This window comes from Thermogutta terrifontis (assembly GCF_002277955.1).
GTDB classification, from domain to species: domain Bacteria; phylum Planctomycetota; class Planctomycetia; order Pirellulales; family Thermoguttaceae; genus Thermogutta; species Thermogutta terrifontis.
The window spans coordinates 4,325,364-4,383,034 of the sequence record NZ_CP018477.1; the positions used below are offsets into that span (position 1 = coordinate 4,325,364).

Here is a 57,671-nt window from a genome sequence, read left to right on the forward strand (position 1 = left end):
GTTTTTGCCGGTATGCCTCGGTCTGACGTCTAATACCATCGACCAGTTCGTCCGCAACAGCGCAAGAGGCAACAAAGGACACGGCCGCGATCAAAAGTGCCAACAATCGCGCCACGAATAGGTTATGTTTGGATCCCACACCCATGACAACTCCCAAATTTCCGGAACCGAGGCGACCGGCGAAAGCAGAAAACCCAAGCGGATCGTCTCTCCTTTTGAGTGTACCACACGGTGGCAGGTTCCCGCCTGGAATTCAGGGCCTTTGGTGTGCCCGCGCGACAGCACCGGGTCACCGGGGTGAACTCTCCCCAATGACCTCAAGCGATCCATGCTCCACATCAAGCTGAACAAGGGGCGTTAACCGGCGAAGGCCTGCCGAATCGGTCAGCATCCGGCAGAGCCCGATTCCAGCCTGCCCCATGTCGACTTGTTAGCACCGGTCAAACGCCCAAGACCAGAAGTGTTGTAGGAGCAATTCATGAATTGCCCCTACAAATCTAAAAGTAAACAGCGGAGACTGGTCGGTGGCGTGGGCTGTCCCATGTGGGGACATGGAGAGGACAAGCAACTCCTACGGGCCTGAATCTCGCTTCCGCTCAAGGCGTTGTCGAGGTCCGCGCCGTTTTCCGGCAGGAGAAAAGCGGCGATGACTCACGCAATTCATGCATTACCCCTATCTTGCCTGCCGCCTCCACAGTGGCTGAACTTCACAGACAGCAATGACTTTTCTCTTTCCCGGCTGCCATTTAGAATCAACGGTTTACAGTACGATTCAGTAGACGCCTGAGTTTTGCCGGAAGGACAACCTATGACAAATCCAATCAATCCGTTGCGAATTGCTGTCATTGGGGGCGATGGTACGGGCCCCGAGGTGGTGGCCGAGGCTGTTAAGGTTTTGAAAGCGGTTGCCCAACTCGAGGGCATCCAGCTCGAACTTCGCGAATTTGATCTGGGAGGAGAGCGCTATCTGCGTACGGGAGAGGTGCTTCCGGAAGACGTCTTCCAGGAGTTGAAAACCTTTCCCGCTATCCTCCTGGGGGCGATCGGCCATCCACAGGTGCCGCCGGGAATCCTGGAACGGGGGCTTCTTCTGGAATTGCGGTTCCGATTCGACCAGTACATCAATCTGCGTCCGGTCAAATTGTATCCCGGCGTTGAAACTCCCCTCGCCGGCAAGGGCCCGGATGATATCGACTTTGTGGTGGTGCGGGAGAACACGGAAGACCTTTACGCAGGCATCGGTGGCTTCTTGAAAAAGGGAACCCCCGACGAAGTAGCCATCCAGACTGCCATTTACACCCGCAAAGGTTGTGAGCGGTGCATCCGCTGGGCGTTTGAATACACCCGCAAACGCAACAAAAAGAAACGGCTGACTCTGGTGGCGAAGACCAACGTGTTGACTTATGGGCACGATCTCTGGTGGCGTACCTTCCAGGAAGTCGCCCGAGAATACCCCGACATCGAAACCGATTACAACCACGTCGACGCGTGCTGCATGTGGATGGTCAAGAATCCCGAACATTACGACGTCATTGTGACGACCAACATGTTCGGGGATATCATCACCGACCTGGCCGCCATAATTCAGGGAGGGATGGGAGTTGCTGCCGGGGCCAACATCAATCCCGAGCCAGGCGGCACGAGCATGTTCGAACCGATGGGCGGCAGCGCCCCCAAGTACACGGGAAAAGGCATGATCAACCCGATCGCAGCCATCGCGGCGGCGGGAATGCTCCTCGAACACACCGGCCACGAACGGGCAGCGGAACGCGTCAACAAGGCCATCCAAATTGTCACAGGCACAAAGATGAAAAGTCAGGCTGCGGGAAAGATGGGTTACACCACCTCGCAAGTCGGCGACCTGGTCGTCGAAGCACTCCACCAGGTATGAATAAAAGCCGTAACATAGGCGCAGCGTAAACACCATTCTTGCTAAATTTGAAAGACAAGCCTGGGGGCAGCGGCCTGTCCCCAGGTTTGTATCTTTCAAAATGGGGGCAGTGCGGATACAAAGGCCGGGAAACCGTCCTCAGTTGTCGGATGAAGACTTTTCGCGCACCGGTAGCTGATATTCCCAGTAATATTTATCCCATGGTATGAAGGGGCTGTTGTAACCCAAAAGCCGTGGTGGTCCCGCGACTTGCCATTTATCCCTGTGATGCCCCAGCCACTCTTCCACGCGCTGCTGGGCAAGCTGGAGGGCCTGATTCGATCGGGGACCTCTGATTCCGGTACTCACGAACCAACCGCCTGGCAAATCGCGGACCTCCACGGTACCGTCCTCACCGGGAGTGCCCTGATCTGGCCGTTCGTAAAAAAAAGCCATGAGGACCGGCCGCTGGCCGTTTTCTTCGAGTGTCATCTCAACTGGTGCCGTCATGGCCACATTATTCTTTTTGATGTGAGCAAAAAGTCGCCAGAATGCCGTGCCGTTGTCGCGGGTAACCGCCGCCCGATAGCCGGGATATCGCTTGACCTCCACCTCACCGACAGGGGTGCAGGGTGGAAATCCAACTGGCAAATCGGCCTCGGCTATTGGACGGAATCGCAGGTCCTCAACAATGTTTTTCAGTGCAGTAAGGACTTCGGACTGATCACCGCCGGCGGCCATTCGGCTTTTCATGTCCCGCAATCGCGCGGAGATATACGATTCCGACGGCAAACAAGCAACAGCGCGGTCGATGGCTTCAGAGAGAAGCGACTCTTGAACTTTTGGTTCTTTATTCTGCAGAGGTTTCGCCAATTCATCAGCGGCTCGCCTGTAGTCGCCGGACAGCGGATGTTCAGGAAACTCCGCACCACGCCCCACTGCACCGGCGAGCATCAATGCAATAATCGCAATGACAACGGATAACATCCCGATCATGAGAGTCTTCATATATCAGTCACCTTTTCTAATGGCCAAGGTTTTTGTGTCTACCAGGAGGCCACTGCTCGAGTAAACGATAGTCCGGAGAGTCGGGCGGTTGCAGGCCCGATCTCTCCGGATCCGCGGCACGATCGTGGACAGGAGTCAGTCCACCATGAGGGAGGCCTGAGTTTCAGTTCGTATTTCCGCAGCTCGAAGCGTGCGACTCAGACTTCTCCGGCGGCAGAATAACGGCATCAATGACATGGATGATGCCGTTGGACGCTCGAATGTCGGTCTTCACAACCTTGGCCTGGTTGACCTTCACGCCGGCGTCAGTCACGGTGATCTTGATTGGCGAGCCCTGCACCGTCTTCAGGCTCTTGCTGGCCACCACCTTCTCCGCCGGATATTCACCGGCCACCACATGGTAGGTCAGCACCGCCGTCAACTTCGCCTTGTCCTTCAGAAGCGCTTCCAGAGTTCCCTCGGGCAACTTGGCAAACGCCTCATCCGTCGGGGCAAACACGGTAAAGGGCCCCTTGCCTTTCAAAGTCTCCACCAGACCAGCAGCCTGGAGCGCCTTGGCGAGGGTCTTAAAGGACCCGGCCTCAACCGCCACATCCACAATGTCCTTTTTGGCTGCCTCATCAGCCCGATTCATCTGAGCCAGACCGAACCCTCCAAGCAGCACGGCAATCGCGACGACACCAACCGGAAACCGACGCATCACAAAACCTCCTTACACTGAAGGGACCTACGGACCTTTCAGGCACGCCCCTTGCGTGCCTGCTGAACGAATTTATTTCGTTCATTTCGTTCAAACGTAGTTTATACAGGTCAAACTGTCCGGGCAAGGGGTCAAGAGCAAAAATTTTCCGCCGCCACGGAATTGCCGCGAGAACACCGGAAAAATCGCAGATCCCTTCAAAAGAAAGGAATAAAAGGGTAGGATTGAGCAGGAGAGGTGGTTTGCTAAGTGAACCGTAAATCGTTCAAAGCGTTCACATGACTGCTTTGTTGACCCCAAAACAACTCGCCCTCGCCGCCGGTGTCAGCGAGTCCACCGTGAAACGCTGGTGTGACCGCGGCCTGCTGCCCGTCGCCCGCACGCCCGGAGGACACCGCCGCATTCAGCTCCATGAAGCCCTGCGGGTTTTAAAGGAGCTGAATCTCCCTCTGCGCCACCCAGAGGCGCTTGGACTGCCTGCCTTTTCCGGCCAAGGGCAAAGGGTTCTCGAAAAGGCCAAGGACGAACTACTTCAGGCCTTAAAAAACGCCCAGGCCGACCGTTGCCGGATCATCCTTCACGAGCTTCGCTGTGTGGGCCTTTCTTTTGCCGAAATTGGCGACCATGTCATCGCCCCGGCCTTCGAGCAGATCGGCCAAGAATGGGAATGCGGAAAGCTGCAAATCTACCAGGAGCGGGTAGCGTGCTGTATTCTTTCGGAAGTGCTCGCCGAAATGGTGTCAACTCTTCCCGAGGAAACTATGCATCAGCCACTGGCGATTGGAGCCACTCTGAGTCAGGACCATTACGTCCTGGCCTCCCAACTGGTTCAGTTAGTCTTGAGGGAAAAGGGATGGCGCGCCAGATTCCTGGGGCCCAATCTCCCTGCCCCTACACTCCGCCAGGCCATCGCCGATTGGCATCCCAGGTTATTCTGGCTGAGTATTTCTCACATCGCATCGCAGCAGGAAGTTATCGACGCCTGCCAGAATTTGTTCGATTACTGTCGCCAATCTGATTGCCTTTTTGTGATTGGCGGCCGATCGATCGACACGTCTCTGCGCCAACAGCTCCGGTATTCGGCGTATTGTCCCGACCTGACCCACCTGGCCATGCTTTTGGATACGCTCCCACCACCCGTGCAGACCACCGAAGGGGTCACTGGCAGATCAACAGAGCGGCCGTCCGACGCGCCTTCCGGCTAATCGAACCACCCCCGCAACCACTGTTGTGGAAGTCGGGGGTCACCCCAGGCCGTGTTTGGCCAGCTTATCGCGAAAAGTGGACGGTTTCATTCCCAGGGCCGCCGCGGCCGCTGTCTTGTTGCCGCCTGCTTCTCGCAGGGCTCTCTCCAACAGTTCGCGTTCCGCCTGATTGATGGCCTCTTGAAAATTGGCGATTCCGCCGCGTTCCGAACCGCTCTTGCCAATCTTGGCGGGAAACTGAGCGATTTCAGAACGGAGGAGTTCCGCCGTGATTTCACCGTTGCCAATGAGAAAGACTCTTTCCAATGTGTGGTAAAGCTCCCGGACATTGCCGGGCCAGTCGTGCTCTTGGAGGATCTCCATCGCGCCGGGGCCCACAGTGAATGGCTTGTCCCCCGCAATCTTTTTGAGGAGATGCTCGACAAGCAGGGGAATATCCTCCCGTCTTTCCCGAAGTGGCGGAATGTTGATGCGGAGCACGTCCAAACGGTAGTACAGGTCCTGCCGAAACGTGCCCTGGCTGACTCTCTCGAGCAGGTTTTGCTTGGTGGAGGCAATGATCCGGACATCCGCGTGAATGGGGGTGGTGCCTCCTACCCGTTCGAAAACCTTCTCCTCGATCACCCGGAGCAGCTTGGCCTGTTGATCGAGCGGGATATCGTCCACATCATCCAGGTAGAGCGTGCCTCCCTGGGCGATTTCGAATCGGCCGGGCTTTCGCTGGTCCGCTCCGGTGAACGCACCCTTCTCGTGTCCATACAACTCGCTTTCGATGAGATGTGCGGGGAAAAGCGTGCATCCCACTTTCACGAAGGGGCGGTCGCGGCGATGAGATTTCCGGTGAATCACCTGCGCGATCAAATCCTTGCCCACACCGGTTTCGCCACACAAAAGAACGTTGGCGTCAGTGCGGGTACAGATTTCGATCATCTTCTTGACCCGCGTCATCACCGCCGACTGGCCCACCACAAGCTGATCGATGTCCTCGGTTTCGGGGGCTTCGGCGGGCCGAGATTCCCTTCGCCGACCGCGCTCGCGCTCCAGCCGCGCCAGAACAGGGAACAAATCCTCATTGCGGAATGGTTTGGTGATGAAGTCGTAGGCCCCGAGTTTCATTGACTCCACAGCCAACTGGATGCTGCCGTAGGCCGTCATCATGATCACGTCCGTAGCCGGTGCCTGCTCCCCTTGTTTGACGTAGCGAAGCAGCTCCAAGCCGTCCACTCGGGGCATTTTGACGTCGGCAACGATGACGTCGAAATGCCGTTGCCGCAATTTTTCCAGAGCCTCTTCGCCGTCCGCTGCCGTGTCAACTTCGTAGCCCTGCGCAGCGAGATCATCCGCCAGCGTCACCCGCTTGATCTTCTCGTCGTCCACAATCAGGATCCGCATGGTGGTTTATCAGCCTTCCTAAAGAACAACCGAAACAATCGGAGCAATCGCTTCCGTGAAATCACGTGGGCTTCTTATCCCTGTCACGGTAGGCATTCAATATGACCGTAAAAGTCGTTCCCTGCCCCAGGGTACTCCGGACCTCAATCCTTCCGCCCATTTCCGAGATCAGCATCCGGCACAATCCCAGGCCCAGGCCCGTACCCCCGGAGTCCGCGCGAGTGGTAAAAAACGGTTCAAAAATTTTTTCGAGATTGGCCCGCGGGATACCCACCCCCGTGTCAATTACCTCGATGGCCACCGAATTCATTTGATCGTCGTCCTGCGTGCCCAGCGCCCGGGTGCGGAGGGTCAGTGTTCCGCCATTGGGCATAGCAGCCAAAGCGTTGGTACAGAGATTGAACACCACCTCCTGGATCGTGTACTTGTCTCCCAGCACCGGCGGCACTGGCCGAAGATCCTTTTCCACCCGTATATTCTGCCCAATCCGCGTACCCAGCATGGCGAGGGTGCCTTCGACGGCCGCGTTGACGTCCGTCTTTTCCAAAACCAGGCCGCGAGGCTGCGCAAACGCCTGAACGCGTTTCGCCGTCCGCTCGATCCGTTCCAAGGCTTCCGCCATCATGTTGACGTATTCTGTCAATCGGGGGTCGTTCTTGACGGCCTCACTGATTCTGCGCAGGCAGTTCTGCACTCCATCCAGTGGATTGGCAATCTGGTGCGCAATCCCCGCCACAAGTTGGCCGATTCCCAGCATTTTTTCCTTCTGGCGAAGCTCGGCGTGGGCACGGTCCACGTAACGCCGAATGGAAGTCGTAAAATAGGTTGCCATACCGAGACTGGTCGCCACGGCACAAAATAGGGCCAGCGCTTCCAGGTTGTGAAGTGGAGGCAATTCCTGACCGCCGAACCTGAGCGGAAAGCGGGGAATCAAGTTCAAACTCTCGAAAAAGATAATGGCGCCGATCACCAAAGCCGTTGCCCCCGCCACGATGTAGGGCCGTGCCCCACGCAGGTACATCCCTGCAATGATCATATGAAAGATGTAGTAGATCACGAATGGATTATGGCAAAAATCGGAAAAATAGAGAACCAGCGTCAGGGCCGCGAGGTCGAGCACGATTTGGATAAAAAAGCTATCCTCGGGCCGAAAGCCCCGAAGAGGACTCTCCTCTCGCACAATAAACGCGAGAACTGCATTGTAAAGAAGCATTCCCACCCCCACCGCGTACAGAGGGTAGGGCGTCTGCAGCACCCCGAGTGCGAAATATCCGAGCGTCGTCGCGACGAAAACCGTGGCCGCCGCGATCCAGCGGATGCGAATCAGCCAAATTGCGCCACTCGGGGGAAGTTTCATGGGGTTGATTTACGGAAACAGGGCAATCCAAAAACGCACACCCCGGATGGGTCCTTTCAACGCGTCGATTAATTGCATCTTGTCATGTTAATTCTACTCTAAATCGTTCGCGCCTGGGTCGTAGTCCCAGCAGAGGCGGTCTTCGTCCATAATGGGGACTAATGAGGAAAAAGTTGCCCGCCGGGGGGCCGAGAGCCCGGGCAATCTTCAGCTCCATTCACCGGGCGTCCGTTGCGTGCCTCGACCAGCCACAGCGTTCGGAATTGCGTGTGTAACAAAGCAACTTCAAGGATACCCCGATGGCTACAGCCTCTGACATCCAGCGTCGTCTGCAGTTTGCGATAGAAGCCGCCCGTGCCGCGGGCGAGATCACCCTTCGCTACTTCCGCAACCGAAATTTACTGGTCGAGAGAAAGGCCGACGACTCGCCCGTCACAAGAGCGGACCGCGAGGCAGAATCCTATCTTCGGGAACAAATCCATCAGGCATTTCCCGAAGATGCGGTCATCGGTGAAGAGTGGGGCGACACCGGCGGTAAGAGCGGATTCCGCTGGATCATCGACCCCATTGACGGCACGAAATCGTTCATCCATGGCGTTCCGCTGTACGCCACGCTGATCGGAGTGGAGTACCAGGGACGAGCGGTCCTTGGTGTAGACAGGATCCCCGCCACCGGGGAGTGTGTGTATGCTGCGCGCGGATCGGGCGCCTGGTATCAGCAGGGGGACAATCCGCCCGAGCCCGCCCGAGTTTCGACATGTCGCTCGCTGAGGGAAGCAGCCTGGGTTACGAGTGAGGTGGCCAATTTCACCAAAATCGGCCGACGCGAGGCTTATCATCGTCTTGAAGAGGCAACCCGCCTTTCCCGGACCTGGGGGGACGGTTACGGGTATCTGCTCGTGGCCACCGGACGAGTCGATTTCATGGTCGACCCTCTCATGGAAATCTGGGACGCAGCCGCGATTCAACCCATCATCGAGGAAGCTGGCGGCAGGTTCACGGACTGGGCCGGACAGCCCACGTTCGCGTCAGGCAATGGCGTGGGCAGCAACGGCTGGCTTCACGAGGAAATCCTCAGAATCTTGCGAACTACCTGAAAGTTTGTTTCAGTACGGGTGACGTCAGTCCACCTGCCCCTCGGCGAACATCTCCCGCACGAGAAGCCGCACTTCCTCGAGCCAGACTGTTCGCTGCTCGTGCGTGCTGAGGATAATCGACTCAAAATTTCGGCGGCGAAAATTCGTCACGCCACAGAAGCCAAAGATGCAGTTCTTCCAGAGATTTTCCAGTGGATCGCCGTAGAGCCGCAATTCGTCATCGCGCGGTGTGTTGGACGTCGTGAAGACCAGTGCCCGTTTGCCCGCCAAAAGCCCTTTGACGCCGTCCGCCGCAAAATCATACGCCACCCCCTGCCGGAATACGCGATCGACCCAACCTTTCAAGATCGCCGGAGGCTGTCCCCACCAGTTGGGATGAACAATGACGTAGCCGTCAACTTTCTGGAGTTCCTCGCAATGCCGACGGATTTCCGCTGGAACTTCCGCATCCTTGGGAATTTGTTCAAACGGCAACAGGGGATCAAAATTCTCGCGATAAAGATCGTGATAGATGACTTCGTGGTTGATCTCCTGGAGAGTCTGCGCAGCCGTCGTGGCAATGGCGTGACAGAAACTCCCAACACGTGGATGTCCCAGTACCACGAGCACCTTCATCGCCTCAGTTTCCTCCTCTGTCCCAGGTGATTTTTTCCAGATTTCTTGTCCCCACTCGAGCAGGGCTGCCCGTACAAGTGAGACTTCCTATCCCACGGTCATCCCTGGCGTTTACAACACGGATCCAGTGATCCACGATAAATGCCCGAACCGCCTGGCGGTGAAAACGCCCGGCGGTCCGTTTCTCCGTTCTCTAATCGGGCGGCGAGCGATTCACCCCCGAGCCCGCCGGACATTCGCCGCGTTCCAGCGGCGGTGGATCTTCTGGAGAAATGGTGAAAGCGGCAATGATCTCTGGAGGAATACGGGTCGGCTGCCCGGTCTTGTAATTGACAAACGCCCACAGCGTTTCTGCCCGAGCAAGCAGTTCCCCGTCGCGGCTGCGATAAATCCGGTACTTCCGCCGGGAAGTTACTTTTTTAAAGTCCGCGACCCAGGTTTGCACGACGATTTCATCTCCCAGCCGGGCCGGGGCTAGATACTCGATGGTATGCGACCGCACGACCCAGCCGGCACCCAGCGCCAGGTGCCGGTCGGGCGACCATCCACAGGCCGTGGAATGGGCGACGGCGGCGTCCTGAAGCCACTGCACGTAGGCCACGTTGTTGGCGTGCCCCAGGGCGTCAATTTCCTCCGGTTGAACCAGGTGATGGTGATTAAAAACGGCCGTCATCGCCAACAATGACCCCAAAGAGTACCGGTGCACGTAGTTTAATTACGCCCAAAGGCTGGCTTCGGTTTGCCCCCCATGTGCCCGTTTCTCCCGCGCCGAACGTCCTATCTGCCAATTTTGTTCGGATTTCGCCCCGTTGTAGCGACGCGTGCTTTCGCGGAACACGTTGCGTTCACCGCCACAAATCGTCTCCTGCAAAAGGATGGATGGGTCCCAGTCCTTTCGGTTTCGGCAGCACCTTCAGAATTTCCTCGGCGAGCTTTAGATCGTCTCTAGTGGTGATCTTGATGTTGAGCGACGAGCCCGGCACGACGTGTACTTTCTTTCCCAGCCGCTCCACAAGCTGCGCGTCGTCGGTAGCCGGGAATCCTCCTCGTTTTTCGTAGGCTTCCAGCAACCAATCTCGCCGAAAAACCTGCGGCGTTTGAGCTTCCCATAGTTCTTCCCGGGGCTGCGTTGCGACGATGACTCCCGATTGATCCACACGCTTCAACGTGGCGGTGACAGGCACCGCCAGGATGGCGGCCCCGGTCTGTTGCGCTTTCTGGAAGACGGCATCAATCCACAGTTCACTCAGGCACGGACGGGCGGCATCGTGAACGCAGACGAACTCGGCGTCCGATTTCACGTGGCGGAGGGCGTTGTGCACCGAGTCGGCACGCTCCCGACCTCCTTCGACCACCTGCACACCCAGCAGTGTGATGTCGGCACTGAATCGCGAAAGAAAATCCTCGCGATCGTCAGGCGCCACGGCCACGATGATCTGGATGACGTCCTCCCGCTGAGAAAATCGATGGAGACTGTGGAGCCAGACAGCCCGCCCAGCCAAGGGCGCAAACGGTTTCTTGTAATGTTTGTCCTGAAACCGCGAACTGGCCCCCGCTGCCGGTAAAATGACGGCGAATCGTGCCACAGCAAACTCCCTTCCTCCACGACCTTAAGCAACTTAATCTGGAAAGCCGGATCGATTTCTTCACCATCGGCGGAAACCGGCTTTCTGTCAACGGCGGGAGCCCGGCACCTTATTTCCGTCTGGAGGACCTCATCACCAGGGAGTACCTGAAAACGTGGATCCTCAAAGGACGCGCAGGACGCGGACCTGACAAGCAGGTCCATCCGAAGGCCCCGGGTCCGGGCGGAACCGGGCCCTCCAGTCCATCCCTGGAGGGACGCCTTCCACGGCGTCCGTCGCATGCCGGAGGGGCACGCCTGTCGTGCCCAGCGAATAGGTCAACCTCGGCAAAAGTCAAAAAGCGGACCTGACCAGCAGGTCAACCCGGACCGATTCCCGAACAAAGCCGATTCCAGATCGGCGCTTTGTTCGATGTGCGGGTGAAAAACCGGGCGAAATCTCCTTCGGCGGAGTTGCCAGCCGGGGGGAAATCGGATACAGTAATCATAAGATGAGTGGTTAGATGTGCATGATATGGCCTGCCCTGGGGCGGGGTCGGAGATTCATCCGCGGGAAAGTTCGGGGCGTGGCGCAGCCTGGATTAGCGCGCTTGCTTGGGGTGCAAGAGGTCACCGGTTCGAATCCGGTCGCCCCGACTTGCCGATGCTTTTTCGTGAATACGACGAAACACGGACGTGAGTATTTCACGAACTACCGACCCCGGGTTACAAGCCGCCGAATCTCGCGTCGAAATCTTCGGCGGTTTTAATCTGTGCTCGGCTGCTCGGTTCATCAGGTCAAACAATCTTGACCGGCCCACAGAAATCGCCTATCTTATCGGGCCGTCGTGCCCGCTTGGAAAATTCTCCGGATTTTGCCGATACAAGGACTTGGTAGCGCCAAGATATTGACTACCCTGCAGCACGGATGTCCGCCTGAACGCAGCTTTCAGGAGTCCGCACGGATGACGCAGACCCGCCGTTCCCTGTTCTGGTGGTGTATTGCCGGAGTGGTGCTTCCCGCGTCTCTTGTCACTGCCGGATGTGCCACGACGCATGCTGAGCGGGGAGCCCTTTTCGGCGGACTTCTCGGAGCTGGGACCGGGGCCATCATCGGTAATGCCGCGGGAAACACCCTTGCTGGAACGGCCATAGGGGCTGGCGTGGGAGCTCTCGCCGGATCGGCCATCGGTGACAGCCTCGACGAAATGGAGGCTCAAAATCGTGCCCTGATTGCCCAACAGCTTGGGCGGGAAATCCCGGCGGGCGCTGTCACATTTGATGACGTCATTGCCATGACCAAGGCCGGCGTCGCCGAAGAACTCATCGTCAACCATATTCGCATCAACGGAATGGTTCGTCAGCCAACCACGGATGATATCATCCGGCTACAGAAAGAGGGTGTCAGCGTGAACGTCATCAAAGCGATGCAGGAGCCGCCTTTGCGTCGCCAACCCAGTAATGACCGGCCCATCGTCATTCGCGAGTCAAGCCCTCCGCCGGTCATCATTTATGAGCGCGATCCCTGGTGGTGGGGACCTCCCTGGCCGCATTATCACTACCACTACCGGTATTACCGCCCCCGGCCGGGTGTCAGTTGGGGAATTACCTTCCACAATTGATGCAGCTTTGGAGCTCCCTCCGACACCGAGTCCCACTCCCCGTCTGAGCCACCGTGCGCGCGTCTCGTCTCCGGGTTCTTACTCGGGTGATCTGTCGCACCTACCACTTTCTGCCTGGTAGCGACCCTGGAACCACTTTACGTGAGGCGACTCCGCGCAGATTATGCCGGACAATCCACCACCCCTTCCGCGCGGCTGTGCTGGCTGTGTGAGAGGAGGAAAAATGGAGCGAGCAGTATAACCGAGAATCGTCCACGGTGTATCACTAACCTGTCCTGCGAAACTCCTCGGGTGACATAGGGCCGATGACGTCGGTGGCGTTGCACGTTAGCGGATATTTTTCGGCGATGGCGTTAACCTGTTCCAGGGTCAGTTTCTCAATGATCGCCAAATCATCCTCCAGCGAGCGATACTGCCCCGTGGTCAGGCGCTCGGAGCCTATTGGAAAGAGCCGCGCGGAAGGCCGTTCCGCTGCCAGGGCAAGGCTGGACATGAGTTTGTTTTTAACGCGTTCAAGTTCCTCAGCAGTCACGCCATGTTGCTCGATGGCCGTGTAAACCTCCCGCAACCGCTGCAGGTTTTCCTGAAGAGTGCTGGGATCGCAGCTCATCATCGTCGCGAAAATCCCCGCGTCCTCATAGCCTTCGTAGCTCAGCGAGATGGAGTCCACCCGACCCGGCTCGATAAACTCCCAGTATAGGCGGCTGGATGAGCTTCCCGACACAATAGCCGTCAGTATCTGGGCGGCGAAGCGGTCAGGGCTGTCGGCCGGGGGAGCCTCGGCCAACTGGATGACATATTGCTGAGTGGCGGAGGGCTTTTGGTGCACACGCAGTCCGTAGGCTGGCTCGAGCAACCGTTGCCTAATCCGTTCGCTCTCGATCGGTTCCAGGTAATTGCAATGCTTTTCGGCAAGAGCCACCAATTTGGGGAATTCGACCGCACCAGTCGCTGCAATCACCACATTGCCGGCCGTGTATCGCTGGTAGTAGTAGCTGCGCATTTTCTCAACAGTGAGTCCGGAAATGGACTCGGCAGTACCGATCACGCTCTGCCCGAGGGGATGTCCAGCGAAGAATCTTGCCCGGCACAGATCGTCCACTCCATACGGTGGTTGATCCAGGTACATCGAGATTTCTTCCAGGATCACCTGCTTTTCCAATTCAAAATCTTCCGGTCGCAGAGCGGGGCGAAGAAGCAAGGCGAGCAGCTCGAACGCGCGATCCAGATATTCCGGCAAAAACACCGCGTAATAGACGGTCTCCTCGAACGAGGTGGTGGCGTTGTAAGAGGCCCCGATCTCATCGAACCCGCGATTGATATCCTCGGCCGTGATTTGCCCCGTCCCTTTGAACGCCATGTGCTCGAGAAAATGGCTGACCCCGGCGAGTTCCGGGGGCTCGTCCCGGGAGCCTGCCCGAACAAAAAAGCCCAGGGCAATCGACAGAGCCTGGGGATGGCTTTCACAAATGACTTCCACTCCGTTCCAGAGCTTATGGCTGTAAAAGTTCACTGGGGACCTCCACAGGCCTCGGACCAACTGTCACGACTGTAAAATCTCGGGGCGGATTATCTCGGAGGAATTGGTTGACTTCCTCTGTGGAAAGGGAATCCACGGCCTCCTTGATTTCCTGCATGGAGCGCACCCGACCCAGAAGCGACCAATCCTGGGTGAGCGTGTGGGCCCTTGCCGCGCTGGATTCCTGAAGAAACACAATTCCACTTTTCAATTGCGCCTTGGCGCGATCCAGCTCATCTTTGGTGACGCCCTCCCCGAGGTTCTGAAGCTGTTCCAGCAAAACCTCCAGCGACTCTTCGGCGCGTTCGGAGGTGGTGCCCACATAACAGATCACCCCACCGAATCCCCGGATAACAACATAGTTGGCTCCCACGGCATAACACAGCCCCCGTCTTTCCCGCAGTTCCATGAACAGTCGGGAACTGGAACCACTGCCCAGCATCCCGGCGGCCGCTCGCGCCAAAAAATAATGGTCATCCTCGTAGGGGATACTCCTATAGGCGACCCCGATATGAGTTTGCTGAGAATCAAATGGAACATGGGCCTGGCGCTCGGTGGGCCAGCGTGTTTCCGGTGCAGGGGGCGGAGATCCTTTCCAGTCACCGAGGAGTTCTCCAACCCACGTCACCAATTCGTCCCAGTTGAATCGGCCTGCCACACCAATGACAACCCCGCTGGGCTGGAAGTGCCGCTCCACAAACTCCGCCACCTCTTGCCACGAAATAGCCGCCACGTGGTCAATCACGCCATGGGGCGACCGACTCCAAGGATACGGGAGAAACCGATATCGAAGGGCCTTATTCAACTGGTGTTCCGGATCGTCTTCCTCCGCCTGAATCGTCTGGATGAGCCCCTGACGGGCAGATTCGAGATCCTCTTGAGGAAGACGCGGCTTTCGCAAAACGTCGCTGAAGATCGCCAGGGCGTCCCGCAGATGCTTCGGCCGCATCGCTGCGCTGAGATGGATAAACCGATGTCCCACCGATTCCGACCACACTACGCCCAGGTTCTCCAGGTCTTCCAGAAACGCCCGGGCGTCTCGCGGCCCGGCCCCACGGAGAACCATGTCCGTGGTCAGGCTCGCCAGTCCCTGGCGATCCTCGGGGTCAAACGCGGCCCCCGCCGGAATTGCGATGTCAAAGCCCACCGAACTGAGCCATGGGAGCGGCTCGGCCAAAAGGACCAAACCGTTGTCAAAGCAATGGACCAAGCAGGAAGTACTGGAGGCAGTCACGTGAGGTTTTTTCCTCCAAAATCTTTCACAATGGACGTACACCAAATGCGATCCACCCAGAATCGCGGTAATGTCGCAGGCCGGTTCAAATGATCTGTCGCTGGGTTTTTTACCCAAAAGTTCATTCTAAGCTGCCCAGCTTGGCTGCCGAAGAGCGGGAGTGTCGTAACAAACGCACGGAAACTATAATTTACACTGAAGAGGTAGGCTGCTGGGCTCGTCCCCAACCGAGCCGGCTTAGTTGTCTGAGGAAACTCGGTTGGAGACGAGCTCTACAGCATGTATAAACACCCCCGGCTGGCAGCAGAGAGCCAGCATGAGCGGGAGAGTTGATCAGCTGTAGAGTGGCGGTCTCATGGGAACCTGCGAAAATACCGACGATCCGAGAGTCCGTGCCTGCCAGGAAAAAATCGGCTACTCTTTTTCAAATCCCCGTCTTCTTCAGACGGCCCTGACGCACGCTTCCGGGGCGGAAAGCCGTCTCGAATCGAACGAACGGCTGGAGTTTCTGGGCGACGCCGTGCTGGGGATGGTGGTCTGCGAGCTTCTGTACAAAAGGCTACCCCATCTCACGGAAGGGGAGCTCACACGGTTGAAATCAAGCATCGTCAGCCGATCGCACTGCGCGCACCTGGCTCGACAGTTGGGTTTGGAGGAACTGATCATCATTGGAAAGGGCCTGGCCGGTCAGCCCTACCTTCCCAACTCGCTCCTGGCAGCAGTCTTCGAGGCCATCACGGCAGCCATTTACCTGGACGGAGGACTGGAGGCCGCCAAGCGATTCATTGAACCACTCGTCCTTCCCGAGCTGGAAGCCTTTGTCCGCGACCGAATCGGCGAAAACTACAAATCGGTCCTCCAGCAGATCAGCCAGCGGTCCTTCGGAACCACGCCCGTGTACCTCCTGCTGGAGGAACGGGGACCGGATCACGGCAAACTTTTCAAAATCGCCGCTCAGATTGGTGCCACACGGTATCAGGCTGCCTGGGGAAGAAGCAAGAAAGAAGCCGAACAGCGCGCAGCCTGTAACGCCCTGCATCAGTTGAGAGAACTGCCGCCGCCTTGTTCGGATGAACTTGGTGAGGATGGGATGCCCGTGGTCGGACCGGTTGCTGAGGGAATCGAACGGTTCCTGGAATAAGTGGGCCAGCCGCTCCACAATGGTCATAAATGGTCATAAGGCTGCGTGAAATGATGACTGCGGCGAGGGAAGTTCCATGAAAAAACTTGCGGTGGTGCTCCTGTCGGGTGGGCTGGACAGTACCCTTGCCGCCCGAATTCTGCAACTTCAGGGTTTCGAGGTGATCGGTTTGACGGTGCGTCTCCCGTTTCACCGTTGCGAATCAGCAGCGCTTCAGGCAGCCTGCGAGCTTCAAATCCCATTGGCAATGCGGGAGGTCGGGGAAGACTACATGGAGGTCCTACGTTATCCCCGGCATGGCTACGGAAAGGGGGCCAATCCCTGCCTGGATTGCCGGACATATATGCTGCGAATGGCCCGACAACTCATGGAAGAGCTCGACGGGATGCTGGTGGCCACCGGGGAAGTCCTCGGTCAGCGGCCGATGAGTCAAAAACGTCCCCATCTGGGAATCACAGCGCATGAATCAGGGCTCCAGGACCGCCTTCTTCGACCGCTTTCCGCCAAATGCCTGCCGCCAACATGGCCCGAGCGGGAAGGCTACGTGGATCGCGAAAAACTGTATGCTTTTACCGGCCGAAGCCGCAAACCGCTTTGGGCGCTAGCCAAGCAATTGGGCCTCAAGGATATCCCCGAGTCCGGTCCTGGCTGTTCGCTCACCGATGTGCAATTCGCCCCCAAGGTTTTCGACCTTCTGGACCATGATCCACGAGCATCGCTGTGGGACTGTGAACTCCTCACCCTGGGACGCCACCTTCGGCTGGATGATCGCACGAAACTCGTCATCGGGCGAAACGAGACGCAAAACCTTCGGCTCCGCCGTCTTTTTGCGAGAGGACTGCGACAAGACTGCGCGCTTGTAACTCCCATCAATTTTGTCGGTCCGGACGCCATCCTTGTCGGCGACGTCTCCGAATCCCAGTGGGAAAAAGCCGTCCAGATCATCCTTCGCTACGTGCGTCGCGAACTTCCCCCTCTCGTCGAGGTCGAGATATGCACCAGAGGTGAAGTCTTCCGTCGTCAGTTCCCACGTCCCGTGCCAAAGAATTCGACATCTCCGGATCAAGCGTTGTGATCGCAAAAAAAGCGTCAACACTGGCGGAAGTTCGGTAAAGACGGGGCGTCACTTGCCCTATCGACAGGTTGACACATCCCCATTTTCCCTTTGTCAATCGGAACGCGGAGGTCCACAGGGACACGTGGGGGAGCGGAATTCAGCCCGGAGGAACCTCTTGGCAGGTCCACATTCCAACCTTTGGACGGCCTATTTCAGCCGCCCCGCCCTCACTGCTGGGTTGATTTTCTGGTTCTACGGTAGGGGCAATTCATGAATTGCCTCTACGACACCTTGTCCCCGCGGCATCTCATGGTTTTTACACAAGTGGGAATGGTTCAGGTGGGCAGGTTCTTGACGCCGGTGATCGAAGCGAGAGGAGTCAAAAAGTTAGGGACGCCCACCATCCTGGAGGCGTCCCTTTCTCGTCGTTGTACTCGAAAGAGCTGTCGCCGAGCTGCGTCCGTCGCGGATTCTCACGGAGTAGCCGGCGGGGTTTCCGCCACCGGCGCCGGCGCCGGTGCAGGCGCCTTCTTCACCGCGGCCTTCTTCTTGGCCGTCTTCTTCACCGCCTTCTTCGCGGTCTTCTTCGCTGCCTTCTTAGCTGCCTTCTTCGCCGGCTTCTTTACCGGCTTCTTGGCGGCTTTCTTGGCAGCCTTCTTCGCCGCCTTCTTCGCGACTTTCTTGGCCACCTGTCGGTCCTCCTTTTAAAGACCTGCGGCGTCGAGAGGGTGGAACCCTTGCCACGTTTTCAACCACTCTCGCACGCCAAACCACCCAAACACTACCACACAACCACGTGCCGGTTCCGTCACCTGCTGACATGGACTGGTGTTCATCGTCAGCGGCCCATCCGTCCGAGCCACCTTCAAGCCGCTGTCACCGAATCAACCAGTCCCTTCATTATTAATTGTTATTATCGTAACGTCTTCTTTGAAAAGTGCAAGCTGAGTGAATGAAAAAACGTGTCGAGTTTTTCCGCTCGACACGTTTCACTGCCCACACCAACCAACAAGCCGCAAGTTTCAGATGGGTACTCCTGTGAACGACGTGATGGCCTTCATGTAGTTTCCGCGTTCGAACACTTCGGGATTCGGGCAGTTCTTGTGGCTCATGCTGCCTTTCATTTGCTCCACGGATTCATATTCCTGCTCCTCCATCCACTGCTCGATCTGCTGGAGAAACGTCTTGATACAGCCAAACCCCTGCTTGTAGAGCACCGAAGCCAGCATGACCACATCGGCCCCTGCCAGAACAGACTTGATCACCGCCTCTGCCGAATGTACCCCGCCGGTGAGGGCCAGAGAAGCGTTGACCTTACCGTAAAGAATGGCGATCCAGCGCAATGGCAGCAGCAACTCAAACTCGGTGCTTAGCACCAGATGCGGTTTCGTTTCCAGTGTATCCAGACGGATATCTGGCTGGAGAAACCTGTTGAAAAGGACCAACCCGCGTGCACCGGCGTCCACCAGTTGTCTCGCAAAATGCCCCACCGAGCTGAAATAAGGACCGATTTTCACCGCCACGGGTATCGTGACCGAGGAAGCCACGGCTTTGACGAGACTGAGATACTGGGCCTCCACTTCGGCTCCGGAACGCTCCAGATCGGCGGCCACGAAGTAGATGTTCAGCTCGATCGCGTCGGCGCCAGCCTCCTGGAACAGCTTGGCGTACCGGATCCAGGAGCCCTCGCTCGTCCCATTCAGACTGGCAATCACGGGGATAGAAAGGCACCGTTTGGCGGTGCGAATCCGGTCGAGATATTCGTCCGTTCCCAACCGATACTCTTCCGGTTCGGGAAAATAGGAGAGGGCCTCCGCAAAGCTATCGGTACCGAACTCGTGGACGCGGGCGAGATTTTCCTCCTCTGCCAAAATCTGTTCCTCAAACAGGGATGGCAGCACAATGGCCGCTGCCCCGGCATCTTCCAGCCGTCTCTGGTTATCGAGAGATTCCGTGAGCGGGCAGGCCGCGGCCACGATCGGGTTTTTCAATTCCAACCCCAAATAACGCGTACGTAGATCGACACTCATGTTCAGTTCCTCCGCTGGGTTCCTTCGCTGGATGCATCCTCACTCGCCATCACCGCCGGAAACTGCCCCGGAACGGGCAAGGGCCGCGCTGAGATTCTCATACAGCGCATACCGGAAATTGATGTCTTCCTGGCCAAGCTGGAACAATTGCTCGGCACGCTCGGGCTTCGAGCGACTCAAAATGGCAAACCGAGCCTGTTTGAGCGCGAAGTCCTTGAAGGCCCCCTTGGGTGGGCGACTGTCCACGTGGAGCGGCTGCTCTTTGTCACGCGGATCGTAATGGTAGAGCGGCCAGTAACCGCACGCCACCGCTTCCTTCTGGTACTCCATGCCTTTGGCCATATCGATCCCCCACCCGATGCAGTGCGAGAGGGCGATGATGAGCGACGGCCCGCGGAATGACTCCGCCGCCCGAATGACCTTGATCGCGTGCAGCGGATTGGCACCCAGCGAAATCTGGCCGACGAAAACATTTCCGTACGACATCGCAATCAGACCGAGGTCTTTCTTGCGGCTCGGTTTTCCCGCCGCTGCGAATTTGGCCACTGCTCCTCGGAAAGTGGCCTTCGACGCCTGGCCGCCGGTGTTGGAATAGACCTCCGTATCCAGCACAAGGAGGTTGATATCCCGACCGGAAGCCAGCACATGATCGAGGCCGCCAAAACCAATGTCATAGGCCCATCCGTCTCCACCGAAGCTCCAGATGCTGCGGCGGATCAGATAATCTGCCGAGGCGATCAGATTCGCCGCATCATCACCTGGAATCTGGGCCAGCTTCTTCTTGAGTTCGGCCACCAGTTGCCGCTGCTTGGCAATCTGCTCGTCTGTCTCCTGAGGATTATTCAAAAGCTCAGTAACCAGGTTGTCACCAATCTGAGGGGCGAGCTTCTTAAGAAGCCCTGTGGCGTAATCAATCTGCTGATCGACGGCCAACCGCATGCCGAAGCCAAACTCGGCCGCGTCCTCAAACAGGGAATTGTTCCAGGTGGGGCCCCGGCCCTCGTGGTTGGTCGTGTACGGGGTGCAGGGCAAATTCCCACCGTAGATCGAGGAGCACCCCGTCGCATTGGCAATCATCATGCGGTCCCCGAAAAACTGAGTGATGAGCTTGATATACGGGGTTTCGCCGCAACCGGCACAGGCGCCGGAGAATTCAAACAGCGGCAGCAAAAGCTGCGAGCCTTTGACCGTATCGACCGCCACCTTGCTACGTTCGATATCCGGGATGCGGAGGAAGAAATCGAAGCATGCCCGCTCCCGTTCCAGATGGTCCAGCTTGAACAGCATGTCGATCGCCTTGTGCTTCGCCACCTCCTTATCACGGACGGGGCACACCTCCACACACAGACCGCAACCGGTGCAATCATCCGGGGCAACCTGCACCGTCATGTAATAACCCGGATATTCCTTACCCCGCCACGGAGCCGACTTGAAGCCCTCGGGAGCCTTTTCGAGAATCGCCGGCTCGTAAACTTTCATCCGAATGGCTGCATGCGGGCAGACCAGTGAGCACAGCCCGCACTGGATGCAAATCTTCGGATCCCAGATGGGAATCTCCAGGGCAATGCTCCGCTTTTCGTATTTCGTCGTCCCCGTGGGGAACGTCCCGTCCACCGGCAGGGCACTCACCGGCAATTCGTCGCCGCGGTAGGCGATCATGGGCCCCAGCACGTTCTTGACGAATTCCGGAGCGTCCTCTGGCACCGGCGGCAGCATGTGAATCTTGGAGGTCACCTGGTTGGGGTACTTCACTTCCTGGAGCGACTCCAAAGCTTTATCCACTGCTGCAAAGTTTTTCTCAATGATCGCCGAGCCACCCTTCTTGCCGTAGGTGTCGACGATCATGTCCTTAATCTCCTTAATGGCCTGTTCCACCGGAATGATGTTGGCCAGCTTGAAGAAACAGGTCTGCATGACTGTGTTGATACGCACACCGAGACCTGTTTCCTTCGCCACGCGGTAGGCATCCACCACGTAAAACTTCAGTTTTTTGTCGATGATCTGCTTCTGGACCTCGGCGGGCAGATGGTCCCATACTTCATCAGCCGAGAATGGACTGTTGAGGAGAAAGGTCGCTCCCTCTTCCGCGGCCGCCAGAACGTCAATCCGTTCCAGGAAGTGGAACTGATGGCACGCCACAAAATTAGCCTTGTTGATGAGATATGATCCCTTAATCGGCCGGGGACTGAAGCGGACGTGGGAGATCGTCATCGATCCCGCTTTGCGGGAGTCATACACGAAGTAACCTTGGGCGTAGAAGGGGGTATTCTCGCCGATAATTTTGACCGAGCTCCGGTTTGCTGAGACGGTCCCGTCGCTCCCCAGCCCGTAAAACAGGGCCCGCACCACGTCCGGCGGCTCAATGGACAAGTTCGGATCGTAATCCAGACTCAAATGGGTAACATCGTCTTTGATACCGACTGTGAAATGCCGCTTGGGCTGAGGCTTCTTCAACTCGTCAAAGACCGCCAGCGCCATGGCGGGGTTGAACTCTTTGGAGGACAGACCGTACCGACCTCCGATAACAAGCGGTGTCGGTGCGCCCGGGGCATGCTCCGCCCATTTCTCAGCGAGAGCCGCCACCACGTCGATGTAAAGGGGCTCGCCAATCGCTCCAGGTTCCTTGGTCCGATCCAGGACCGCGATTCGGCGGACCGTGGTGGGAAGCGCCCGGACGAACGCTTCCGCATCAAACGGGCGATACAACCGAACTTTCACCAATCCCACCTTTTCGCCCCGCTCGACGAGATAATCGACGGCTTCTTCCACCACGCCGGTTCCGGACGCCATCGCCACGATCACGCGTTCCGCATCCGGCGCCCCCACATAGTCGAACAGGTGATACTGACGTCCAAAAAGCTGCGCGAATTTGTCCATCGCCTTTTGGACGATGGCAGGGGTCTTCATATAGAACGGATTGCACGCCTCACGTGACTGGAAGAAGACGTCCGGATTTTGGGCCGTTCCCCGCAAAACGGGCTTCTCAGGAGACATGGCCCGTTGCCGGTGTGCCCGCACCAGTTCCATATCGATCATCTTCCGCACGTCATCATCGCTGAGCTGTTCGATCTTGGCCACCTCGTGAGACGTGCGAAAACCATCGTAAAAGTGGATGAACGGCACGCGGGCTTCCAGCGTCGCCGCATAAGCGATGAGGGCCAGGTCCTGTGCCTCTTGAACCGATGCCGACGCCAGCAGTGCCCAGCCGGTGCTGCGGCAAGCCATCACGTCGCTATGGTCCCCAAAGATGGAGAGGGCATGGGTGGCGACGGTGCGAGCGGTCACATGGAATACTGCCGGAGTGAGTTCCCCAGCGATCTTGAACAAATTGGGGATCATCAACAAAAGCCCCTGTGAGGCCGTGAAGGTCGACGACAGTGCTCCCCCTTGCAGGGCCCCATGACAGGCTCCCGCGGCACCCGCCTCACTCTGCATCTCCACAACCTGGGGCACGGCACCGAAGATATTCTTTCGGCCAGCAGCCGCCCAGGCATCCGGTAACTCACCCAGCGTGGAGGATGGCGTGATCGGATAAATCGCCATCACTTCCGAGCAAAGATGAGCAATATTGGCGGTCGCCTCATTTCCCTCAACAGTTACGAAACGCTTCTCGGCCACGGCTCAATCTCCTCTTGATCTATGCCAAATACGGCGGCAAAACTTCTTGACCCAGTCCAGTGATTACGAGCAATCCGAGACCACGAACAAGCCCATAGCCACGGCCCACAATCGCCCCGAGAGTCTTCCGAGAATGGTCCGTCAAGGTCCCCATCGCGCGGCAGACTCGCTGATACCGACCACCCGGCCGGTCGCTCGGAAAAGCCAGGACATCAACGATCAGGTTGGCAGAAATTGCCATTCCCCTGAGATCGCACATCTCCCTGATCTCGTTTCACTCCCGGAAGCCCAAACCGTAAGCCTAACGATTTCTGCCAGTCGTTGCAAGTTGCGTCGGATCACCGGTTTTCGAAACCGGCCCGGTTTCAGCCGTCCATCGCAATTTCGTTAGCAGTTGTCACCAGCTTACAGTCGATCCGTACCTGGCCCTGAACAGCGTTCCCCGTATAATTTCACTGCTCGGTTATGACAATTTTGTCTAACGCAATTGCGACATACAATTTTCGACCGGAACAATGTTTTGACCCAGTAAACAGGAGCATCCCCATGAAGTCCCTTGTACTCACCAAATTGACCGCCATCGCCTCGGTGTTGGGTTCGTCGCTACTCGGTGTGTTCGCCGGCCAAAAACCCGAGCAACGAGTTGAGCTTCGGGTGGGGGATGAAGCTCCAGACTTCAAACTTCCCGGGAGCGACGGCAAAACGTATCGTCTTTCCGAATTCCGTAACAAAAAGATCGTCGTCCTCGCCTGGTTCCCCAAGGCCTTCACGCCCGGTTGCACCCGTGAGTGCCGCGCTTTCGCCCAGCAAGCAGACGCGTTTTCAGGACTGCCAGTGGCATATTTTACAGTCAGTGTTGATACGCCCGAGGATAACAAACGGTTCGCCGAATCCCTCAAGGCCCAATATCCCATTCTCAGTGATCCGACTCGGGAAACAGCCCTCGCCTATGGCGTTCTCACCAATCCTCAGGGATTCGCTCAACGATGGACCTTTATTATCGGTCCGGATGGAAAGATTCTTCACATTGACAAGCAGGTCAAGGTGGACACACACGCCCGGGATGTTGCCGATTGGATCCGCAACTGGCTGCAACAGCACCCGGAGTGGAAACCCCAGGAGTGAGCCGTTTGCAACCCCAGCGATAGCCCCTGCCGTATTCGGTACCACCTCTTTGCCGGCGTATCAGAAAGTTCACTGATCCACAAACTTAACAACTCAGCCCCGGGGCGTTTGACCCGGGGCTGAGCCATTAGCGGCCACTCGGCCATCGGCCGGTTTCAACTCAACTCGGACGAGTTCCTTCACGGATGAAGGTTTTGCGTGACGGTGGGATCGGGATGCCGCACCATCCGGCCAACGCGCATCAGACGCAAATCCGCTTCCCAGACCACCTCAGCGGATTGTCCACTTGTCGTCGCCCGAGCTGTAACAAGCTCCTCCCGATCATTCTGGTGGAGGTACTCTTTGATTTGCTGCACCCGCTTGTTCTTCGGATTCAACTGGGCGCACACGTCCGTCATTTTCTCGATCGAGGCCCTCATTTCAAATGACGGGGCTGCCTGCTCGCCTTGAGCGACACAGTCGTCGATCGCACGTTTCAGCATCGCCACCGCGTTCTTTCCAATAGCCACACCGGCGTATCCATTTGCAGCCGTAAAAGCCACCTCCAGCTTATCGCCGATGAGGGCCTTCTGCTCGGGCTTGAGCTTATCGCCCAAATCGATCTCCATGAAATGGATGACGGCATCCCCATGGCGAGCGTAGTCGGGGGTCACCGTGATCCTCTCAAACAACTTGGGAAACCTTGCCCGAGCGGATTCCACAAGGTGCCCCACAAATTCCTCCGCCGCATGTGAATTGCCGACGAACTTGGCACCCACAAGTGTGAGTTGATCCGGCTTGGCCACCAGGGTCACAGCGCCCTCATACCGGCCCTGGTGGACCCAGTCATCGGCAATCCGAAGCCACTCTTCGAAGAGCTCTCGTACCAGATTGGCATCCTCCGCCTTGTGAATCCCTTTTTCGATTACCCGTTCCATTTCGGCGCGCAGCGCCTGACCAATTTTCTCCAACTCCTCTTCAGGCGGCGTCGGGAAAGTGGACGCCCACCCGGCAGAAAAGACCGCATCCGGCCAGTGCCGCAGGGCGACGAGTGGACTCGTCACGTTCTGCTGCCCCGCAAAATACCGCGCGAGATTTGTATTGGGCAGGGCAACGCAACGGCACACGCATCGCACCTTCTGGTTTTCCCGATCCACCTGCCAGCCGACGATGACTTCCTGAGTCTCCACCGTTGCCGCTGATGCCACCGCAAGAATCTGAGGAACAACTGTCGCTGCCAGGGGATGCCGTTGATCCTCACGGCGTGCCTTGTCCTTGACCTTTTCCACCCAGGCCCCCAACCGCGTACCGAAGCTGGCCAAAACTTGCGGTACATTAATTCGGACTCCCACGTCCCATTGAGGATCAAAGCCTTCTAACCACGGTTCAGGCGAAGCCGGCACCCGCGACACAGCCGCTTGCTTCTCACTCACATATACCCAGCCCGCACCTAAATTGGCATAAAGTTCCTTCCCCAAAAACGTGAATTTGACGACGCCGCCTTCCTTCTCCTCGATGTCGCCGATCCAGGGTTCGACCACCCCGTGGAGCGCATGGACGTCCGTTGTCGGTACAGCCGCCACCCAAACCACGCGATCTCCCCCCAGCGACACAGCAGCCAAACCAAGGGGCCGGGAGTCATCCAAACCATTTTTCGCGAGCGTTTCCATTCGCTCCAACAGCCATCCCATGGCCCGGGTGGCTGCATCTTCCTCAGTCCCAAGGATTTCCTGAACAACCTTCATATCCGCCCGGCATTCCCGTAACGGGGCAATCCGAACCACCGCCAGCGGTTCTGCTGCCTGCGCGATCTGTGCTAACAACAGCAGTCCCGTCAGACCCCACACAAACTTCCACAGACTCCAATCTCGCAGCAACCTCATGGCAACCTCCACGTAACAGACAGCCGACACTTGGACCGCCCATCACCAGTCCCGGCACGCCGCGCTCAGGACCGCGGGCCCAGAATTCCACAGTCAAACCATCCGAAGCCTCTCACGGTGTCCGCTGTTCACCGGTCCGAATTTGAGCCACCAGATTGAGAGGCAGTTGGTTTTTAAGCATCTCACTCGCGATCAGAAGGTCCCGGTCCAGTCCGGCCCAGCGACCCGATTCAAGCTGAGTCAATTGAGTTTGCAACTGCTGAACCGTCCGATCCGGTGTACTCACAATGACAGCCAGTGACCGATCCGGAAAAAGCCCGATCTCCCTCGAATTGCCGTGAATCACGGCCTCGGGTGGGTTTTCCGTTTGGCCGCTCATCTTCTTCGCCACTTGTTCTGTTTTAGGCCCGACCATGAAGGGAAATCCACCGTGCCTAGCGGACGTCACCGCCAAAACCGCCAGCACGACTGCCACCGCACACCCGGCCAACGCCAATCTCACACGCAACCGCTGCCGTGAAAACAACCAGCGCGCTGTTCGGTTTCCGCCGACCGCTCCAATCCGCGCGACCTGCCGCAGAATTCTCTGATGGAGTTCCTGCGAAAACTCCGGTCGCTCCTCCTGGGCGGCTGCTGCCAACAGCCCAGCCAACCATTCCTCCTCGTGATGATTACGATGTCGAGCCTGTCTCATGGTGTACACCGATCGTCATCGATGGGTTACAAAACCCGCCTGTTGTTTACCTGACGACTGGGTTGTTCCTCTCGGTCCTCAAACGTGGCCGTGAACTCCTGAAGATGGGGGAGCAGAATCTTTCTCGCTCGGCAAAGAATCGTCTTCACGGCCCCCTCTGACTTCCGGACAATAACGCCGATCTCCCGAGCGCTCATCTGTTCCACGTAAAATAGCCACACGACCGTAAATTGAAGCGGAGTCAGCACACTCTGGACCCGGTCCCAAAGTCGATCGCGCTGCTCCTCATTTTCCATGCCCGTTCCATAACGCGCCTGCTGAACCGTGGGCACGCTACCCTCTGTCAGCGACTGCCACTGGCGCCGCCGCAGAACGTTGAGCGCCACCCGATAGGCCACTGTGAAAATCCACGGCCGAAATTCAGCCCCTTCCCGAAACGACCAAAGCTTCTTGAACGCCCGCAGAAATGTTTCCTGCGTCAGATCCTCGGCATCCTGGTGAACTCCGCATTTTCGCTGCAGAAAATGTCGAATGGGCACCTGGTACCGACGTGCAAGCTCGCCGAAGCTGCGCGTGCAGCCCCGCTTGGCTCGCTGCACGAGCTCCTCGTCGGTCAGCAATCGAAGTGACTCATCACCACTCATCGAAAGAACTTTGAACCAAATTCGACCTCCGCACGCCTCCGTTTCTCAATTGGACCACCCCCGTTACCCCTCATTATTTTTCCCCCAACCAGGGCACGAGCTTCACCAGCACGTCCAGAACATCGTCTGTAGGGGCCGTCCAAACCAGCGTGGTCCTGTTCTCGCTGGCAAAAACTTTGGCATGATCCATGAGCGCCACATAGTGCGGTTCATCCGCGTAATGGAGCTTGCCGATGGCCAATAGTCCCACCAGCGCATCTCGAACATTGAGGGCGATGTCGGCCCCTTCCACTTCAAACGTGGCCTGAACAAATGCCTGCCCCTGATGCTCTCCCAGCGCCGCGGTCAATCGCCGACTGCGGCGAATGAGCGGAGACATGAACTGCACCGAAAGCTGGTCCATGCTCCGCGCGTGAATCTGAAGATACGTACCCTGACGTACCTGGTAGAACGGATCACCGCTTCCAACTCCCTCCTTCGCCGCGCTCGTCGCGATTTCGTCCACCAGATCACCCTCCCGGCTCAGGACAATCCAATCGCCGGGGAGAAAACATCCATGGAGAAAGGCCCTTTCGCCCGCATCGTGCCATCGGTGGACAGTAATTCCCGCCACAGTGCGGGTGGCGTACTCTGGGTTGGATTTGATAAAACCGAGTAACCGCTCCTGGTTCACTTTCATCCGGACGAGGACAGCGCCCTTCTTTGGATCGAAACTCAGCCCCAGGAACGTCACCCCGTGCAGATCGTTTCTCAGATCGGCTTCCGCAAGCGTCGCAGCCGCTTCGATTTCCGCCCGATTCGGACTTCGCTGCCAGAAGCGTTCTAAAACCCGTCCCGCGCCAGGCGACTGCCGAATCGCATCGACGTCAATGTGCACGATCCACCGCCAACTTTTCGGAACCAGCCGCCAGTCCAGTTCACCGGCCGTCCCGCAAAGGGGGAATGATACCCCCCATCCCGCGAGGATGAGCGTCCAAATCACTCGAGTGGAAATACGGCGCCCGTGCATCATCATGCCATGACCTTTTTTCATCACTTCCGCCATAAGAGAGCCGTCACCAAGTATACACTCCAGGCGCCCAAGAGGTGACGGGAATTTCGAACTCGACTGCGAAAGAACTGCCCGACTGACAGCAAACCGTCCCTGGAAAAGACAAGCCAGCCAACGTTCACCCAGGCTAAAACCGAAATCGCGGGGAAAAGCCCTTTGTGGGTCTAATGGCAACGAACGAGCGTCCGCTGACCAAAACCAGACTGGGATGCGCGATAGAGGTGATGGCCCCGTCCTCGACCAAACCCTGGTCTTCTTCTATTCGTCGCTGATCACCTCCCACCGAAGCCCCGCGTACTCTCCGACGTCACCTTGCCGAAGGCGTCGTAGACGAGATGATTGACCACGGTGGTCATGTTGCTGCCCGGATCATACTTGGCGATGTCCCGGACCGTGTTCAAGTGGTCCGTCAAGGTCCACTGTACCCAATCCGCCGTGCCGCCGTCCACGGCTTCCTCGGCCAAAATTTGGTCCACCGCTGGACCCCAGAGATAACGCCATTCCAGATCACCTGTTTGAACCAGCCCGGAGCCCGTCCGCCGAAAGTCCATCACCACCTGGTTGCCGTCATAGGCCAAGTTCTGTTTCTGTTCGTAGTCACCGTCCCCGTTGAGGTCGGCCAGCTTCCGGACCAAGCAGTTTGCATGGTCGTACCAGCAACCCGGCGCCGGTCCAAACCAGCAGTAATACTCCACAAATCGCCATTTAAATGATAATTTCTACGGTCGGAAAAAGTCTGCTCCAACAGTTGCGCCCAGGTCAAACCGGCTACAACCATAAGAATTGCGAGTACAACGTGTCATACCAAACACTAAACGCGTATCCAACGTACAGCTTGTCCAAACGAAAATCTGGCTTGACCACTTCCCTCTCTAATTCAACGTAGCGTTCGGGAATCACAGTGCACGCCACGCTGTGCAGGTGATTGGGTTGGTAAGGTAGGATAACAATCTCTCCGGCTGTTAATGTGTATGCTTCGGTTGTAATCGGAATAAGCAGCGTTGGGCACATTTCATGCTGCCAGTACACTACCGCGGTGACATCAACATCCTGGGCCGCCTTGAAACGCTGCCCCTTATTAGGCAGCGGGATGTCTCGGGACTTGGCTAAAAATGCCTGCTGAACAATATCGCGCATGCGTTGCACCTCGGGTATTGCACTTTGATACTCCTTATCGCCTTCGCACCCCTGATCTCGAAATGACTGTTCCAATCGAAAGGCGAATGGTGGTAACATGCCAACAGCCTCTCAACACGCTAGCCAAGTCCCCAAGGCATTCCCGCGCAATACGATGCGTACACGGCTTCTAGATGTTTGGCCTCTCCACATCGTTGGTTCAACCTTGCCAGCAATGCCGCCTTCCAAACCGCTTCGCATGCAGCTCCCAAAGTGCGATGTGCTCGAAAATAATGAGAAAAGGTTCTTGCAATCTTTAGTGCATTTTCGCCGGCGGGAATCTGATTAAATGGCGGAATCAATTGGGGCGGTTCCACGGGAACCGGCGGGCGAGAAGGTTTAAACCAGTTCCACGGCCATGTCCAGTGACCTATCGGATCAATCTCCTCGAGCACCCTATTCCCCACATACCGATACAAATTCCCATCCCCGCCGGCGAAGCCGATCGGGTCCTCGCTCAGCCAGCGGCCAACCCGGGCATCGTACCAGCGGTTGAGGTTGTTTTGCAGTTGGGTGTCACTATCGATCGGTCTACCCGTGACTAATAATCGACTGTTACTGACAAATAATGATCAGTTCTTAAAGAAGAAAACATTCCCTGTCGCCGCGTTACTCTCCGACGTTACCTTGCCGAAGGCGTCGTAGATGAGATGGTTGACCACCATCGTCGCCCGCGATCAAAGCTCCTATCCCATCTTAAAATTCTGTAGCAGAATCATCAAACGGATTTGGTATCTCGCCGACAAGGAGCTTGCCAGCAGTAGTCAGGTGTGGGATCACATGTATAAGAAACCCGATCAAGAAATCACGGGTTTGCTCGGCATCCCACGCTTCGGGGTTTCTCACCAAGTTATACAGCGTTTCCAAATCCGAAAGCCAGTCAGTCATGTGGAAAACGAAATCAGCTTGCTTTTTTCGAAAGTCTGCATCTTCTTTCCCATCTTCGCCTATTTCAAACGCGCGAGCCAAGAGAGCTTCTAATTTCTGTTTTCTGCTCATACTTTTTTCTCCGTGCCGATTTTTTCTAGTTGTTCTTTCCAGAGCTTGATTTGAGGTTCCATTTCCTTCGCCGTTTTCTTTCCCACACACGGCAACATCTTCTCTATTCGTTTTATCCATCCCACGACCTCGCTTTTTGCAATGGTTGATAACAGGAGCTCCGGCCCGTTCGTCTGCAATTTTCGCAAAGTGTTCTTCGATCCGTCTCGAAAGCCCCGAAATAGTCTCTAAGGCCTTTTTGCGAGTAACCCCCGCGATGGGGCACACTAAATCCGAAGGATCAAAAGATTCGAAGCACTTTCGCTGTCCTTCCTCGTCGTATGGCCAGAATAACCAATCCGGCCACCACCCTGGTTTAGGCCGCGGGGGCGGCAATTCAATAGCGATTTGTAACCCAAGGGGATCGACTCTGCTCTGTGTCACATTCCCCACATACCGATACAAATTCCCGTCGCCACCGGCAAAGCCGATTGGGTCTTCGCTCAGCCAGCGGCCGACCGTAGCGTCGTACCAGCGGTGGAGGTTGTTTTGAAGTTGAGTGTCACTATCGAATGGTCTACCGGTGAATAAAAAGAGACTATCAATCGTCGGATTAGTCTCCGACGTGACTCGGCCAAAAGCGTCATAGATGAGATGGTTGACCACGGTGGTCATGTCGCTGCCCGAATCATACTTGGCGATGTCCCGGACCGTGTTCAGGTGGTCCGTCAAGGTCCACTGTACGGTTTCGTCAGCCCTGTTGTCAACATTTTCCTCAGCGAAAATCTGGTCCACCGCCGGACCCCAGAGGTAACGCTGCCGCAGGTGGCCTACCTGCATGTCGCCCGAGTTGGTACGCCAGAAATCCATGACAATCTGGTTGCCAGCGTAACGCCTGGCGATTTGCCATGAACATCCAACCTCAGCAGCTGCCTCACGTGCGGCGAATCTGAACTACCTTGGCGACGAAACCTCGACGCCGTCTACTGGGATGCCATCTAACACCAGACGCAGCTTATCCTTGGGGAGATTCTGTGGGATAAGCACTATCGCTCCATCAACGCGCAGCGCATGCACATACTTGTGACCGGCATAGAGCTTTCCAGGCCCGAAGGGTGACTCCCCTTTCCAGAGGGCTTCATACAGTAAATCGCGAGGTTCGGGAAACTTAATGCCGCATCCGGCGGATTCCACGATCAAAACAGCGGTGCGCGGAAGCGTATTTGGATCCCAACACCTTGGATCCTTACCCCGCACAAGCATCACGTACGAGGTAATCTCCTGGTTCGGATCCTTGCTGGCCAGCTTGTCCCAATAGCAATAGTGCCATCTGTCTTTATAAAATTCTTCCAGAACCTGCCGGTTATGGGCGCTATCCGATGCCTCTTCCAGGCGGTACCCGCGCCGGCGGCACTCACGATGGAGCACCCGCCAACTGTGAACCTGGCCGTTCGGACCCACAACGACAGGAGGCGGCAAACGGCCACCATTCTCCTCCCTATACCAGTCCAAACTAGACCTGATCAGCATCAGGTGGGCAATACACCGCCGCTTGAATGGAGTTTCACGGATAATACATCTTGCAGTCCAAAGAATGTACGTTAATCCTACCCCAAGCACTGCAATAGGGAGCAGACGCCAAACGACTTTTATCAGCTTTGGGTTTAGCGTCGCCATATCGGCCAGTCGAAGCATTTGGATAGGTACTCCTGTTTAGCCGGGATACCCGGTTGCGGTAAATAGATGCCACCTACGCTAATCACGCCCACTGAAATAAGCTCCGTCAGGTCCGTGACAAGATAGTTGTGTAGGGGATGGGCCTGCGGCTCTGAGGCGTAGACACCCATTTCTCCTCCCTTCCACGGATCAAGATACACAGTACAACATCCTGCTGGAGCTGGGCTAAACCTCTGCTGCTCTTCCACCGGAGGAACTGCGGAAAGAGCAATCCAATTGTGGGTCAACTCCTCACCTTCGACCAGCCCAACCCGTTCTATCCAAAAGCAACTACCAGCTTGCACAATAGGTGACAGATTCTCAAACACGATTGTCTGCCATTGATAACACATCCACCCATGGCGGTAGTGGCCAAACCAAGGGTTGGGCCTCCGCATGACGTCAAAGATGCGTACGAAAACGCGAGCAATCCTCACCGCTTCATTGCGACACTGCTGTTTCGTGCACTGGATACAGTGGCAATTCTCACATATCGACTTAATGACATCGTAGGCGTGTGAGAAGGCGTGGGGTGAAAACGTTGGTTCCCAGACTGGTTGGATCGGACGCGGGCGCATTACGCTTGGATGGTAGAATGGTCCGTCAAGACCGTTGGAGTCAATCCCAATTAGCGCCCGATTGTTCACATACCGATACAAATTCCCGTCGCCGCCGCTAAAGCCGATGGGGTCCTCGCTCAGCCAGCGGCCAACGCGGGCATCATACCAGCGGTTGAGGTTGTTTTGAAGTTGGGTGTCACTATCGAATGGTCTACCGGTGAATAAGAAGAGACTATCAGTAGTCGGATTACTCTCCGCCGTGACTTTGCCGAAGGCGTCGTAGATAAGATGGTTGACCGCGGTGGTCATGTCGCTGCCCGGATCATACTTGGCAATGTCCCGAACCGTGTTCAGGTGGTCCGTCAGCGTCCACTGTACAAGGTCGGGTGTGCCGCCGTCAACGGCTTCCTCGGCCAAAATTTGGTCCACAGCCGGGCCCCAGAGGTAACGCTGCCGCAGGTGGCCCACCTGCATGTCGCCCGAGTTGGTACGCCAGAAATCCATGACGATCTGGTTGCCATCGTAGATGAAGATCCGCCGCTGCTCGGCATGGCCGTCGCCGTCGTCATCGAGCCGCTTGTAGACCCAGCGGTTGGCATAGTCGTAGGCGTACTCGACCACATGATCGACCGCCGCGGCGTAGCTGGATCGGTGCTCCACCTTGGTGAGCCGGTTGCGGTGGTCCCAGGTGTACTGGGTGATGTCGGTGTCGCCCGCGTCAAGCTGCCCATTGGCGTTGGCGTCGATGAACCGGTGCGTGCGGTTTCCCTCGGCATCGTAGAGATAGCGGTAGGTGCCGTCGGAGAGGAGCCGATTGTTGGTGCCGGTGGTGTAAGTGCTACCATTGGCGGTAACGCGGTTGCCGTTGGGCTGCCTATTATCCCTTTCCAGATCACCAACAAACTAGGAACGGTGGAAGCGAGAGGGTGTTGATGACGTCCTCCACAAGTTGAAACGGCTTTTCGTAGGGGCCTTCAATGCTATCTACGTAAGTTATGCGACCTGCCGGACCAATAGTTATGTCCAAGGTTCCGCTATAGTTTCGCTCGAAGTAGCAGTCAACTACCCGATGGTATGCGTTTCCTCCCGGGTCGACCCAATCGACCTCCAGATGTGATTCACCCGAAGGGTTAATACGTGTCGTTACGCGCGACCCTTCGGCCAGATATGGCAAACAGGTGCGACCTCCGGTGTAGGAAAGCACCACATCCTGGATCGGTTTTCCCGAGTCGTTTTGAAGGGTCACGGAAACGCCGCTCGCGTATTGCCACTTGAGGAACAACAACACAGCAAACGCGATGACTGCAAAGAGCACAACAGCGCAGACAACGCCTTTCCATGTCAGTGGACCAGTTACCCTAAGATACAAGCCTTTCGGCCACATCGCCATCTGCTCCGATCAATAGCGTTCGTAGCTGTTCGCGGGTGGTGTCCCTCCAGGCGATAACTGAAGGCGGCCTTCATGAACTGCGCTTTCGCACCCGCGCGAGCAGTCTTCGTCCGATCTTGCAGATTTACCAATCTTCCTTCCCACAGCATTGTTGAACTGATCCATCGCCTCTTCGGCAGCTGGCTGATCATCTCGCGCGCAGTATTCATGGACGTCTGCAATTCGTTTCGCCACGTCCTGGCCAAGCCGTCTACACATGAGGCACGACCAATAGCAGTGCCGAAATGCATCTGCTGGGCCATTATGCAGTCCGTCCGGTCCACCTGGTAGGCGCTCGGCGACTCGCTGCGTTTCCCGAATCGCTTGGTGCGAAAGCCTGTTGGCGATCCACGCATTGATGGGACCGACAGCCCGAATCTGCGCCCATCCTTCACCGCATGGACACGGACTTTGCTTCAAACCGGTTGGGTCTTGAAAGCCTGTAGGTTTATTCCCCACATACCGATACAAATTCGCGTCGCCGCCGTCAAAACCGATGGGGTCCTCGCTCAGCCAGCGGCCGACACAGGCATCATACCAGCGGTTGAGGTTGTTCTGTAGGCCAGTGTCGGCATCGAAGGGCCGGGCAGTGAAGAGGAACAGCCAATCTGACTCGGCCTTCCTCTTACAAATTACTCTACCAAATGTTCGCCGAATCAATTCGTTAATCAACGTTTTTCTACTCGCCCAAGTGTTCGCTTACTTCTTGTAATGTGGCGATTAGAAGTATTCGTCAACCATTTCTCACATCATCATCTGTCGGCTCGACTTTGCCTAGCCATTCAAAATCAATATGGAGTTGCTCGTAAGACACAGCAAACGCATACCCCAGATAGTTTGGATCGTCGCGCATCGACTTCTCCACCACGTGGCACTCGAGTTCCTTATATTTCTCCGGTATCAACCTGCAGGCTACCGAAATACTATGGTCTGGCTCATAGGGCAGGATGAGTACGATCGAGGGATTCACTATATAGTCCTTAATCGGCATCGAAAAAAGGGCGCGGCCATCCGGAGACAAGTCAAAATACACGAGTGTCTTTAAAGCCACGTCTGACAAAGACCGGAATCGCATACCTTTGTGAGGAAGTCTCATATGCTTCGGCCTGTACCGAATTTGCTCCTCAATAAATCGCTTAGCTACTTTCACCTCCGGCAATTCCGGAATCTCACCTGTTGCTATCTGACCTGTGCAACTTTCTAATCTATCCACCCAGCGCACGGTGCCACCCTCCTCACCTAACCCACGGTACTGAAGCACAGTAGACTGCGAAAAGAGTTTGGAGAAACCGCGCCCTACTTCCGCTCAATTTCTGCTCGCAAAACATGGCATCATGGATTGCGTCACATGCAGCTTGCCAACTCCCTGCGCGCCGCAACCAATAACCGAAGGCCTGGGCTAGTTCCGTCGCGCTCATTCCGGGAGGAATTAATTTCGGATTTGGTGGTGGTACAAGCGGTGGGGGCGATTGCGGAAACGGTGGGCGAGAAGGTCTAAACCAGTTCCACGGCCATGTCCAGTGACCTATCGGATCAATCGCCTCGAGCACCCTATTCCCAACATACCGATACAAATTCCCATCGCCGCCGTCAAAACCGATGGGGTCCTCGCTCAGCCAGCGGCCGACACGGGCATCATACCAGCGGTTGAGGTTATTTTGAAGTTGGGTGTCACTATCGAACGGTCTACCGGTGAATAAAAAGAGACTATCGATCGTCGGATTACTCTCCGACGTCACCCGGCCAAAGGCATCGTAGATAAGATGATTGACCACGGTGGTCATGTCGCTGCCCGGATCGTACTTCGCGATGTCCCGAACCGTGTTCAGGTGGTCCGTCAGCGTCCACTGTACGAGGTCGGGGGTACCGCCGTCAACGGCTTCCTCGGCCAGGATCTGGTCCACCGCCGGACCCCAGAGGTAACGCTGCCGCAGGTGGCCCACCTGCATGTCGCCCGAGTTGGTACGCCAGAAATCCATGACAATCTGGTTACCATCGTAGATGAAGATCCGCCGCTGCTCGGCATGGCCGTCGCCGTCGTCATCCAGCCGCTTGTAAACCCAGCGGTTGGCGTAATCGTAGGCGTACTCGACCACATGATCGACCGCCGCGGCGTAGCTGGACCGGTGCTCCACCTTGGTCAGCCGGTTGCGGTGGTCCCAGGTGTACTGGGTGATGTCGGTGTCGCCCGCGTCGAGCTGCCCATTGGCGTTGGTATCAATGAACCGGTGCGTGCGGTTCCCCTCGGCATCGTAGAGATAGCGGTAGGTGCCGTCGGAGAGGAGCCGATTGTTGGTGCCGGTGGTGTAAGTGCTACCATTGGCGGTAACGCGGTTGCCGTTGGCGTCGTACTGGTAGCTCTCGTCGCTCTGGTAGTCGTAGTCGGCGGCGGTGAGCTGGCCCGTGGCGTCGCTGGTGTAGTCGGCCGTGCCGTCCACCGAGTTGATGTACTGCGTCATGCGATTGGCGGCATCGAAGTTCCAGGTGTATTCCACAAAGGTGGTCTGGCCGCGGAAGTGGCTGAGGCCCCGCAGTCGCCCGGCCTGGTCGTAGGTGTAGTCGGACTGGGCGACAAGCTGTGTGCCAGCCAGGTCGGCGTAACGGGTGAGGGAGACGAGCTGTCCGGCGGCGTCGTAGGCCAGGTCGACCCGCTTTTCGGCCACGGCCCGGCCGCCGGGCTGGGGACCCTGGGTGATCCGTATTACCCGGCCAAGGTTGTCGTAGGTCCACTGGTTGACGAACTCGGCCGTGCCATTGACCTGGGTTTTCAGTTCGGTGCGGCGACCGACCGCATCATAGGTCTGGTTGAAGGTCACCATGGGTGTCAGCCCCACGATGCTGTGGGTCAGTGTGATCACCCGGCCCAGGGCATCATAAGTGTACGTGTAGTCAGCCTCGACGTCGTCGACACTGGTGAGTTGCCCGACCAGGTCATAGCTGAACGCGATCGTTCGTTGACGGTTCTGGTCGGCCCCCTGAAGTGGCTGAAGTGCTCATTTCCGCCGCCGGACATTACGGGTTGCAGCGGCACATTGAAACAAGCGACGCGTAAAGCAAAAATTCTTCGCCACTACCAGGGTGGTCCGATCAGTCCCAATTCGTCCAAGATGAACGCAAGAAACCATATTATAGCGATAATCCAGCCAATCACACAGACAACTTTTCGAAGCAAGTGCCAAGTGTTGCACATCAGTACTAAGCATGCGATAGTTAATATGGCTGTGCATATTATACCAATGGGGCGGAACCGTCTTGTCCACAACATCCAACTCGTGGCTGTGATCGACCATATGCATATTTTTGCCAGCACGCTACGCGTCCGCTCGTCCACAAACCTGCGCGGTCCGTTCATCGCAGCAGTCCTCTTCAGGATGCCGAAGCATACATCCTCGCTTAATGCTCGGTGATATATCTGGTATAGTAGTTATATGTCCAGCTATTAGTTGAAAGCCACTCTATGGGTTTCGAGGCCTGCGCTCGCGGCAGCCACACGGTGGATGTTCCCAGCGACACGCATTCGCACCAGACTAACCATTTCCACTTGAACATCCAAAAACCCTCTACGTCGAAGAAGAGTTCCCCGACCCCACCGATAACTTGCCCCGCGAAAACCACACCTGTCCCCACGAACTGCCCGCCTTGCGGCGCCGATACGGTCAAAATCGTCGCCAATACACCACTCACAGTTGTCGCAATTTCCCAGGATGGCCCGTCGTTTTCGAGAGCGCGTCCGTCGTACCAGGTCACCTCCACCCCCTGGCGTCCACTGGGCAAGCGAATTGTATTGGCCACTATAACGCCAGGCCAAGCGTAGTCCCAAGCGTTCTGAGCTACCCAGGTCGTACCTCCCGAATAACTTGCATTTCCATGTTCGTCGCAGGTTGCATATGCAATGAGCTTGAGCTGGACCTCTACCGTGTCCCACCAGAACCAGTTCCAATTAACAATTTCCGCGCGGGCCCTGATCACGGGCCCAGCCGACAAATCCTGCAACCCGTAGGGATCGACACGCTGTACTATCCGGTTTTTCACGTAGCGTGACAAATTCCCATCACCGCCGTTAAACCCAATCGGGTCCTCGCTCAGCCAGCGGCCAACCGAAGCATCGTACCAGCGGTTGAGGTCGTTCTGCAGTTGAGTATCACTATCGAATGGTCTACCCGTGAATAAAAAGAGACTATCAATCGCCGGATTACTCTCCGACGTCACCTTGCCAAAGGCGTCGTAGACGAGATGATTGACCACGGTCGTCATGTCGCTGCCCAGATCATACTTCGCGATATCCCGGACCGTGTTCAAGTGGTCCGTCAAGGTCCACTGTACGGTTTCGTCAGCCCCGTTGTCAACATTTTCCTCGGTGCCGGAGAGAGCGTGGCCGAGCCGCTAGGTGAGAGGCGGAATCCACCGCCGGGCCTCGTGAACACAGCCGTCCGGACGTGCGGCTTCCTTTGCCGTCGTTGAACTCCCACCTTAAAGGTAGTGTGCGCATCGCCAGAGAGAGGGGCCGAATGTTTAAAGGGAACAGAATAGGGCAAAGAGCGTTCCCGCACCGAGTGGAAAAATAATGAAAAGTGGACCGCAAGACCTGCTCAATTGCGACGTTATGCAGCTCAAATCGCGTCGTAACTTATTGCCGCAACAACACTTGATGGAGGATAGGGGATTCGAACCCCTGACCTCTTGAATGCCATTCAAGCGCTCTCCCAACTGAGCTAATCCCCCACAAAACAAAGCCTCCAAACGGAGACCGCCGCTCTCGCGACTTTCACAATAAAGTTTACCCGCATGCCGGTCGTTGTACAACCCCACCTCTCCGAGCCCGGCCACGGGCCACGGACCACGGAGGGCACGAGGGCACGGGCCACGCGGCACGCTTGTCGTGCCCGGTGTCACGTGTGCGCGTGACGTTACCAACCCCGGTAGGGGCAATTCATGAATCGCCCGTACCGGTGAACCCTTATCGTGTTCGCTAAGCGGGCAACGTCCTTCGGAGGGGCACGCTTGTCGTGCCCGATGAAATGAAACGGATCATTCATCCTGAAAAACGGGACCTGACAAGCAGGTCCCTCCGTTGTGTGGATTAGATGTGTGTGGATTAGATGATCGGGTGCCCCCGACCGGTCTTTGTCGTGCCAGCCGGGCGGACAGCACGGTGGTGAAGACTAAAGCCTTCACCGAAAAGCGGCGATGAATCGCCGCACTCCATATGGAGTGCGGGGCTTTAGCCCCGCTTTCAGCGCGGGACTTCAGTCCCCGCTGAAACGGAATCCATGATCGGACGTTGACAAACGGACCTGACAAGCAGGTCCCTCCGGAGATATGGACCTGACAAGCAGGTGCCTCCGGAAAAAGGTCGGAGGGGCACGCTTGTCGTGCCCGGTGAGAAGGGATGGGTAATCAATCGGTGTTCGTCGGACCCGACAAGCGGGTCCCTCCGGAAAAGGTCCCTCTGGCGGTGTAGGGCCAATTCATGAATTGCCCCTACCGGTGGACGCTTGTCGTGGTCGCGGCAAAACACCGCCAACGGCACGGTTGTGAAGGCTAAAGCCTTCACCCAAAAAGCGGCGATGAATCGCTGCACTCCATGGAGTGCGGGGCTTTAGCCCCGCTTTCAGCGCGGGACTTCAGTCCCTGGTGAAAGTGAATGGATGATCCAACTTTGACTGACGGACCCGACTAGCGCCCCTTCCAATTCGGGAGTTTCGCGTTTTTGGTAGGGGCAAGAATTGGTCTTGGAGAATTCCCGGAGTTTAGACAAAAAGGGTCTCCACGTCAGGTTGTTCAAAAAGTCTCTCAATGACGTGGAGGCCGGAAAATGGACAAGCTTGATGTTCGCCTGATCGCCTGCTGCGAGCGACAAGAGCTCCATAGAATGAGACGACAATTGTCCGACCAAGTCAGTAGCCAGCAGCAAGCCATCCGGAGGTATTTGGCCTGGTGCAACGGCGGCCGCGTGCTAGCCGTCGAGCCTTGGCGATCGTCCCTCCGAAGAAACGCCCCATCCGCCCGCCGCGCGGCAGCCTAAAACGCGCGAAACTGTTCAACTGGAAAGGGCACTACTCACAACCAAACCGGCGTCGAGCGGCGTTTCACAACTAAAGAGTTCGCAGCAGACTCAACATACGCTATTCACAAATGCGAATGCCGTGAAGAAAAAAGGCAAAACTGATCAAGTGCGGTGGCTCTTGTGAGGAATGCCTTTTTCCAGTCTCTTCGTAACTTCGACGAGTTACGCGAACTGGGAACATCGCGACGGGCTCCGTGCAGGTTCGGCCCCACTTGACGCCCGCCGGCTGCATTGTACACTTGTACACGAAGAAGGTTCAGTGTAAATTTTGACCAGGACAGTTTTTCTGGGAGCCGGGCCAACGATATTGCAGATCTGCCGGAAGCGCGGTTCATGGTGATTTCGATCGCTAACCAAGCCGTGGGGCGGCTGGGCCGACGGTGGGGGTCAATCGCGAGGCACACTTATGAATCCAACAGGGTCAACTCAACACACATTAACACAAAGGCAACGCGAGATTCTCAACTTTATTAAGACCAGCATTGAACGACGCGGATATGCTCCGACAGTCCGGGAAATCGCCGCCGAGTTCAATATCCGCTCGCCCAACGGGGTGCGTGGGCATCTTCGCGCCTTGGAGGCGAAAGGATTTATCGTGCGGGATCCGCACCGGTCACGTGCCATTCGCGTGGCGGAACTTGGACGATTGGGGGCTCAAACTGGGAAGCGTTCCCAGCGTTCGGGCCTGCCTCTGGTAGGGCGGATTGCTGCCGGTCTTCTTCATGAGGCGATTGAAAACGCTGAAACGTTTGACTTTGAGAGCCTTTTTAACAATAAGAACGGCGATCTGTTCGTGCTCCGTGTTCAGGGAGATTCAATGATTGAAGCGCAGATTGCGGACGGAGATTATGTCATTGTGCGCCGCCAAGATGTCGCCGAACCAGGAAGCATTGTTGTTGCCCTGACGGACGAGAATGAAGCCACCCTGAAATACTGGTATCCCACCAAGCGTGGGGCAAAGCTGGTCCCGGCCAACAAGAACATGTCGCCGATCATTGTAAGAAATGCTCGGGTATTGGGGGTCGTCATCGGGGTGGTTCGCAAACTCGGTTGAAGGGGAATCGCTGTTGGCAACGGATGGTTTGGAGTCTTCTCTGACTTCTCTGCAAAAGGGGCGTCTTTCCGCATCCGTCGTTTACGGACCTGTGAACTTGGGCTAAGATGCAAACAGGTTGTCGCAACGGGTTGGCTGTCCGTGTTGAGCGTTGCGGAAGAGAACGAGATGGGCTTTCGGTTTTTCTGTCCTCAGGGCCATATCCTGGAGGCCGAGGTCGAACAAGCAGGCCAGGCCGCCGCGTGCCCCTTTTGTGGGACGGCGATGCTCATACCGTCGCCCAAGTCGTTACGCGAAGTTGGTCGTGGGGACCCGTTGGGCCCCGTCCATGAACAACCGGAACTTTGCGAGCCATCGCCGGTCATTTCCCAGGACGGCTTTTCGGTCCCCGGCCCGATAGACTGGCAGCGTCTCCCTACTTCCGCATCTGGGCCTTCGGCGGAAACTGCCGCGGGACCAGGGGAAGACGGCTTTGAGTGGTCGTCCGCGCAGCGGGAGGCGACTTCTTCAGCAAGTGCGGAGGCCGCTCCTGCGGTGTCCGAAGCCGTCCCGGAGGTCTATCATATCGTATGCCCTCAGGGGCATGTGTTGGAAACGCCCCGCGAGATGCTGGGCACTGACGCCATGTGCCCGTTTTGCCAGTCTGTCTTTCATCTGGCGTACGAAGCAAGTCAGGAGTACCAGGAAAAGCGGCGGCGGGAGATCGAGCTTGCAGAGCGGCGGGCGGCGCTGTTCTGGGTTAGGCTGGCCGTTGGGGCGGCGATTCTGGTGGTCGGCGGCCTCATTACGATGATCATCCTTGCACCCAAGTGATCAGGAAGCCCATGCTCCTTTTTAAGAAAAAATTCCTTGCCGACATCCGCGCTGGTCGCAAGACGCAAACAATTCGGGTATGGAAGTTTCGCCACATGCGGGCCGGACAGAGGAGCTACATTCCGGGGGTGGGGTATATCCAAGTCGACGAGGTGGAGGCGGTTTCCCTGGAAGATCTAACCGATGAGGATGCCATTCCGGACGGCTTTGCAACGGCGGAGGGGCTTCGAACGGAAATTCGGCGGATTTATTCGGAAGAGCAACTCCGTGAGCGCAAGGTTTTCCGCATTCGTTTTCACGTGCTCCCCGCCGAGGAGCAAAAGCGGGCACGCGAGGAACGCCGTCAGCGGCGGGCGGCGCAGTCAAACGGATAACGCCTTCATGCGGGCAGTTCGCTGAGGGTTGCCTTTGTTGTCAGTCGCAGGCGGCTCATTCCCGCCAAATTGGGGCGGTCTTAATTATTCCGTCGGTCCTGCTTGCCCATCGTATGTAAGGGATATCTTATCCGGACATCTTTCTTGTCCTGAGTGCCCCAAACTCATCTTTCGACGATCGTTCTTCAGGATAATCTGATTATCCAGCCGGGTTAAATTAACTTCTCGCTCTAGTTTTCCGATATGACCAACATGGGAATGCGCTGAATCGGTAATCGAGGGAAATTTACCAGTTGTATCGGTTGTGCTTAGGAGGACGCGGGTGACGATCGTTGGAGCGTTTCTGATGGCCTAACGGTTGTTACCTCACGATGCCGAAAACCCAAACAGGGACGTCTGCCATCCCAGAGCACACCCGCCGCAAGGACTTACCAAAAGGAGGGATGACATGAAAAGGCTTGGCGTTATACCGCTGATGGCGGCCCTTCTGGTCGCCTGGTCAGCGGCACGTGTCGAGGCCGGTTATTGCGGTGCCGTGCGATTGGCCCGCGCGACCACGGCCTGCGCTGTGGATGTGGGCTGTGCGCCCCAGCAATGCTACACGGTGCTGAAACCCCACCGCAAGCTGGTGTACGAGACCCAGCAAATCACCACGTATAAGACGTGCTTTGAGCGGGTGGTCGAACCTCGTCAGGTGTCTTACACCAAATACGTTCCCGAGATTCAGTACCGAGAGGTTGCCCGCACGGTGATGAAACCCGTCTGGGAAACTCAGACCCGGCAGGTGACCTACACAGTGATGAAGCCTGTGTGGGAGACGCGGACGAAGGAAATCTGCTACACAGTGATGAAACCCGTGTGGGAGACACGGACACGGACCTACACGGTGTGCAAGCCTGTGTGGGAGACCTGCACGAAGGAGATTCCCTATACGGTTCTCAAGCCGGTGTACGAGACGGTGACCAAGGAAATTCCCTACACCGTTCTCAAGCCGGTGTATGAGACCCGTCAATGCACCTACACGGTGATGAAGCCTGTGTGGGAGACGCGGACGAAGGAAGTCTGCTACACGGTGATGAAACCCGTGTGGGAGACACGAACACGGACCTACACGGTGTGCAAACCTGTGTGGGAGACCTGCACGAAGGAGATTCCGTACACGGTTCTCAAGCCGGTGTATGAGACGGTGACCAAGGAGATTCCCTACACTGTTCTCAAGCCGGTGTATGAAACCCGTCAATGCACCTACACAGTGATGAAGCCTGTGTGGGAGACGCGGACGAAGGAAATCTGCTACACGGTGATGAAACCCGTGTGGGAGACCCGGACTCGGACCTACACGGTGTGCAAACCTGTGTGGGAGACCTGCACGAAGGAGATTCCGTACACGGTTCTCAAGCCGGTGTATGAGACGGTGACCAAGGAAATTCCCTACACCGTTCTCAAGCCGGTGTATGAGACCCGTCAATGCACCTACACCGTCTGCAAGCCTGTGTGGGAAACCTGCACCAAGGACATCTGTTACACGGTGTATCGTCGGGTTCATGAAACCTGCTACCGTGAGGTCTGCTACACAGTCTTAAAGCCGGTGTACGAAACGAAGATGGTGAAAGTGTGCACTGGCCGGTGGGAGACGCAGATTGTCGAGAAACCGGGCCCCGTCGTCACCAAGTGCATTCAGGAACCCGGTGAATGGAAGTGGGATGCCACCAGTTGTCGCGCCTATTACTCTCCCGGTGGTGTGAAGAAGGTCCTCGTCCAGTGCCCGCCGGTTAAGGTGTGCAAGCGGGTTTGGGTGCCGGAGGTCAAGGAATGCCCGGTGACGACCGTGCGGTATGTCCGCGAGACCTGCGTAAAGAAGGTTCCTTATACGGTGTGCCGTCTCGTGCCGGAAAAGTGCGTGAAGACGGTCACCTACAAGGTATGCCGATGGGTGCCGGAGCAGCGGGTTCGGACGTACCAGGTGTGCAAGCTGGTGCCCGAGCAACGGGTGAAGACCTGCACGTATCAGGTCTGCCGGATGGTGCCCGAGCAGCGGGTGAAGACGGTGTGCTACAAGGTGCGTCGCTGGGTCCGCGAGGAGAAGACCTGCACCTATCAGGTGTGCAAGCTGGTGCCGGAGCAGCGGGTCAAGACCTGCACCTACAAGGTATGCCGATGGGTGCCGGAGCAGCGGGTTCGGACGTACCAGGTATGCAAGCTGGTGCCCGAGCAACGGGTGAAGACCTGCACATATCAGGTCTGCCGGATGGTGCCCGAGCAGCGGGTGAAGACGGTGTGCTACAAGGTGCGTCGCTGGGTCCGCGAGGAGAAGACCTGCACCTATCAGGTGTGCAAGCTGGTGCCGGAGCAGCGGGTCAAGACCTGCACCTACAAGGTATGCCGGTGGGTGCCGGAGCAGCGGGTTCGGACGTACCAGGTGTGCAAGCTGGTGCCCGAGCAACGGGTGAAGACCTGCACATATCAGGTCTGCCGGATGGTGCCCGAGCAGCGGGTGAAGACGGTGTGCTACAAGGTGCGTCGCTGGGTCCGTGAGGAGAAGACCTGCACCTATCAGGTATGCAAGCTGGTGCCTGAGCAGCGGGTCAAGACCTGCACGTATCAGGTGTGCAGGATGGTTCCCGAACAGCGGATCAAGACAGTCTGCTACAAAGTGTGCAAACTGGTCCCGACAACCTGCGTGACCAAGGGTTCCGTGCCGGGTGTGGAAGCCGGTAACCTGCACCAAGACCGTGTACGAGGTGCGTTGGGTGAAGAAGGTGGTGCCTTGCACGGTCACCCGCTGCGTCCCGCGAGTCGTCTGCGAGATGGTGCCGGTGAAGGTGTGCTGCCCCGTGCGGAAAGTGTGCTGCCCGACGGCTCAAGAAGCCTGCGCCCCGGCTTGCGATGCCTGTGCCGCCCCGCAGGGCGATCCCAAGCCGGTGGACGTGAAACCCGCACAGGTGGCTCCCAAGCCGCTCGACAGCCGGACCATCTGAACGGTCAACCGGAATCGATAACGGCCTGGTCCTAAACCTCCGCGGCCCAGTGAACCCCATCACTGGGCTGCGCTGTTTCTTGGCGACGCTCGCCATGAAATCCGCAGGTAAGATGCGTTCGCTTATCCTGAAAACCAGGCTGACGGATAAGCTCCTGATGGAGACATCGCGACAGCGTGTCCAGGAGAGGGTTTCCTATTGCAGTCGAAGCAACCCCCGGTCCGGCGGAAGCGGTCAATCGCGTCTCTCCAACAGTCGGTTTCTTATTGGAGCCGAAGCCCCCCCCACAATTCAGGACGATCGGGAGCGCCATCCCCTTTTGAGGCCGGCCAGTAAATTTCAGTCCGGCCCTGGGGCCCTGGTAGGGTGAGATTGACGTTTGCCCGCACGGTCCGCCCCGCTTCAGGATGCCAACTTTGAAGCCGGGAGCCGGGCAAAAAAACTTCCATCAGCCAGCCATCTTCTGTTTTCCGACTTACACCCCGAACCTCGGGCAGGTTGTAAATTGTGGCGGGAATTTCAGTCCCACGTTTCCAGCGACCGGCAAAGACCTTGCCAGTATCGAAAAGGGGGCAGAACCAGAATTGGTGGTCGGTCGCTTGGTAGGATTTTCGTGGTCGGGCATCTGATGCCGTATCGATAAACAGTTCCACGCACGTCTGCGCCCAAAAGACGCGGGGATCTGTCACTGCCCCACTGTGATTCTTGACATGAACCGCCAGGAAAACTCCGGCGGGATTATAACCCAGTGCCACCCGGACGGGGAACGCCGTCCCGCGAGCCGCCAGCAGCCAATCCGGTAACCACGCTCCAGACGGCCAATCTTCGAATTGTCCGTCGATTTTTATGTTTTCCACCAGGGGCAGATGCCAAAAGGGCACCGGGATTGTGGTCACGGCAGCCGTTTGCCCGTTCTCATCTTTCAGAAGAACCTGGGGCGGGGTGGACGGCAGGTCATGCGTGCCAATTGCCAAACGCAAGGGGATTTCCGTTTCCCGTCTGGCGCCGACGCGGAGTGGAGAGCGAATGGGTTCGAGTGTCCAGCCGGGCGGCAAACTGCCTTCCAGGACCAATGTCTTCTCAGATTGCGAATTGTTTCTGATTCGCACCGTCGTTGTGTAGTGGGTTGCTTCCTGTTCCAACGAACCAACAGATAGTTCCACGGAAGGAATCACGTGAAATTTGACGGGAAGCGTTTTTTTCGCATTCCCCGCCTGAACTACCAGGTCGAGCGAATGCTCCCGCTGGGAGAGTGAAATTGGGATTTCCACCGAGATGGGAATTGAAAGTTTTTCACTCGGTGCTACCGTGAATTCACCACGCGTTGGGCTCACCTTCCATCCCTCAGACGATTCCAAACGCCAGGACACCTGGAGGGTTTGGGAAGTCTGGTTGGAGGTGGTCCACACCAGTCGGCCCGTTTCCCCACAAACCGCGGAAAGGAGTTGCGGCGTTTCCCAGGTGAAGCCAGCTTCGACCACGATGGGATCATCCTGTGAGAACCCACTGATCCAGAGAGGTGCCGCACCAACGCGACGGGGTTTCTCAGAAAGCCGATTGCCGTACATGTCGTAAAACTCGGTGCCGGGCAAATCGACTTCTTCCTCGTCGGCGTTTTTCTGTGGTCGAAATACACACGCCCACAACCGATCTCCGTCTCGGATGACGTAGCCCTGCACATCTTTCGGAAGGTCGAATGTGCCTAGAATATGGGGATTTTTCAGGAAATGCGTGAGGGCGGCGAGCGCTGCGGCAGCCGGTTTGGGCTCATTCCGATAGTCGAACAGCCCACAGCCATCAAAATATGTGGAGGCTTTTTCCTTGTTGTCCCAGTCCCAGAACCAGAACATCTTATCAATGCCGCAGGCCAGGCCCATCAGGTATCCCCGTTGCAGGTAGATGGCCTGCTCTTTCTCAGTAACGACGTAGCCGGCACGCGTATCCCAGCCGAATTCGGTGATCCAGGCCTGACGATCACGTCCGTCACAATCAGCGGCTTTCGCGAATGCCCGGAGTCGGTCCGAAATCAGCATCATCTCCGATTCATCGCCTGGACCGTTCGCGTTTTCCACACTGCACTCGGGGGGCTCCGCGCCGCAGTAAAAATGAGCGTTGACCACGTCGATCTTCTCAAACGCGCCGGTTTGGATGCTCCGCTCCACCCATTCTGGATGGATTCCCGCCGTGCCCTGTTCCACGGCAAGGGAATCCGGCTTCATGAATTTGACAACCTCGGCAAACATGCGGTGATAAGCATGATAAGCTCGCCACTGCCGTGCTCGCTCCTCTTTTCCGTGATGGTAGTCGTACTCGTTGTCAAGTTCCCAAGCGGGAAAGTCCGGCATCGCCCACAGAATATGGACGAGGTCATATTTCCACTGCCGATCGGGTTCAAGTAATCCCTTCTGAACATAGGGATGAATGGAATCCCCCATGCAGGCAAGAAGCATGAGTCCTGCCTCCTGGATGCCTTTATTGATCCGTGGGTACCAGGGCCATCCGTTGTATCTGCCGTCTGCCCCGCGAGCATTGACCAACCATTGTCGGTTGTACGAATAATCGCGCACCCAGACCACGCCAATACGGCGGAGCGATTCGTAAGAGACCCCACCACTGGCGGAATGAATGTTCAGTCCCCACGGCGATCGCCACTTTTCGTCAGCCGATAAAGCATGCGGCTTGGGCACATAAATGAAACGAGTTTCAGCATGGAGCGCACCACCGGCGGATAGTTGTGCTGTGACCTTTACGAAAAATGGTCCGAACCGCGTTGGCGTCCACACCAGATCCCAGGCCTGGAGATCATGGAGTGTCGCAGAGTAATCGGATTGATGAAGAATCGTGCCCTGTTCATCGATGATCTGCGCACGGACCTTTATGGGAAGTGATTCTGTCCGCCAGCTGTCGCCAATAATTTGAAAGTTGACCGGCTCCGGTTCGGTAAACACGTTTCGAGGTGCGCCACTTGTGATCCGCAGTTCCAGCGGCCGATCGCCCGTTGGAAAGCCCGAAATATCGGTTTCCACTTCCATTCGATAAATCCGGAGTCGAGCGTCGCCCGCCACATTTTGCCGATTCCAGTTATGGGCGCCAATGGAAACGATAGAAACGGGGTGCTTCCAATTCTGTGGGATGGCAAACTCCAGTAACGACCACTGCCCCGTCGGTGCATTGAGGGGCCATTCTAGCTTCTTGCCGTTGAGGGCGTCCTTTCCTTCTCCATCGCGGAAATTGAGGATCCATGTGTAGTCGGGATGGATCGGCTTGACCCACAGTCGGACCTTTTTCAGTGTGCCCGGAATCTTGAGACCTGCCGGTTCGAGCGAAGCAAACTGAAAGCCGGTCCCATCATAATGGACGGTAATCTCCATGACGGGGTGGGTCGCTTCTTTCTCGGGCAAATCTTCTTTCAACCACTCAATCGTTGCGGTGGCACTGTTCCATGGGCCGGGTTGCCACTTGGCCGCCAGGGGCTGCGCGATATTCCGCGTGGCAATGTTCCCTGTTGGGACCGGAGATGTCTCTTCTGCGATTCCGGTGGCCTCGGCTGCAAAGAAAGCAAACCACAAGCCCAGCGTGATCAATCGGATAGTCGTGCTTGCCATGGTGGTGGTCTCAATAAAAAACCCCGCGGTGCCTGCCAGTCGCGATGACACGACGGACATCCTCAGGGAAATGCACATGTGTCACCGCAAGTGAGAACTCTGTCTGTGTGCGCTGCTGGCTGATGTGAGAACTCGTCTCACGGGGTCGTACAATCGCATGACGCGGTGGTCCGATGCGCTCGTAGCCGCTGAACGAGTCGGGCGAGCGGACCCGCACGATGAGCATGCGCCACATATGTCGGGGTCAGGTCCTTGTAAAAGATGTTCCTAAATTCGATGTAGCCGCCATGGTTCTGAACGGAGAAGAAGCCACACAACGGCTTGTCTTTGATGGCGTCGAACTGCGTCTGATCGATGTCCTGAACCACCTGGCCGTTGAGGATCACTGCCAAATGAGTTCCGCGTGCGGTGATGAGGACCCAGTTCCATTCCCCGGCAGGCTTAATCGCATTTTTCTTGGGGGCCACGTATCGATAGAGGGACATGCTGGAGTGCACATCCGGCTCCTTACCCGCATCGTCGAAAATCTGAATCTCGAAGCCCGAAATGCTGGGGCGAGTGTCTGGCTTTTTCGGATCGAATTTGTCCGCGCGAATTCCGATACCACTATTGCACTTTTCTGACATGCGGAACTCCAGATAAAGGCGGAAATCGCACAGCGATTTATCGTATCGCAAAAAGCCAAACCCTTTGCCGGCACAGACGATTTTTCCGTCTTCCACATACCAAACGGGTTTTTCCACATCACCGTCCTTGTATGTTGCGGTTCCTTCCACGACCCAGCCGCTGAGATCGTAGCCGTTAAAAGCGGGAACCCAACCGCCAGGGCCGTAGGTCGTGCGGTGTTGCCCCGCATAAGCCGAAGCTGCTACAAACCATCCCAGAAGATTCGACACGAGCACCGCGACCATCAGTCGTCGCATGGGTGGTCCTCCCTATCAGGTCATCCAGAATCCATCGCTGCACGTCAACACAAACATAACACCACAACGCGCTATTGTAATTAGCACCGACTCGGTTTTCTTCGACGTCAGATCGCGCATGGGTATTCAATTGCCGTGCATTATTGACTGAAAGTTTTTTGGTAAAAACTTCTGGACCGGCACTAAAAAGGACTCATAATGAATAGAGGGCGAGCTCCAGAGGGGTTGGTTATTCTGTTCGACGACCTGCATCGACCGTAAAAGGATGCTTTTTCGCGAACACCGCAGTGGCGGGTGGGAGTCATGAACCGATTCGGCATACCGCAGTGGATCAGGAGCGTGACGGGTCTTCTCCTGGTCTCTGGCTGCATATTTATCTTTCCGCCCGGCCGCATCGTAGCTCAGGACTCCGCTTCTTCGGCGATCGACAAAAACCATGCGGCGGTGCAGGTCATGGTATCCCAGCCTGAGGGGACCGCCACCGAATCCAAAGCGGTTCAGAATCCGGGCGGCGACGTCCCGAAACTTATCGCGAAACCACCTGCGGAACAGGCTCCTGAGTCCACACCTTCCCCGAAGGGGCCTGAGAATGCCGCGGGCCCCGCCGGTGGCCCACCAGGCAAGGAACAGGGTAAGAGCAGTGAACCCCCCAAGGGGCCACCTCCCATCACACGTCCCAAAGAACCGAGCGAGCCGCCGGAATGGAACGTGGAACAGTCGGAAGCGGGACGAGTGCGCGTCAATTTCCGGGGCCAATCCTGGCCGAAAGTCCTGGAATGGATCGCGGACCTTTCCCACATGAGCCTGGACTGGCAGGAACTGCCTGGTGATTATTTGAATCTCTCAACGCAGCAAGCATACACGGTGGAAGAACTTCGCAATCTTATCAACTGGCACCTGTTTCAACGTGGCTATACGATGATCCGTCAGGGCGAGGTTCTCACCGTGGTCAATCTGGAGAAACTCGATCCCGGCATTGTACCCCACGTGACACCGGAGGAACTCGAAAAAACGCCGGCATTTGAATTTGTGCGCGTCACTTTTCAACTAGAATCACTCTTGGCCGATCAGGCAGCCGACGAACTCAAGCCGCTTCTCAGTCCGAGAGGTAAGCTCTTTCCTCTTTCGGCCACGAACCGGCTAGAGGCCATGGACCTGGCCGTTAACCTCCGCGAGGTTGCCAGGATCCTACGGCAGGAGCAATCCGGCACGGGTCAGGAGCGGATGGTTCGCGAGTTTGTGCTTCGGTTCGCACGGGCGGAAGAGACGCTGCAACAACTGAAGGACTTGCTCGGCATCCGCGATGCAGCGCCGCCTATGCCGCCGGGAGTTAATCCGCAGCAACTCCAGCAACTCCAGCAGATGATAGCGGCGCAGGGTGGAGCGGTGGCGCAGCCTGGCATGCCAGGAGCTCCCGGGACACCTGGCGCGAAGGGGACGCCGCCCACGTTGCGGCGGCCCAGCGATGTGAATCTGGTTGTCAACACGCGGCGGAACTCCATCATCGCTCAGGCACCGCCCGACAAAATGGCCATCATCGAACAGGCAGTCAAGCTGCTGGATGTGCCCTCCGATCAGGACACCGCCATTCTCGCCCATTTGAACCGTTTTCAGGTTTATCGGCTTGCCGCCATTGATCCGGAACCTCTGGTGAAAACACTCCGCGAACTGGGTGGACTTGATCCAAGCACGCGATTGGAAGTGGACAAACAGAACAACGCGATCATTGCCTACGCCCCGCTTGCGGATCATGTCACGATTCGCTCCGTCATTGAACGATTGGATGGGAGTGGCCGACGCTTTGAAGTCATCCAGCTTCGCCGGCTTCCCGCCGACTATGTGGCCGGTACGATCGAATTCATGATGGGGGGCCAGGAATCCTCCAGCGAGTCTCTCCCCCCGTGGCTTCCTCCCTGGGAGCGGACCCGCCGTCAATCCGAGACAACCAATCGCAATCGTTTCCGTGTGGATGCCGATGTCGAGAACAACCGCCTGCTTCTCTGGGCCAACGATATTGAGATTCAGGAAGTGCAGAAACTTCTTGTCAAGTTGGGTGAGATTGCGGAGCCGGGTTCGGTGGGCGGTCGGGTCCGGACGCTGGAGTTTGGTGACCCCGCCCAGGCGGACGCGGCACTGCAACTTCTTGAGCGGCATTGGAATCGGATTTCACCTCATCCCCTGCGGGTTGAAAAAACGCCGGGGTGGGAGAGGCCATCGGGGGCCCCAACTCCAAACCAGAAACAAGATGTTCCAACCGGTAACGACCGTGCATCTGAGCCGCAGGCGGATTCACGCCAAAATGCCCCGTTTCATGGTGGCAGCGGTCGTGGTAGTGATGGCCAGGTCAGTATTCGGGCGGCGGTTCTCACACAGGTGGCTGACGAGTCAAAAGAACAGCACGACGCCGCGGTGCGGGATCAGCCCTCTGATGGTTCACAGAGCATTCACCGGCCGGGCGAGGAAAACGGGGGAGTTCGCGTCTCGGATGAGCCAGAAAGCGGGAGTTCGAGGAACTTGACAGGCAGAGGTGAAGGACAAGGTCAACTCCCGGCAGCACCCGAGATCACCGTGTATCAGACGCCCGACGGCCGACTGATATTCACATGTCCTGATCCGACGGCACTGGATATGGTGGAGCAGTTTTTGCGGGACGTGATCCCGCCCCAGCCGGACTACCAGATATTTCGGCTGCGATATGCATGGGCGGATAACGTGGTGAAGATTCTCGAATCACTGTTTTCTGAGGAAGAAAACAACCGACGCCGATCCCCGTTCTGGGGTTTTGATCCCTGGTGGAGCTTGAGCGAAACCTCTGACCGGGATCGAAAAGGGCGGCTTTCGCAACGCCGCCCAATCAAATTTGTCGCTGATACGGACACAAATTCCATCGTGGTACAGAACGCCGATTCGCGGCAATTGGCGGAAATTAAACAAATCATCGACTTTTACGATCAGCCTCCACCGACAGACGGGCAATCAATACGAGTCACAGAAATTTTTCCTCTTCGGTGGGCCAAGGCATCTCAGATGGCCACGGCGATTAAGGACGTGTATCGGGATTTGCTGAGCCCCAACGAGAATCAACGACCGGGAGAACGGGGCATTGTGTTCTTCTTTCCCGACAGCTTTTCCGATACCCGCACTCCACGGTTTAAAGGTTTGCTCTCGGTGGGCGTCGATGAAACGTCCAACTGCCTTGTGGTATCGGCGCCGGTCTATCTGATGAATGATCTCCGCGAGTTGATCACCCAGCTTGACCGCAATGCGGAGCCCAACTCCACGACCGTGGAGGTTGTAAGATTAAAAAACGGAGTGAGTGCGGAGTATCTCCGCAGAGGGTTAGGAAACATTCTGTCGGGATCAACGAGTCCTGTTGCCGGGCAAGGAGGCAAGGAGCCATCCCCGCCTAAAACGCCGGTTGAGCCGCGTCCCAGCTCTGGCGAGCGCAAACCATGAAAGCGAAGCACATCACCGGGAGGGGGCGTGCTCCATAAGAATCTCCAGGTGGGCTGTGATGGCCTCTTGCGTGATGATCGCATTTCCCTCTAACCCACGGAACCAATTGAGAGGCGGAGCAAGAAACGGTTCCTTGGAGTCTGCTTTGCTGTCTCCCGACGGAGACTTCTGCGAGCCGGACACCTGATCTGCTTCCGGGGTTTCGCTCTCCCTCTGGTTGAGGGTATTCCCCAATCGGGAACGCACGAACTCCGCAACGCGGTTGACGGCAGGCAGAGGCTGCTGGACAGACGTATCGCGTCTTTCCCGCAAAACCTCGCGGCGCGGCCCCGCACTCGGGGGCTCACCCGAGGTTGGATCGATGCCCGACATAGGCGGCAGGGGCTTTCCATCCGCAAACGATGTCGAAGTCCAGCGGGGAATGCCGAACTCGTCGGGCTGATACACGTACTCGCCGCCAAGGGGACAGCGGAGCTCGGCGTCAAAAAGAAATTCCGCTACGCGCTTGCATTCTTTCCCGGGAACGCGGAGCTGTTGTTCGAGATCTCGAAGAAAACGTAGGTTTCCCAGGGAGGTCTGCATCGTCCGCCAGTAAACAAAGCGGTTGAGCAAAGGCGTGATTCGAGCGTGCGAAAGATCGCCGAGGAAGACCCGCACATGAGCTTCTCGTTCCGTCTCTTGCCACCGCAGTTGGTTCGTCACCGCGGTCAAAACCTCGGGCTGGAAGGAAAACACGGTAACGCCCTGCATTTCCCGCCGCCATAATCCAAACAATCCCCGACTGTAACCGTTTGCATCGGGTCGGGTGCTGAAAGTCTGATTGATTTTTCCCAGCACTCCAAGCTCTCCCGTTGTTCCCAGGTAACCGATAAGAATGTCCCGAATTCGCCCGGTGGGCACCACCCGACCATCCACAATGTCCAGGGGAGGCACAATATCGTAGAGTCCACCGAACAGTCGGCCGCGACTCAAACTGATTTCAAAACGTCCCAATTCTCCCTCAATCGGAGCCAACTCGTATTTGTCGGGTGGCCCCATTTTGGCGACGAGATTCTCGTAGTTTTCTTTCGCCAGTGGGGTGACCCGGGCGTCCACAATGATCCGTTCCCGGTTGGCAGCGACTGACTCCCGCTGGATGGCCACGATGACCGGATCCAGTCGCTGCCACTGAGTGGTGTAGTGGGCTAGAAATTCTCGATAGAGCTGGACTTCCTGAGGACTGGCCTGCTCCACGCGAATATCCGCAATGGGGACAAAATGGCCCCGTTCGCCGCGCAAGGAGTCCCGCACGATGCCGTTTTCAATGACGGTGCGACTTCCGTCTGCCCGCGGACCGAAACGGTTGGGAAGATAGCCGTGGGTGACGAGTTCTTCAATCGTATCAAAGGCGTGTCCCTCGCAAGCCGCCGCAAGAAGAGCAAGCTCGACCATGTCCATGTCGGCCAGGGCCTGGAGCCGACGCTGTGTCTCGATGCGGTAGGCCGGTCCTGTCAAGTTACGAAAGAACTCACGCGAAAGATAGATAAACGCGGTATCGCGCCGGCTCACAGGGAAGATCGCCCGCGCCAAACGGAACTCGGCCGAGTCTGCAAGTCGCCCACGGCCGGCAGAGGCTTCCAGAAACCGCTCCACCAGCTTTCGCGATGTGGTCACGAGATGGAAGTCTCCGTCGGTGACGTAGTAGGATCGCACCGCTCCGTCTTCAGAGCTTAAATAGGAGACGGCGCGATTGAGGATCGTCAGGTTTTCCTCGCGTACCCCTCCCTTTTTCAGACGTTCCTGCCGCTGCTGCATCAGATTGGCCTGAAACAGTGCGTTATTGCGAGCCTGAAACAGCAGTCCGAACGCCGCCCCCTCATGGAAGTGAAGGTCGAAACCGACAATCGCCACGTCGGCCACGATTGTTTCTCCTAGCAGTCGCGAGAGTGCGGATTGTCGCAGGACGAGCTGCTCCTCAATGCGTCGGCTGATGGCATAGTTCAGCGAACGCAGGGCCACGAGATTCTGGATGTCGCCCCCCCACCGAGCCAGAGTGTCCTGAATCCAGAGAAAGTTGTTAAAGCTTCCGAATCGAATGTAGAGCGATTCCACCGGCACATGGGTGGCCAGGGGTTCAACGACTACATCCTGCGGGACGTCCACTGCCGGAGGTGGTTGCTCATCCCAGGGGGACGGCAGGGGTTGGTTGGCCGTGCCTTCAAAAACCTGCGGTGACAAAAAGCGAGCTTCCATGATTCTCAAGCGAAGCGGTTCACTGCTCAGCATGAGGCCGAGTTGTTCGCGAAACCACGCCTCCCAGGATTCCGAGGCCGTTTGGGGAGGCTTGAGTCCCAGACGCTGCGATAGCATGAGCCGAAGATACTGCGCCACCAGAGGCGGATAATCGGGCTTTGACTCAAAAAGTCCCGGCGGTTGCGCGTATTCCCGCCACCAGCCTCGCAGAGCCCTTTCGTATCCGCGCGGATCAGTTCGGGGAATTATTCGGACCAACTGGGGAGGCCGCGTCCCGATGCTGACATCCAGCGGTTGCTCGCCTCGGAAAAGAAAATAGATCGTCATCCTGGGGACACTGCCGACCATCTCGGCAAAGAAGCCTCCCAGTGGTGGGCCAGCAATAACAGGATAGAACACACGATGCTCCGCGTCCTCCAGCAGAACGCCCTCCAGTCCCAACGGCCGAGGCAACTGCTGCGGGATGAGGTCCATTTCAATTTTGCCAACGCCAAACGGTTGGCCGACGTAGGCTTCCGTACGCAACTCAGCGGCCTGGACTGGGAACTTTGGCAAGAGCCATATCCCTGCCGTCAACATAAGTCCCAAAAGCTGTCGGTGCATCGGATTATTTCCCTCCATGTAGTGGGAGCATCACACGAGGTGTTCTGCGAGACGTTACTGTTCCATTGTCGGGGCAAAGGACACATCCGGGCAAGCCGAATAGAGTGCAAACGCGCTACGCCCAGCGGCGGATCCAACGGCCTGGCGTGAAATGTGAAGGATCCCGCAGGGATTACCCCGCCATCACGCCCGGAGGGCAATTTGCCATATCAGGACAACAGTGCCCATGAAAAAGACCCATCCGGCAAACCAGCTCAGCCGACCTTTGGCAAGCCATTGGATGACCCAGGCGAGAGCCAGCAGGCCGATCGCAAAGGAAAGTACGACGCCGAGCATGATCGGGCCCAGCGAAGCATCGATGGAGGCGGGATGAAGGAGCTTGCGGCCTTCAATGATGGTGGCCCCGGCAATCGTGGGAATGGAGAGAAGGAAGGAAAAGCTGGCGGCTTCCTCACGCTTCAGGCCGCAAACCAAGCCAGCAGCGATTGTCATCCCACTGCGCGATAATCCGGGTAGGATGGCCAGCGCCTGGGCAAGCCCCACCAACACGGCCTGAGCTACGGTGAGTTGACCGGCTTCCCTGAGGCCCTGTTTTCGTCTCACGCTGAGCAACACCCCACCCGTCACAAAAAACATCAAACCCGCCGTCAAGACATGGTCGAGGGGATCGTAGCCAAGGTGCACAAGCAGCCAGTCTTTGAGCCACAATTCGTAACCCACCCCAGCGCACGCGGCCGGGATCGTCGCCACAATCAGGAGGAATAGTGTCCTGGACTCGGATGAGAGTAACGCGGCGATCCGCCGACGATAGTAAACGATCACAGCCAGCAGGGTCCCGAGGTGAAGCATCACGTTGATGGTCAGTTTTTCGTGAAGCGGATGAGCCAACGCGTCGAACAGGTGGGCCAGGACCAACACATGACCAGAGGAGCTGATCGGGAGAAACTCTCCCAGACCCTGAACTACGGCGAGAGCGGCTACTTCGAGATACTCGGCCAATCCTTCCATTATCCAAACCCCGAAGGCACGAGATGGCGAGCGGTTGGCGCGGCGGCCGTCAAGAAAAAAAGTGCCCTTCGTAGGCGGGGCAGGGACCTACGAAGGGCTGCGCTGTGAGGGTCCCCTCACGCACTTTTATTATTGCGCGCCCCCGACCCGTTTGCAAGCCCCTTGCGCGAAAAATTCTGCATTGAATTGCTCGAAAACCGGCTTTTGCATTTCTTGAAAGAGACATTTGTGCTTCGCCGTGCAATGCATTTCATGGTGTTTTCATGCGCGAAAGCCATTGCCATCCGGTTTGGG

General features: G+C 57.0%; 45 protein-coding genes and 2 tRNA genes (1 of these 47 only partly in view). 14 read left to right on the forward strand and 33 right to left on the reverse strand.

Going from position 1 to position 57,671, the window contains the following annotated elements; genetic code table 11:
* A protein-coding gene (locus tag THTE_RS16005) for a hypothetical protein (RefSeq protein WP_095416378.1) crosses the window boundary here: on the reverse strand, positions 1-145 show its start. The gene continues 1,391 nt to the left of window position 1, outside the view; 145 of the gene's 1,536 nt are visible here — the first part of the coding sequence; the start codon lies at positions 143-145; the stop codon falls past the left edge of the window.
* Positions 146-808: 663 nt separating this feature from the next.
* Between THTE_RS16005 and THTE_RS16010 the strand changes: the two genes are divergently transcribed.
* Entirely contained in the window at positions 809-1,891 is a 1,083-nt protein-coding gene (locus THTE_RS16010; protein ID WP_095416379.1) for a 3-isopropylmalate dehydrogenase, read from the forward strand.
* 138 nt (positions 1,892-2,029) lie between these two features.
* On the opposite strand, the gene THTE_RS16015 is transcribed toward THTE_RS16010, so the two are convergent.
* Positions 2,030-2,878 carry a heme-binding protein gene (locus tag THTE_RS16015; RefSeq protein ID WP_095416380.1) on the reverse strand — a complete coding sequence of 283 codons (849 nt, stop codon included), beginning with the start codon at positions 2,876-2,878 and terminating at the stop codon, positions 2,030-2,032.
* 163 nt (positions 2,879-3,041) lie between these two features.
* Entirely contained in the window at positions 3,042-3,578 is a 537-nt protein-coding gene (locus THTE_RS16020; RefSeq protein WP_095416381.1) for a fasciclin domain-containing protein, read from the reverse strand.
* Positions 3,579-3,856: 278 nt separating this feature from the next.
* On the opposite strand from THTE_RS16020, the gene THTE_RS16025 reads away from it, so the two are divergent.
* Positions 3,857-4,783: a B12-binding domain-containing protein gene (locus THTE_RS16025; protein ID WP_095416382.1), complete on the forward strand. Its 927-nt coding sequence runs from the start codon at positions 3,857-3,859 to the stop codon at positions 4,781-4,783.
* 39 nt (positions 4,784-4,822) lie between these two features.
* Here the strand turns inward: THTE_RS16025 and THTE_RS16030 are convergent, their stop codons facing one another.
* Together THTE_RS16030 and THTE_RS16035 are read right to left on the reverse strand one after the other, a co-directional pair.
* Positions 4,823-6,175: a sigma-54-dependent transcriptional regulator gene (locus tag THTE_RS16030; RefSeq protein WP_095416383.1), complete on the reverse strand. Its 1,353-nt coding sequence runs from the start codon at positions 6,173-6,175 to the stop codon at positions 4,823-4,825.
* A 61-nt stretch (positions 6,176-6,236) separates the two neighbouring features.
* The gene (locus tag THTE_RS16035; RefSeq protein ID WP_095416384.1) at positions 6,237-7,532 is read right to left on the reverse strand and encodes a two-component system sensor histidine kinase NtrB; all 1,296 of its coding nucleotides are present in this window, start codon (positions 7,530-7,532) and stop codon (positions 6,237-6,239) included.
* A gap of 299 nt (positions 7,533-7,831) precedes the next feature.
* On the opposite strand from THTE_RS16035, the gene hisN reads away from it, so the two are divergent.
* Complete coding sequence (gene hisN, locus THTE_RS16040) at positions 7,832-8,629, forward strand: histidinol-phosphatase (RefSeq protein WP_095416385.1); 798 nt, start codon at positions 7,832-7,834, stop codon at positions 8,627-8,629.
* A 24-nt stretch (positions 8,630-8,653) separates the two neighbouring features.
* Here hisN and THTE_RS16045 read toward each other — a convergent pair whose 3' ends face one another.
* The 3 genes from THTE_RS16045 to ispD all read right to left on the reverse strand — a co-directional run bounded on the left by THTE_RS16045 (position 8,654) and on the right by ispD (position 10,830).
* Positions 8,654-9,244, reverse strand: coding sequence for an NAD(P)H-dependent oxidoreductase (locus THTE_RS16045; RefSeq protein WP_095416386.1), 591 nt, complete (start codon positions 9,242-9,244; stop codon positions 8,654-8,656).
* 193 nt (positions 9,245-9,437) lie between these two features.
* A complete protein-coding gene (locus THTE_RS16050; protein ID WP_095416387.1) occupies positions 9,438-9,917 on the reverse strand; it encodes an acyl-CoA thioesterase in 480 nt (159 codons plus the stop codon).
* 172 nt (positions 9,918-10,089) lie between these two features.
* Positions 10,090-10,830 carry a 2-C-methyl-D-erythritol 4-phosphate cytidylyltransferase gene (ispD, locus tag THTE_RS16055; protein WP_095416388.1) on the reverse strand — a complete coding sequence of 247 codons (741 nt, stop codon included), beginning with the start codon at positions 10,828-10,830 and terminating at the stop codon, positions 10,090-10,092.
* A gap of 559 nt (positions 10,831-11,389) precedes the next feature.
* On the opposite strand from ispD, the gene THTE_RS16065 reads away from it, so the two are divergent.
* A tRNA-Pro gene (locus THTE_RS16065) sits at positions 11,390-11,465 on the forward strand.
* A gap of 308 nt (positions 11,466-11,773) precedes the next feature.
* Positions 11,774-12,430 carry a glycine zipper domain-containing protein gene (locus THTE_RS16070; RefSeq protein WP_095416390.1) on the forward strand — a complete coding sequence of 219 codons (657 nt, stop codon included), beginning with the start codon at positions 11,774-11,776 and terminating at the stop codon, positions 12,428-12,430.
* A 265-nt stretch (positions 12,431-12,695) separates the two neighbouring features.
* Here the strand turns inward: THTE_RS16070 and THTE_RS16075 are convergent, their stop codons facing one another.
* Entirely contained in the window at positions 12,696-13,943 is a 1,248-nt protein-coding gene (locus tag THTE_RS16075) for a M16 family metallopeptidase (protein WP_168175876.1), read from the reverse strand.
* A complete protein-coding gene (locus THTE_RS16080) occupies positions 13,924-15,183 on the reverse strand; it encodes a M16 family metallopeptidase (RefSeq protein WP_168175877.1) in 1,260 nt (419 codons plus the stop codon). The genes THTE_RS16075 and THTE_RS16080 overlap by 20 nt, the downstream gene beginning before the upstream one ends.
* Before the next feature lie 355 nt (positions 15,184-15,538).
* On the opposite strand from THTE_RS16080, the gene rnc reads away from it, so the two are divergent.
* Both rnc and THTE_RS16090 read left to right on the forward strand, forming a co-directional pair.
* Complete coding sequence (gene rnc / locus THTE_RS16085; RefSeq protein WP_095416393.1) at positions 15,539-16,324, forward strand: ribonuclease III; 786 nt, start codon at positions 15,539-15,541, stop codon at positions 16,322-16,324.
* A gap of 76 nt (positions 16,325-16,400) precedes the next feature.
* On the forward strand, positions 16,401-17,399 hold the full coding sequence (locus THTE_RS16090; RefSeq protein WP_095416394.1) for a hypothetical protein: 999 nt from the start codon (positions 16,401-16,403) through the stop codon (positions 17,397-17,399).
* A 455-nt stretch (positions 17,400-17,854) separates the two neighbouring features.
* Here THTE_RS16090 and THTE_RS18105 read toward each other — a convergent pair whose 3' ends face one another.
* From THTE_RS18105 to THTE_RS16110, 4 genes are all read right to left on the reverse strand, one after another.
* Positions 17,855-18,070: a hypothetical protein gene (locus THTE_RS18105; protein ID WP_157732171.1), complete on the reverse strand. Its 216-nt coding sequence runs from the start codon at positions 18,068-18,070 to the stop codon at positions 17,855-17,857.
* Between the two features lie 333 nt (positions 18,071-18,403).
* Positions 18,404-19,411 carry a dihydroorotate dehydrogenase-like protein gene (locus THTE_RS16100; protein WP_095416396.1) on the reverse strand — a complete coding sequence of 336 codons (1,008 nt, stop codon included), beginning with the start codon at positions 19,409-19,411 and terminating at the stop codon, positions 18,404-18,406.
* A gap of 39 nt (positions 19,412-19,450) precedes the next feature.
* A complete protein-coding gene (gene nifJ / locus THTE_RS16105; protein WP_095416397.1) occupies positions 19,451-23,029 on the reverse strand; it encodes a pyruvate:ferredoxin (flavodoxin) oxidoreductase in 3,579 nt (1,192 codons plus the stop codon).
* A 19-nt stretch (positions 23,030-23,048) separates the two neighbouring features.
* Entirely contained in the window at positions 23,049-23,288 is a 240-nt protein-coding gene (locus THTE_RS16110) for a hypothetical protein (RefSeq protein ID WP_095416398.1), read from the reverse strand.
* A 287-nt stretch (positions 23,289-23,575) separates the two neighbouring features.
* Between THTE_RS16110 and THTE_RS16115 the strand changes: the two genes are divergently transcribed.
* Positions 23,576-24,154: a peroxiredoxin gene (locus tag THTE_RS16115; RefSeq protein WP_095416399.1), complete on the forward strand. Its 579-nt coding sequence runs from the start codon at positions 23,576-23,578 to the stop codon at positions 24,152-24,154.
* A 179-nt stretch (positions 24,155-24,333) separates the two neighbouring features.
* Here the strand turns inward: THTE_RS16115 and THTE_RS16120 are convergent, their stop codons facing one another.
* The 10 genes from THTE_RS16120 to THTE_RS16165 form a co-directional block, all read right to left on the reverse strand.
* Positions 24,334-26,016 (reverse strand): hypothetical protein, encoded by a 1,683-nt coding sequence (locus THTE_RS16120; RefSeq protein ID WP_095416400.1) that lies wholly within the window; start codon positions 26,014-26,016, stop codon positions 24,334-24,336.
* Between the two features lie 112 nt (positions 26,017-26,128).
* Complete coding sequence (locus THTE_RS16125) at positions 26,129-26,710, reverse strand: hypothetical protein (protein WP_157732172.1); 582 nt, start codon at positions 26,708-26,710, stop codon at positions 26,129-26,131.
* A gap of 26 nt (positions 26,711-26,736) precedes the next feature.
* Positions 26,737-27,354 carry an RNA polymerase sigma factor gene (locus THTE_RS16130; protein WP_095416402.1) on the reverse strand — a complete coding sequence of 206 codons (618 nt, stop codon included), beginning with the start codon at positions 27,352-27,354 and terminating at the stop codon, positions 26,737-26,739.
* A gap of 73 nt (positions 27,355-27,427) precedes the next feature.
* Positions 27,428-28,399 carry a hypothetical protein gene (locus THTE_RS16135; protein WP_095416403.1) on the reverse strand — a complete coding sequence of 324 codons (972 nt, stop codon included), beginning with the start codon at positions 28,397-28,399 and terminating at the stop codon, positions 27,428-27,430.
* Positions 28,400-28,677: 278 nt separating this feature from the next.
* Positions 28,678-29,100: a hypothetical protein gene (locus tag THTE_RS16140; RefSeq protein WP_095416404.1), complete on the reverse strand. Its 423-nt coding sequence runs from the start codon at positions 29,098-29,100 to the stop codon at positions 28,678-28,680.
* 73 nt (positions 29,101-29,173) lie between these two features.
* On the reverse strand, positions 29,174-29,641 hold the full coding sequence (locus THTE_RS16145) for a hypothetical protein (protein WP_157732173.1): 468 nt from the start codon (positions 29,639-29,641) through the stop codon (positions 29,174-29,176).
* A gap of 20 nt (positions 29,642-29,661) precedes the next feature.
* Positions 29,662-30,108 carry an RHS repeat domain-containing protein gene (locus THTE_RS18730; protein WP_095416406.1) on the reverse strand — a complete coding sequence of 149 codons (447 nt, stop codon included), beginning with the start codon at positions 30,106-30,108 and terminating at the stop codon, positions 29,662-29,664.
* Between the two features lie 169 nt (positions 30,109-30,277).
* Positions 30,278-31,354 carry an RHS repeat domain-containing protein gene (locus THTE_RS16155; protein WP_157732174.1) on the reverse strand — a complete coding sequence of 359 codons (1,077 nt, stop codon included), beginning with the start codon at positions 31,352-31,354 and terminating at the stop codon, positions 30,278-30,280.
* 159 nt (positions 31,355-31,513) lie between these two features.
* A complete protein-coding gene (locus tag THTE_RS16160; RefSeq protein WP_168175878.1) occupies positions 31,514-32,038 on the reverse strand; it encodes a hypothetical protein in 525 nt (174 codons plus the stop codon).
* Positions 32,039-32,223: 185 nt separating this feature from the next.
* On the reverse strand, positions 32,224-33,456 hold the full coding sequence (locus THTE_RS16165; RefSeq protein WP_095416409.1) for an RHS repeat domain-containing protein: 1,233 nt from the start codon (positions 33,454-33,456) through the stop codon (positions 32,224-32,226).
* Between THTE_RS16165 and THTE_RS16170 the strand changes: the two genes are divergently transcribed.
* Positions 33,457-33,768 carry a hypothetical protein gene (locus THTE_RS16170; RefSeq protein ID WP_095416410.1) on the forward strand — a complete coding sequence of 104 codons (312 nt, stop codon included), beginning with the start codon at positions 33,457-33,459 and terminating at the stop codon, positions 33,766-33,768.
* A gap of 466 nt (positions 33,769-34,234) precedes the next feature.
* On the opposite strand, the gene THTE_RS16175 is transcribed toward THTE_RS16170, so the two are convergent.
* The 5 genes from THTE_RS16175 to THTE_RS16200 all read right to left on the reverse strand — a co-directional run bounded on the left by THTE_RS16175 (position 34,235) and on the right by THTE_RS16200 (position 38,986).
* The gene (locus tag THTE_RS16175) at positions 34,235-34,936 is read right to left on the reverse strand and encodes an RHS repeat domain-containing protein (protein WP_095416411.1); all 702 of its coding nucleotides are present in this window, start codon (positions 34,934-34,936) and stop codon (positions 34,235-34,237) included.
* Positions 34,937-34,997: 61 nt separating this feature from the next.
* Positions 34,998-35,486, reverse strand: coding sequence for a hypothetical protein (locus tag THTE_RS16180; protein ID WP_095416412.1), 489 nt, complete (start codon positions 35,484-35,486; stop codon positions 34,998-35,000).
* Between the two features lie 13 nt (positions 35,487-35,499).
* Positions 35,500-37,122: an RHS repeat-associated core domain-containing protein gene (locus THTE_RS16185; protein ID WP_095416413.1), complete on the reverse strand. Its 1,623-nt coding sequence runs from the start codon at positions 37,120-37,122 to the stop codon at positions 35,500-35,502.
* Positions 37,123-37,657: 535 nt separating this feature from the next.
* Complete coding sequence (locus tag THTE_RS16195) at positions 37,658-38,575, reverse strand: RHS repeat-associated core domain-containing protein (RefSeq protein WP_095416415.1); 918 nt, start codon at positions 38,573-38,575, stop codon at positions 37,658-37,660.
* A 338-nt stretch (positions 38,576-38,913) separates the two neighbouring features.
* Positions 38,914-38,986 (reverse strand) — tRNA-Ala (locus THTE_RS16200).
* A 1,751-nt stretch (positions 38,987-40,737) separates the two neighbouring features.
* On the opposite strand from THTE_RS16200, the gene lexA reads away from it, so the two are divergent.
* From lexA to THTE_RS16220, 4 genes are all read left to right on the forward strand, one after another.
* Positions 40,738-41,385, forward strand: coding sequence for a transcriptional repressor LexA (gene lexA, locus THTE_RS16205; protein ID WP_095416416.1), 648 nt, complete (start codon positions 40,738-40,740; stop codon positions 41,383-41,385).
* Positions 41,386-41,526: 141 nt separating this feature from the next.
* On the forward strand, positions 41,527-42,198 hold the full coding sequence (locus tag THTE_RS16210; protein ID WP_157732177.1) for a hypothetical protein: 672 nt from the start codon (positions 41,527-41,529) through the stop codon (positions 42,196-42,198).
* 11 nt (positions 42,199-42,209) lie between these two features.
* Positions 42,210-42,572: an ASCH domain-containing protein gene (locus THTE_RS16215; RefSeq protein WP_095416418.1), complete on the forward strand. Its 363-nt coding sequence runs from the start codon at positions 42,210-42,212 to the stop codon at positions 42,570-42,572.
* A gap of 448 nt (positions 42,573-43,020) precedes the next feature.
* On the forward strand, positions 43,021-45,585 hold the full coding sequence (locus THTE_RS16220) for a hypothetical protein (RefSeq protein ID WP_095416419.1): 2,565 nt from the start codon (positions 43,021-43,023) through the stop codon (positions 45,583-45,585).
* 228 nt (positions 45,586-45,813) lie between these two features.
* On the opposite strand, the gene THTE_RS16225 is transcribed toward THTE_RS16220, so the two are convergent.
* Together THTE_RS16225 and THTE_RS16230 are read right to left on the reverse strand one after the other, a co-directional pair.
* The gene (locus tag THTE_RS16225) at positions 45,814-49,206 is read right to left on the reverse strand and encodes a hypothetical protein (protein ID WP_095416420.1); all 3,393 of its coding nucleotides are present in this window, start codon (positions 49,204-49,206) and stop codon (positions 45,814-45,816) included.
* An 86-nt stretch (positions 49,207-49,292) separates the two neighbouring features.
* Positions 49,293-50,078, reverse strand: a complete 786-nt coding sequence (locus THTE_RS16230) for a 3-keto-disaccharide hydrolase (RefSeq protein WP_095416421.1) — start codon at positions 50,076-50,078, stop codon at positions 49,293-49,295.
* A 303-nt stretch (positions 50,079-50,381) separates the two neighbouring features.
* Between THTE_RS16230 and THTE_RS16235 the strand changes: the two genes are divergently transcribed.
* The gene (locus tag THTE_RS16235) at positions 50,382-53,534 is read left to right on the forward strand and encodes a secretin N-terminal domain-containing protein (protein ID WP_095416422.1); all 3,153 of its coding nucleotides are present in this window, start codon (positions 50,382-50,384) and stop codon (positions 53,532-53,534) included.
* Positions 53,535-53,546: 12 nt separating this feature from the next.
* Here THTE_RS16235 and THTE_RS16240 read toward each other — a convergent pair whose 3' ends face one another.
* On the reverse strand, positions 53,547-56,369 hold the full coding sequence (locus THTE_RS16240) for a hypothetical protein (protein ID WP_095416423.1): 2,823 nt from the start codon (positions 56,367-56,369) through the stop codon (positions 53,547-53,549).
* 183 nt (positions 56,370-56,552) lie between these two features.
* The gene (locus THTE_RS16245) at positions 56,553-57,377 is read right to left on the reverse strand and encodes an undecaprenyl-diphosphate phosphatase (RefSeq protein ID WP_095416424.1); all 825 of its coding nucleotides are present in this window, start codon (positions 57,375-57,377) and stop codon (positions 56,553-56,555) included.
* Positions 57,378-57,671: the final 294 nt, after the last annotated feature.

Excerpts from the sequence above, each read along its gene's own strand:
- THTE_RS16110 (WP_095416398.1), bottom strand. The coding sequence starts at position 23,288 with ATGTGCGATCTCAGGGGAATGGCAATTTCTGCCAACCTGATCGTTGAT.
- THTE_RS16220 (WP_095416419.1), top strand. The coding sequence starts at position 43,021 with ATGAAAAGGCTTGGCGTTATACCGCTGATGGCGGCCCTTCTGGTCGCC.
- hisN (WP_095416385.1), top strand. The coding sequence starts at position 7,832 with ATGGCTACAGCCTCTGACATCCAGCGTCGTCTGCAGTTTGCGATAGAA.
- THTE_RS16010 (WP_095416379.1), top strand. The coding sequence starts at position 809 with ATGACAAATCCAATCAATCCGTTGCGAATTGCTGTCATTGGGGGCGAT.
- THTE_RS16245 (WP_095416424.1), bottom strand. The coding sequence starts at position 57,377 with ATGGAAGGATTGGCCGAGTATCTCGAAGTAGCCGCTCTCGCCGTAGTT.
- THTE_RS16125 (WP_157732172.1), bottom strand. The coding sequence starts at position 26,710 with ATGAGACAGGCTCGACATCGTAATCATCACGAGGAGGAATGGTTGGCT.
- THTE_RS16015 (WP_095416380.1), bottom strand. The coding sequence starts at position 2,878 with ATGAAGACTCTCATGATCGGGATGTTATCCGTTGTCATTGCGATTATT.
- THTE_RS16090 (WP_095416394.1), top strand. The coding sequence starts at position 16,401 with ATGAAAAAACTTGCGGTGGTGCTCCTGTCGGGTGGGCTGGACAGTACC.
- THTE_RS16070 (WP_095416390.1), top strand. The coding sequence starts at position 11,774 with ATGACGCAGACCCGCCGTTCCCTGTTCTGGTGGTGTATTGCCGGAGTG.
- lexA (WP_095416416.1), top strand. The coding sequence starts at position 40,738 with ATGAATCCAACAGGGTCAACTCAACACACATTAACACAAAGGCAACGC.
- THTE_RS16235 (WP_095416422.1), top strand. The coding sequence starts at position 50,382 with ATGAACCGATTCGGCATACCGCAGTGGATCAGGAGCGTGACGGGTCTT.
- THTE_RS16020 (WP_095416381.1), bottom strand. The coding sequence starts at position 3,578 with ATGCGTCGGTTTCCGGTTGGTGTCGTCGCGATTGCCGTGCTGCTTGGA.
- THTE_RS16115 (WP_095416399.1), top strand. The coding sequence starts at position 23,576 with ATGAAGTCCCTTGTACTCACCAAATTGACCGCCATCGCCTCGGTGTTG.
- THTE_RS16100 (WP_095416396.1), bottom strand. The coding sequence starts at position 19,411 with ATGAGTGTCGATCTACGTACGCGTTATTTGGGGTTGGAATTGAAAAAC.
- THTE_RS16215 (WP_095416418.1), top strand. The coding sequence starts at position 42,210 with ATGCTCCTTTTTAAGAAAAAATTCCTTGCCGACATCCGCGCTGGTCGC.
- THTE_RS16240 (WP_095416423.1), bottom strand. The coding sequence starts at position 56,369 with ATGCACCGACAGCTTTTGGGACTTATGTTGACGGCAGGGATATGGCTC.
- THTE_RS16230 (WP_095416421.1), bottom strand. The coding sequence starts at position 50,078 with ATGCGACGACTGATGGTCGCGGTGCTCGTGTCGAATCTTCTGGGATGG.
- THTE_RS16170 (WP_095416410.1), top strand. The coding sequence starts at position 33,457 with ATGATCGACCGCCGCGGCGTAGCTGGATCGGTGCTCCACCTTGGTGAG.
- THTE_RS16035 (WP_095416384.1), bottom strand. The coding sequence starts at position 7,532 with ATGAAACTTCCCCCGAGTGGCGCAATTTGGCTGATTCGCATCCGCTGG.
- THTE_RS16130 (WP_095416402.1), bottom strand. The coding sequence starts at position 27,354 with ATGAGTGGTGATGAGTCACTTCGATTGCTGACCGACGAGGAGCTCGTG.
- THTE_RS16045 (WP_095416386.1), bottom strand. The coding sequence starts at position 9,244 with ATGAAGGTGCTCGTGGTACTGGGACATCCACGTGTTGGGAGTTTCTGT.
- rnc (WP_095416393.1), top strand. The coding sequence starts at position 15,539 with ATGGGAACCTGCGAAAATACCGACGATCCGAGAGTCCGTGCCTGCCAG.
- THTE_RS16030 (WP_095416383.1), bottom strand. The coding sequence starts at position 6,175 with ATGCGGATCCTGATTGTGGACGACGAGAAGATCAAGCGGGTGACGCTG.
- THTE_RS16050 (WP_095416387.1), bottom strand. The coding sequence starts at position 9,917 with ATGACGGCCGTTTTTAATCACCATCACCTGGTTCAACCGGAGGAAATT.
- THTE_RS16025 (WP_095416382.1), top strand. The coding sequence starts at position 3,857 with ATGACTGCTTTGTTGACCCCAAAACAACTCGCCCTCGCCGCCGGTGTC.
- THTE_RS16145 (WP_157732173.1), bottom strand. The coding sequence starts at position 29,641 with ATGTTACCACCATTCGCCTTTCGATTGGAACAGTCATTTCGAGATCAG.
- THTE_RS16120 (WP_095416400.1), bottom strand. The coding sequence starts at position 26,016 with ATGAGGTTGCTGCGAGATTGGAGTCTGTGGAAGTTTGTGTGGGGTCTG.
- THTE_RS16135 (WP_095416403.1), bottom strand. The coding sequence starts at position 28,399 with ATGGCGGAAGTGATGAAAAAAGGTCATGGCATGATGATGCACGGGCGC.